This window comes from Streptosporangium subroseum, assembly GCF_900188345.1.
Lineage (GTDB): Bacteria > Actinomycetota > Actinomycetes > Streptosporangiales > Streptosporangiaceae > Streptosporangium > Streptosporangium subroseum.
Genome location: NZ_FZOD01000049.1, coordinates 1 through 57,671, shown reverse-complemented (window position 1 = coordinate 57,671; position 57,671 = coordinate 1). Strand labels below are relative to the sequence as shown.

The 57,671-nt window shown below is 69.3% G+C and carries 50 protein-coding genes and 2 pseudogenes; 18 read left to right on the top strand and 34 right to left on the bottom strand.

Annotated elements, in window-relative coordinates; genetic code table 11:
- Positions 1-231: 231 nt before the first annotated feature.
- From CHC08_RS51865 to CHC08_RS34240, 5 genes and pseudogenes are all read left to right on the top strand, one after another.
- Positions 232-1,202 (top strand): annotated as a pseudogene (locus CHC08_RS51865) (beta-galactosidase); the annotation flags it as partial.
- Positions 1,197-2,096, top strand: coding sequence for a beta-galactosidase (locus CHC08_RS51860; RefSeq protein ID WP_420823596.1), 900 nt, complete (start codon positions 1,197-1,199; stop codon positions 2,094-2,096). The pseudogene CHC08_RS51865 and the gene CHC08_RS51860, both read left to right, overlap by 6 nt.
- 72 nt (positions 2,097-2,168) lie before the next feature.
- Positions 2,169-3,353, top strand: coding sequence for a pentapeptide repeat-containing protein (locus CHC08_RS34250; RefSeq protein ID WP_143653444.1), 1,185 nt, complete (start codon positions 2,169-2,171; stop codon positions 3,351-3,353).
- A 242-nt stretch (positions 3,354-3,595) separates the two neighbouring features.
- The gene (locus CHC08_RS34245) at positions 3,596-4,015 is read left to right on the top strand and encodes a YciI family protein (RefSeq protein WP_089211526.1); all 420 of its coding nucleotides are present in this window, start codon (positions 3,596-3,598) and stop codon (positions 4,013-4,015) included.
- Positions 4,012-5,157, top strand: a complete 1,146-nt coding sequence (locus tag CHC08_RS34240) for an RNA polymerase sigma factor (protein ID WP_089211525.1) — start codon at positions 4,012-4,014, stop codon at positions 5,155-5,157. Before CHC08_RS34245 ends, CHC08_RS34240 begins: the two co-directional genes overlap by 4 nt.
- 111 nt (positions 5,158-5,268) lie before the next feature.
- On the opposite strand, the gene CHC08_RS34235 is transcribed toward CHC08_RS34240, so the two are convergent.
- Positions 5,269-6,663, bottom strand: coding sequence for an NAD(P)H-quinone dehydrogenase (locus CHC08_RS34235; protein WP_089211545.1), 1,395 nt, complete (start codon positions 6,661-6,663; stop codon positions 5,269-5,271).
- 143 nt (positions 6,664-6,806) lie between these two features.
- Here CHC08_RS34235 and CHC08_RS34230 point away from each other — a divergent pair, with 143 nt between their 5' ends.
- The 3 genes from CHC08_RS34230 (at position 6,807) to CHC08_RS34220 (ending at position 10,023) form a co-directional block, all read left to right on the top strand.
- Complete coding sequence (locus CHC08_RS34230; protein ID WP_089211544.1) at positions 6,807-7,259, top strand: gamma-glutamylcyclotransferase family protein; 453 nt, start codon at positions 6,807-6,809, stop codon at positions 7,257-7,259.
- A gap of 202 nt (positions 7,260-7,461) precedes the next feature.
- Positions 7,462-8,265, top strand: a complete 804-nt coding sequence (locus CHC08_RS34225; RefSeq protein ID WP_089211524.1) for a purine-nucleoside phosphorylase — start codon at positions 7,462-7,464, stop codon at positions 8,263-8,265.
- 87 nt (positions 8,266-8,352) lie between these two features.
- Positions 8,353-10,023, top strand: a complete 1,671-nt coding sequence (locus tag CHC08_RS34220; RefSeq protein WP_089211523.1) for a phospho-sugar mutase — start codon at positions 8,353-8,355, stop codon at positions 10,021-10,023.
- A 111-nt stretch (positions 10,024-10,134) separates the two neighbouring features.
- Here CHC08_RS34220 and CHC08_RS34215 read toward each other — a convergent pair whose 3' ends face one another.
- From CHC08_RS34215 to CHC08_RS34195, 5 genes are all read right to left on the bottom strand, one after another.
- The gene (locus CHC08_RS34215) at positions 10,135-10,854 is read right to left on the bottom strand and encodes a PH domain-containing protein (RefSeq protein WP_089211522.1); all 720 of its coding nucleotides are present in this window, start codon (positions 10,852-10,854) and stop codon (positions 10,135-10,137) included.
- A 27-nt stretch (positions 10,855-10,881) separates the two neighbouring features.
- The gene (locus CHC08_RS34210; RefSeq protein ID WP_089211521.1) at positions 10,882-11,961 is read right to left on the bottom strand and encodes an adenosine deaminase; all 1,080 of its coding nucleotides are present in this window, start codon (positions 11,959-11,961) and stop codon (positions 10,882-10,884) included.
- Between the two features lie 144 nt (positions 11,962-12,105).
- Entirely contained in the window at positions 12,106-12,459 is a 354-nt protein-coding gene (locus CHC08_RS34205) for a cupin domain-containing protein (protein ID WP_089211520.1), read from the bottom strand.
- A gap of 335 nt (positions 12,460-12,794) precedes the next feature.
- A complete protein-coding gene (locus CHC08_RS34200; protein WP_089211519.1) occupies positions 12,795-13,430 on the bottom strand; it encodes an AMIN-like domain-containing (lipo)protein in 636 nt (211 codons plus the stop codon).
- A 387-nt stretch (positions 13,431-13,817) separates the two neighbouring features.
- The gene (locus CHC08_RS34195) at positions 13,818-15,254 is read right to left on the bottom strand and encodes an MFS transporter (RefSeq protein ID WP_245878731.1); all 1,437 of its coding nucleotides are present in this window, start codon (positions 15,252-15,254) and stop codon (positions 13,818-13,820) included.
- 87 nt (positions 15,255-15,341) lie between these two features.
- Here CHC08_RS34195 and CHC08_RS34190 point away from each other — a divergent pair, with 87 nt between their 5' ends.
- The gene (locus CHC08_RS34190; protein ID WP_089211543.1) at positions 15,342-15,731 is read left to right on the top strand and encodes a MarR family winged helix-turn-helix transcriptional regulator; all 390 of its coding nucleotides are present in this window, start codon (positions 15,342-15,344) and stop codon (positions 15,729-15,731) included.
- A 76-nt stretch (positions 15,732-15,807) separates the two neighbouring features.
- On the opposite strand, the gene CHC08_RS34185 is transcribed toward CHC08_RS34190, so the two are convergent.
- Both CHC08_RS34185 and CHC08_RS34180 read right to left on the bottom strand, forming a co-directional pair.
- Complete coding sequence (locus CHC08_RS34185) at positions 15,808-16,455, bottom strand: response regulator transcription factor (RefSeq protein ID WP_089211517.1); 648 nt, start codon at positions 16,453-16,455, stop codon at positions 15,808-15,810.
- On the bottom strand, positions 16,440-17,264 hold the full coding sequence (locus CHC08_RS34180; protein WP_245878730.1) for a sensor histidine kinase: 825 nt from the start codon (positions 17,262-17,264) through the stop codon (positions 16,440-16,442). Before CHC08_RS34180 ends, CHC08_RS34185 begins: the two co-directional genes overlap by 16 nt.
- Positions 17,265-17,401: 137 nt before the next feature.
- Here CHC08_RS34180 and CHC08_RS34175 point away from each other — a divergent pair, with 137 nt between their 5' ends.
- The gene (locus CHC08_RS34175; protein WP_143653443.1) at positions 17,402-17,767 is read left to right on the top strand and encodes a hypothetical protein; all 366 of its coding nucleotides are present in this window, start codon (positions 17,402-17,404) and stop codon (positions 17,765-17,767) included.
- 181 nt (positions 17,768-17,948) lie between these two features.
- Here CHC08_RS34175 and CHC08_RS34170 read toward each other — a convergent pair whose 3' ends face one another.
- From CHC08_RS34170 to CHC08_RS34140, 7 genes are all read right to left on the bottom strand, one after another.
- Positions 17,949-19,229 (bottom strand): thymidine phosphorylase, encoded by a 1,281-nt coding sequence (locus CHC08_RS34170; RefSeq protein WP_089211515.1) that lies wholly within the window; start codon positions 19,227-19,229, stop codon positions 17,949-17,951.
- Between the two features lie 46 nt (positions 19,230-19,275).
- Complete coding sequence (locus CHC08_RS34165) at positions 19,276-19,671, bottom strand: cytidine deaminase (RefSeq protein ID WP_089211514.1); 396 nt, start codon at positions 19,669-19,671, stop codon at positions 19,276-19,278.
- A 170-nt stretch (positions 19,672-19,841) separates the two neighbouring features.
- Entirely contained in the window at positions 19,842-21,122 is a 1,281-nt protein-coding gene (locus CHC08_RS34160; protein ID WP_089211513.1) for an ABC transporter permease, read from the bottom strand.
- On the bottom strand, positions 21,119-22,273 hold the full coding sequence (locus CHC08_RS34155) for an ABC transporter permease (protein WP_089211512.1): 1,155 nt from the start codon (positions 22,271-22,273) through the stop codon (positions 21,119-21,121). The genes CHC08_RS34160 and CHC08_RS34155 overlap by 4 nt, the downstream gene beginning before the upstream one ends.
- A 37-nt stretch (positions 22,274-22,310) precedes the next feature.
- Positions 22,311-23,834 (bottom strand): ABC transporter ATP-binding protein, encoded by a 1,524-nt coding sequence (locus CHC08_RS34150; protein WP_179282373.1) that lies wholly within the window; start codon positions 23,832-23,834, stop codon positions 22,311-22,313.
- 104 nt (positions 23,835-23,938) lie between these two features.
- Positions 23,939-25,027: a BMP family lipoprotein gene (locus tag CHC08_RS34145; protein ID WP_218825622.1), complete on the bottom strand. Its 1,089-nt coding sequence runs from the start codon at positions 25,025-25,027 to the stop codon at positions 23,939-23,941.
- Positions 25,028-25,293: 266 nt separating this feature from the next.
- Positions 25,294-26,538: a M20 family metallopeptidase gene (locus CHC08_RS34140; RefSeq protein ID WP_089211510.1), complete on the bottom strand. Its 1,245-nt coding sequence runs from the start codon at positions 26,536-26,538 to the stop codon at positions 25,294-25,296.
- 541 nt (positions 26,539-27,079) lie between these two features.
- Here CHC08_RS34140 and CHC08_RS34135 point away from each other — a divergent pair.
- Positions 27,080-28,456, top strand: a complete 1,377-nt coding sequence (locus CHC08_RS34135; RefSeq protein ID WP_245878729.1) for a peptide ligase PGM1-related protein — start codon at positions 27,080-27,082, stop codon at positions 28,454-28,456.
- Here CHC08_RS34135 and CHC08_RS34130 read toward each other — a convergent pair.
- On the bottom strand, positions 28,415-28,633 hold the full coding sequence (locus tag CHC08_RS34130; RefSeq protein WP_089211508.1) for an SCO4848 family membrane protein: 219 nt from the start codon (positions 28,631-28,633) through the stop codon (positions 28,415-28,417). The two genes, CHC08_RS34135 and CHC08_RS34130, sit on opposite strands and share 42 nt — an antisense overlap.
- Before the next feature lie 93 nt (positions 28,634-28,726).
- Here CHC08_RS34130 and CHC08_RS34125 point away from each other — a divergent pair, with 93 nt between their 5' ends.
- Positions 28,727-29,851: a D-alanyl-D-alanine carboxypeptidase family protein gene (locus CHC08_RS34125; protein WP_245878728.1), complete on the top strand. Its 1,125-nt coding sequence runs from the start codon at positions 28,727-28,729 to the stop codon at positions 29,849-29,851.
- A gap of 84 nt (positions 29,852-29,935) precedes the next feature.
- On the opposite strand, the gene CHC08_RS34120 is transcribed toward CHC08_RS34125, so the two are convergent.
- The 3 genes from CHC08_RS34120 to CHC08_RS34110 all read right to left on the bottom strand — a co-directional run bounded on the left by CHC08_RS34120 (position 29,936) and on the right by CHC08_RS34110 (position 33,382).
- A complete protein-coding gene (locus tag CHC08_RS34120) occupies positions 29,936-30,868 on the bottom strand; it encodes a YihY/virulence factor BrkB family protein (protein WP_089211506.1) in 933 nt (310 codons plus the stop codon).
- 131 nt (positions 30,869-30,999) lie between these two features.
- The gene (gene trpS / locus CHC08_RS34115) at positions 31,000-32,010 is read right to left on the bottom strand and encodes a tryptophan--tRNA ligase (protein WP_089211505.1); all 1,011 of its coding nucleotides are present in this window, start codon (positions 32,008-32,010) and stop codon (positions 31,000-31,002) included.
- Positions 32,011-32,056: 46 nt separating this feature from the next.
- Positions 32,057-33,382, bottom strand: coding sequence for a hemolysin family protein (locus CHC08_RS34110; RefSeq protein WP_089211504.1), 1,326 nt, complete (start codon positions 33,380-33,382; stop codon positions 32,057-32,059).
- Positions 33,383-33,506: 124 nt separating this feature from the next.
- On the opposite strand from CHC08_RS34110, the gene galE reads away from it, so the two are divergent.
- A complete protein-coding gene (gene galE / locus CHC08_RS34105) occupies positions 33,507-34,466 on the top strand; it encodes a UDP-glucose 4-epimerase GalE (RefSeq protein ID WP_089211503.1) in 960 nt (319 codons plus the stop codon).
- A gap of 52 nt (positions 34,467-34,518) precedes the next feature.
- On the opposite strand, the gene CHC08_RS34100 is transcribed toward galE, so the two are convergent.
- From CHC08_RS34100 to CHC08_RS34085, 4 genes are all read right to left on the bottom strand, one after another.
- The gene (locus CHC08_RS34100) at positions 34,519-35,484 is read right to left on the bottom strand and encodes a DUF11 domain-containing protein (RefSeq protein ID WP_089211502.1); all 966 of its coding nucleotides are present in this window, start codon (positions 35,482-35,484) and stop codon (positions 34,519-34,521) included.
- Positions 35,485-35,746: 262 nt separating this feature from the next.
- Positions 35,747-36,724 (bottom strand): malate dehydrogenase, encoded by a 978-nt coding sequence (locus CHC08_RS34095; RefSeq protein ID WP_089211501.1) that lies wholly within the window; start codon positions 36,722-36,724, stop codon positions 35,747-35,749.
- A 41-nt stretch (positions 36,725-36,765) separates the two neighbouring features.
- A complete protein-coding gene (locus CHC08_RS34090; protein WP_179282370.1) occupies positions 36,766-37,110 on the bottom strand; it encodes a hypothetical protein in 345 nt (114 codons plus the stop codon).
- Between the two features lie 116 nt (positions 37,111-37,226).
- The gene (locus tag CHC08_RS34085) at positions 37,227-38,450 is read right to left on the bottom strand and encodes an RNA-guided endonuclease InsQ/TnpB family protein (protein WP_089211500.1); all 1,224 of its coding nucleotides are present in this window, start codon (positions 38,448-38,450) and stop codon (positions 37,227-37,229) included.
- Positions 38,451-38,472: 22 nt separating this feature from the next.
- Between CHC08_RS34085 and tnpA the strand changes: the two genes are divergently transcribed.
- The gene (tnpA, locus tag CHC08_RS34080; protein WP_089211499.1) at positions 38,473-38,889 is read left to right on the top strand and encodes an IS200/IS605 family transposase; all 417 of its coding nucleotides are present in this window, start codon (positions 38,473-38,475) and stop codon (positions 38,887-38,889) included.
- Between the two features lie 45 nt (positions 38,890-38,934).
- Here the strand turns inward: tnpA and CHC08_RS48675 are convergent, their stop codons facing one another.
- Both CHC08_RS48675 and CHC08_RS34075 read right to left on the bottom strand, forming a co-directional pair.
- Positions 38,935-39,111 carry a hypothetical protein gene (locus CHC08_RS48675; RefSeq protein ID WP_179282369.1) on the bottom strand — a complete coding sequence of 59 codons (177 nt, stop codon included), beginning with the start codon at positions 39,109-39,111 and terminating at the stop codon, positions 38,935-38,937.
- Positions 39,112-39,227: 116 nt separating this feature from the next.
- Positions 39,228-41,591: a protein kinase domain-containing protein gene (locus CHC08_RS34075; RefSeq protein ID WP_179282368.1), complete on the bottom strand. Its 2,364-nt coding sequence runs from the start codon at positions 41,589-41,591 to the stop codon at positions 39,228-39,230.
- 247 nt (positions 41,592-41,838) lie between these two features.
- Here CHC08_RS34075 and CHC08_RS34070 point away from each other — a divergent pair, with 247 nt between their 5' ends.
- The gene (locus CHC08_RS34070) at positions 41,839-43,413 is read left to right on the top strand and encodes a hypothetical protein (RefSeq protein ID WP_089211497.1); all 1,575 of its coding nucleotides are present in this window, start codon (positions 41,839-41,841) and stop codon (positions 43,411-43,413) included.
- A gap of 297 nt (positions 43,414-43,710) precedes the next feature.
- On the opposite strand, the gene CHC08_RS34065 is transcribed toward CHC08_RS34070, so the two are convergent.
- The 3 genes from CHC08_RS34065 to CHC08_RS34055 all read right to left on the bottom strand — a co-directional run bounded on the left by CHC08_RS34065 (position 43,711) and on the right by CHC08_RS34055 (position 46,477).
- Positions 43,711-44,925, bottom strand: coding sequence for an NADP-dependent isocitrate dehydrogenase (locus CHC08_RS34065; RefSeq protein WP_089211496.1), 1,215 nt, complete (start codon positions 44,923-44,925; stop codon positions 43,711-43,713).
- Between the two features lie 105 nt (positions 44,926-45,030).
- Complete coding sequence (locus CHC08_RS34060) at positions 45,031-45,270, bottom strand: DUF3017 domain-containing protein (protein ID WP_179282367.1); 240 nt, start codon at positions 45,268-45,270, stop codon at positions 45,031-45,033.
- An 85-nt stretch (positions 45,271-45,355) separates the two neighbouring features.
- Positions 45,356-46,477 (bottom strand): citrate/2-methylcitrate synthase, encoded by a 1,122-nt coding sequence (locus CHC08_RS34055; protein WP_089211494.1) that lies wholly within the window; start codon positions 46,475-46,477, stop codon positions 45,356-45,358.
- A gap of 181 nt (positions 46,478-46,658) precedes the next feature.
- On the opposite strand from CHC08_RS34055, the gene CHC08_RS34050 reads away from it, so the two are divergent.
- Positions 46,659-47,324, top strand: coding sequence for an FHA domain-containing protein (locus tag CHC08_RS34050; protein WP_143653442.1), 666 nt, complete (start codon positions 46,659-46,661; stop codon positions 47,322-47,324).
- A 2-nt stretch (positions 47,325-47,326) separates the two neighbouring features.
- Here CHC08_RS34050 and CHC08_RS34045 read toward each other — a convergent pair whose 3' ends face one another.
- The 4 genes from CHC08_RS34045 to purN all read right to left on the bottom strand — a co-directional run bounded on the left by CHC08_RS34045 (position 47,327) and on the right by purN (position 50,806).
- Entirely contained in the window at positions 47,327-48,187 is an 861-nt protein-coding gene (locus CHC08_RS34045) for a bifunctional methylenetetrahydrofolate dehydrogenase/methenyltetrahydrofolate cyclohydrolase (RefSeq protein WP_089211493.1), read from the bottom strand.
- Between the two features lie 21 nt (positions 48,188-48,208).
- Positions 48,209-48,382, bottom strand: a complete 174-nt coding sequence (locus tag CHC08_RS49935; RefSeq protein WP_179282366.1) for a hypothetical protein — start codon at positions 48,380-48,382, stop codon at positions 48,209-48,211.
- 152 nt (positions 48,383-48,534) lie between these two features.
- The gene (purH, locus tag CHC08_RS34040) at positions 48,535-50,079 is read right to left on the bottom strand and encodes a bifunctional phosphoribosylaminoimidazolecarboxamide formyltransferase/IMP cyclohydrolase (protein WP_179282365.1); all 1,545 of its coding nucleotides are present in this window, start codon (positions 50,077-50,079) and stop codon (positions 48,535-48,537) included.
- Positions 50,080-50,188: 109 nt separating this feature from the next.
- Positions 50,189-50,806, bottom strand: coding sequence for a phosphoribosylglycinamide formyltransferase (purN, locus tag CHC08_RS34035; protein ID WP_089211492.1), 618 nt, complete (start codon positions 50,804-50,806; stop codon positions 50,189-50,191).
- A 79-nt stretch (positions 50,807-50,885) separates the two neighbouring features.
- Here purN and CHC08_RS34030 point away from each other — a divergent pair, with 79 nt between their 5' ends.
- Positions 50,886-51,293: a hypothetical protein gene (locus CHC08_RS34030; protein WP_089211491.1), complete on the top strand. Its 408-nt coding sequence runs from the start codon at positions 50,886-50,888 to the stop codon at positions 51,291-51,293.
- Between the two features lie 245 nt (positions 51,294-51,538).
- Positions 51,539-55,060, top strand: coding sequence for a DNA polymerase III subunit alpha (dnaE, locus tag CHC08_RS34025; RefSeq protein WP_089211490.1), 3,522 nt, complete (start codon positions 51,539-51,541; stop codon positions 55,058-55,060).
- 236 nt (positions 55,061-55,296) lie between these two features.
- On the opposite strand, the gene CHC08_RS34020 is transcribed toward dnaE, so the two are convergent.
- Positions 55,297-56,961, bottom strand: a complete 1,665-nt coding sequence (locus tag CHC08_RS34020) for a cell division protein PerM (RefSeq protein WP_089211489.1) — start codon at positions 56,959-56,961, stop codon at positions 55,297-55,299.
- 226 nt (positions 56,962-57,187) lie between these two features.
- Positions 57,188-57,671: pseudogene (locus tag CHC08_RS34015) on the bottom strand (succinate--CoA ligase subunit alpha); the annotation flags it as partial.

The following is a 57,671-nucleotide window of genomic DNA, read 5'->3' as shown; positions in this document are numbered from 1 at the left end:
GCGGTCACGGCGCTTGTCGCGCAGAGCCCGCCGGGCGCCGGGTCGCGGCGTGGCCTCACGCGGTCGCGGCACTTGAGGCGAGCCGATGATCCATGAATAATTAGTTTAGTTTCCATCCAAATAGAGGAGCCCGGAGTGGACTGGCCGAAGGGATTCGACGGGCTGTGCTACGGAGGGGACTACAACCCCGAGCAGTGGCCCGAGGAGGTCTGGAAGGAGGACGTCGAGCTGATGCGGCGGGCCGGGGTCAACCTGGTCACCGTCGGGGTGTTCTCCTGGGCCCGGCTGGAACCCTCGCCCGGCGTCCACGATCTCGGCTGGCTGGACCGCGTCCTCGACCTGCTCCACGCGGGCGGGATCAGGGTCGACCTGGCCACCCCCACCGCCTCCCCGCCCCCCTGGTTCGGCCTGGCCCATCCGGACGCGCTCACCGTGACGGCGGACGGTGTCCGGCTCACCCACGGCAGCCGCGACACCTACTGCGTGAGCGCCCCGCCGTACCGTGACGCCTCCGTCCGGATCGCCCGCACGCTCGCCGAGCGCTACCGGGACCACCCCGCCCTGGCGATGTGGCACGTCCACAACGAGTACGGGACCGCGTGCCACTGCGACCACGTCGCCGCCGCCTTCAGGACCTGGCTCGCCGGCAGGCACGGCACGCTCGACGCGCTGAACGACGCCTGGACCACCTCGTTCTGGAGTCAGCACTACTCGGCGTGGGAGCAGGTCATGCCGCCCCGCGCCACCCAGTACCTGCCCAACCCCTCCCAGACGCTCGACTTCCGGCGGTTCGTCTCCGACGCCATGCTCGACCACTTCCGCGCGCAGAAGGCGGTGCTGCGCGAGCTCACCCTCGACGTCCCGGTCACCACGAACTTCGTCTTCGGCGACTGGGTGCCGGTGAACCAGCGGCACTGGGCCGAGGAGGTGGACCTGGTCGCGATCGACCACTATCCGGCCGCGGACCCCCCGCAGGAGACCGCGTTCGCCGCCGACCTCGCTCGCCTCTGGGCCGGGGGAGGCCGTGGCTGCTGACGGAGCAGGCGGTGGTGACCTACACCGGGCCGCGGATGGTCGCCAAACGTCCCGGGGAGATCACCCGGCTGAGCCTGTCGCACATCGCGCGGGGCTCGCGCGGGGCGATGTTCTTCCAGTGGCGGGCCTCGCGGGGCGGAGCCGAGCTCTGGCATTCCGGCATGGTCCCGCACGCCGGTCCGGACTCGCGGATCTTCCGCGAGATCTGCGAACTCGGTGAGCTCCTGCCCTCCCTCGACGAGGCCGTCCGCGCGCCGGTCGAGGCCGGGGCCGCGATCCTGTGGGACGCCGAGGCGGGCTGGGCCCTGCAGTCACCGGGCCTCCCCTCGGCGGAGCTGAGCTACCTGGAGGCCGTACGGCAGGCACACCGGGTGCTCTACCGGCACGGCGTCACCGCCGACTTCGCCCACCCTTCGGCGGACCTGTCGGCGTACGGGCTCGTGCTCGTGCCCAGCCTCTACCTGATCTCCGACGCCGACGCCGCGAACCTCCGCCGCTACGTCGAAGGCGGCGGCACGCTCCTGGTCTCCTTTCTCAGCGGCGTCGCCGACGAGCACGCCCGGGTCCGGCTGGGCGGCTACCCCGGGGCCCTGCGCGACCTGCTCGGCATCGGGGTCGAGGAGTTCCATCCCCTGCCCCCGGACGTCGCGATGACCCTGTCCGTCCCCGGTGGCGGCCCCCTGAGCTCCCGCGAGGAGAACCCCGAGCCGTCCGGGGAAAGACCTGTCGAGGACACCGGGACGTTCTGGAGCGAGCACGTCCACCTGCGGGGCGCGGAGGCGCTGGCCCTCTACGCCGGCCCGCACGCCTCGGCCGCCGCCCTCTCCGGCCTGCCCGCCGTCACCCGCAACCGGTACGGCGCGGGCACGGCCCTCTACCTCTCCACCCGGCTCACCGACGACGCCTACGCCCGCCTGCTGGGCCTGAGGCCGGCCCCCGTGGAACTCGTACGGCGTGGCGAGTGGCTGTTCGCCATCAATCACGGAGAGGATGAGAGGAAGGTGGCGAGCGATCTGTGCCTGCCCCCCGGCGGCTACGCCGTTCTGAAGATGCATGGCTGAAAGTGCAAGCGGGTGTCCAGCAGGATGCAATGATCCACTGACACGATCGGGGCTGCTTTGAAGGAGGCACCCGTGCGTCGTTCCATCCCCCTGACACTCATCGCCGCGATCTTCGCGTTGTCGGGGACCGTGTTCTCTCCCGCCCAGGCCGCGACCGGGCCGTGCAAGCCCGGCGAGGGCGCGGACCTGCGAGGCAGGGACTTCACCCATGGCGCCCAGCTCCCCGCCGACCTGCGCTGCGCCGACCTGACCGAGGCCAGGCTGAACGGCGTGGATCTCACGCTGAAGGACCTGACCGGGGCGATCCTGCGCGGCGCCTCGCTCAAGCAGGCCAACCTCACCCAGACCACGCTGAAGTACGCCGACCTGCGGGACGCCGACCTCTCCGAGGCCGACCTCGGCCAGTTGCACGCCGACCACGCCGACCTGCGCGGCGCGATCCTGGTCGACGCCGAGGCGGGGCAGGCGGAGTTCCCGTACGCGGATCTGAGCGGGGCGAAGCTGACCCGGGCCGAGCTGACCCAGGTCGACTTCACCAACGCCAAGCTGGTCGACGCCGACCTCAACGAGAGCACTCCCGGCCAGCTCAAGGCGCGCAAGGCCGACTTCACCCGGGCCAAGCTCCACGACGCCAAGATGGGCCAGTCGAACCTGCGCAACGCGACGTTCAAGGACGCCGACGTGAGCGAGGCCCTGTTCACCCAGGCCGAGCTGGACGGCACCGACTTCGCCGGCGCGCTGGTCGAAGGGGCGTCCTTCGTCCAGGCCGACGGCGCGGACCTGACCGGTTCCGAGGGCACCCCGAAGGGCGTCGCCGGGCTGCCCACCGACACCGGTTTCACCCCGGAGGACGACTACGAACCGCAGGTGGACAGGCGCCCCCCGCCCCGTGGCCCGTCGGTCGGGCTCATCATGGTCGTGCTCAGCGCGGCGGGCCTGGCGCTCACCATGGTGATCTGGGGGATCAGCACCCAGCGGCGAAACAGGCGCAACGCCCAGTTCGCCCTCATACGGCACAACGCCGAGGAGGACATCACCCGGCTGGGCGAGGAGATCGACCGCCTCGACTACGAGTTCCAGATCAGCGGGCGTGGCGGCATGACCGCCGACCAGGACTGGCGCCGCGCGATCGACGCCTACGAGGCGGCCAAGATCGCACTGGCCGTGGCCCAGCGCAGGGAGGAGCTGCACTTCGTGGCTCAGGCCGTCCAGGACGGCAGGGCGGCCCTGGACCGCCTCAAGACCCGATCCCTCTAGCCCGGTTCTCCGCACAGGCCGTATCGCCGCGAGTCAGGGCGTTGCGGCTCCTGTCGCCGAGAACCTCCTCGGTCTCGCCCTCACGCCACGGTGCGGACCCGGGCACCGCGAGACGGCTCACCCCGGTTCGTCGACGAACTCCGAAAAGATTCGGGCGGCGATGTCGAGAATTCGTGACCGGTTCCGTCCCCGTGGTGAACGCGACCACAATGGGTCTCGCACCAGCACCGAGGAGAAACACGATGGCCAAGTATTTGCTGCTCAAGCACTACCGCGGTGCCCCGGCCGCGGTCAACGACGTGCCCATGGACCGGTGGACGCCGGAGGAGATCTCGGCCCACGTGCAGTACATGAACGACTTCGCGGCCCGGCTCGAGGAGACCGGCGAGTTCGTCGACAGTAAGGCGCTCGCCCCCGGGGGAATGTTCGTCCGGTACGACGGCGAGGGTCGCCCGCCGATCACCGACGGCCCGTTCGCCGAGACCAAGGACCTCATCGCCGGCTGGATGGTGATCGACGTCGACAGTTACGAGCGCGCCATCGAGCTGGCCGGGGAACTGTCGGCCGCCCCCGGTGCGGGTGGGAAGCCGATCCACGAGTGGCTCGAGGTGCGCCCGTTCCTGACCCACTCGCCCACCGTCACGGAGTGCTCTCTGAAGTGAACGAGATCCTGCTCCGGAGCCTCACTCCGAGCGTGCTCGGGATCCTCGTCCGCCGCGGAGCCGACTTCGCGGCGGCCGAGGACGCCGTGCAGGACGCGCTGGTCAAGGCGGTCCACGTCTGGCCGGCCGACCCGCCTCGGGACCCGAAGGGCTGGCTGGTCACCGTGGCCTGGCACCGGTTCCTCGACGCGACCCGGGCGGACACCGCCCGCCGCCGGCGTGAGGACCTCCTCGACGAGGAGCCGGCGCCCGGGCCCGCGCCCGCGGTGGACGACACGCTCCAGCTCTACTTCCTGTGCGCCCACCCGTCGCTGACGCCGTCGTCCGCGGTCGCGCTCACGCTACGCGCCGTCGGCGGGCTGACCACCCGCCAGATCGCCCAGGCCTACCTGGTGCCCGAGGCGACCATGGCGCAGCGCATCAGCCGGGCCAAGCGCACCGTCTCCGGCGTGCGGTTCGACCAGCCCGGCGACGTCGCCACCGTGCTGCGCGTCCTCTACCTGGTCTTCAACGAGGGCTACTCCGGCGACGTCGACCTCGCCGCCGAGGCCATCCGGCTCACCCGGCAGCTCGCGGCCGCGATCGACCACCCCGAGGTGGCGGGGTTGCTCGCCCTCATGCTGCTCCACCACGCCCGGCGCGCCGCCCGGACCGCGCCCGACGGCAGCCTGGTGACGCTCGCCGAGCAGGACCGCGGCCGGTGGGACACCGAGTCGATCGCCGAGGGCGTCGAGATCCTGCAGGCCGCCCTCACCCGCGACCGGCTGGGCGAGTTCCAGGCCCAGGCCGCCATCGCGGCGCTCCACGCTGACGCGCCCACCGCCGGGGAGACCGACTGGGTGCAGATCGTCGAGTGGTACGACGAGCTCGCGCTCCTGACCGACAGCCCGGTCGTCTGGCTCAACCGCGCGGTGGCCGTCGGCGAGGCCGACGGACCGCGCGCCGGCCTGGCGGCGCTCGCGGCGCTGGACGACTCGCTGCCCCGCCATACCGCGGTGGCGGCGTACCTCCACGAGTGCGACGGCGACCTGGCGACGGCGGCACGGCTGTACGCCGAGGCGGCCCACCAGGCGCCCAATCTCGCCGAGCGCGACCACCTGACGCGCCGGGCCGCCCGGCTCAACGCCCGGCGGTGTCGCTGACGGGTCGCGCTCGGGGCCGGCCGGGAGATGAGCGGCCGGACAGGTGAGCGGGGTGAGCGGTCGGACAGGTGAGCGGGGCGGGCGGCCGGACGAGATGAGCGGGGCGGGCGGTCAGATCCCGCTGGGGGTCATCGGCTGCATCAGGCGGCGGGCCGCCTCGGTGATGGAGCCGGACAGCGACGGGTAGACCGCGAAGGTGTGGGCGAGCTGGTCCACGGTCAGCCTCTGCTGGACGGCCACCGAGACCGCCAGGATCAGCTCGGACGCGCGGGGGGCGACCACGACGCCCCCGAGGATGATGCCGGTGTGCGGGCGGCAGAACAGCTTCACGAAGCCGTCGTTGAAACCCTGCATCTTGGCGCGGGCGTTGGTGGCCAGCGGCAGCTTGACCACGTTGGCCTCGATCTCGCCGGCCTCGATCGCCTTCTGGGCGATGCCCACGGCGGCGATCTCGGGGTCGGTGAAGATGGTGGAGGAGACGGTGGCCAGGCGGAGCGGCTGCACGGCCTCGCCGAGGGCGTGCCAGACCGCGATCCGGCCCTGCATGGCGGCCACCGAGGCCAGCATCAGCACGCCGGTGCAGTCACCGGCCGCGTAGACGCCGGACGCGGAGGTGCGGGAGACCTTGTCGACCTGGATGAAACCGCCCCGGTCGAGGGCGACCCCGGCCTCCTCCAGGCCGATCCCGCCGGTGTTGGGGACCATGCCGACTGTCATCAGGCAGTGGCTGCCCTCGGCGGTCCGGCCGTCCTCCAGCGTGACGACCACGCCGCCCGCGGTGCGCTTGACGGACTCGGCTCGGGAGCGGCCCATGACGTTCATGCCTCGGCGCCGGTATACCTCTTCGAGGACCTCGGCGGCGTCGGCGTCCTCGTTGGGCATCATCCGGTCGCGTGAGGACACGAGTGTGACCTCGGAGCCCAGTGACCGGTAGGCGCCCGCGAACTCCGCGCCGGTGACGCCGGAGCCGACCACGATGAGGTGCTCGGGAAGCTCCTCGAGGTCGTACAGCTGCCGCCAGTTGAGAATGCGCTCGCCGTCGGGCTCGGCTCCGGGCAGGACGCGCGGGGTCGCGCCGGTCGCCACGATGACCACGTCGGCCTCGATCGTCCGGTCTCCGGCCGTGACCGTCCGCGGGTCGACCAGCCGGCCGGGAGCCCGGACGATCTCGACGCCCTCGGCGGACAGCCGGGCGGCGATGTCGGCGGACTGCGCCTGGGCGAGATCCTTCACGCGCCTGTTGACCAGTGGCATGTCGGCGATGACGCCGCCGACGTCACCGTCGGGACCGCCGGTGTAGTGAACGCCGAGCATGCTGGCGTCGAGGAGCGCCTGCTTCCGCACGGAGGTCGCGATCATCGTCTTGGACGGCACGCAGTCGGTGAGCACGCAGGCCCCGCCGGGGCCGTCCTGTTCGACGACGGTGACCCGCGCCCCGAGTTGCGCGGCCACCAGGGCCGCCTCGTACCCGCCGGGCCCACCACCGATGATCACGATCCTTGTCACGTACCCCATTCTCCCGCATAGCCGGACCTGCCAATGCTCGGCACCCCTCGGAAACCGCGAAAGCTCCCCCAAACCCGGAGGAAATCGACGGTACGTCGAGGCGAAGCAAGCATCTGACCGATCTTGGATTAGTGTTGGATACCGTGCCTGTCTACGCCGCCTACGGCAGCAACATGGACCCGAAGCAGATGGCCCAGAGGGCCCCGCACTCGCCGATCAGGGGGTCCGGCTGGCTTCAGGGCTGGCGCCTGACCTTCGGCGGAAACGACCTCGGCTGGGAGGGCGCGCTCGCCTCCATCGTCGAGGACCCCGACGACCATGTTTTTGTCGTCCTCTACGACGTGCCCGAATGGGACGAGAACTCCCTCGACCAGTGGGAGGGCGCGGCGCGCGGCCTCTACCACAAGGTCAAGCTCCGGGTGCAGGTCATGGAGGGCGAGGTCGTGGCCTGGTTCTACGTGCTCGACGGCTACGAGGGCGGCCTGCCCTCGGCGCGTTATCTCGGCATCCTCGCCGAGGCGGCCGAGAACGCCGGCGCGCCCGACGATTATGTCAAGGAACTGCGCAGCCGCCCCTGCACGTCCCTCGGAAGCTGAGCCGGGCACCTTCTCCCGCTTCACGTCCTCGCCGGGCGAGGTGATCCGGCCGTTTCCCGGAAGCCGAGCCGGGCGCCTTCTCCCGCTTCACGTCCTCGCCGGGGCGAGGCGGCCCGGCCGTTCCCGTGACCGGTCCGATCCCCGCCCGCGCCTCGCCCGATCTCCGGCCTGATCCAGGAAAAACGACGAGTACGCTCGTTGAGTGACAGATGACCCTTATGCACTCGCCACGGAGGCCGCGACCGCGCTGAAAAGCGCCGTCGGAGTCGACTCCTTCGATGTCGCTCTGGTGATGGGTTCGGGCTGGGTCCCGGCCGCCGACGCGATCGGTGAGACGATCGCCGAGATCCCGGTGACCGACCTGCCCGGCTTCCTGCCCCCCGCCGTGGCCGGCCACGCGGGCAGGATCCGCGCGGTGCGCACCGAGTCGGGCACCCTCGCGCTGATCTTCCTTGGCCGCACCCACCTCTACGAGGGCCGCGGCGTGGACCCGGTCGTGCACGGCGTGCGGACCGCGATCAAGGCCGGGGTCGGCACGGTCGTGCTGACCAACGCCGCCGGAGGACTCCGTCCCGAGACCCAGAAGGTCGGCGAGGCGGTGCTGATCAGCGACCACATCAACCTGAGCGGCGCCAGCCCGATCACCGGCCCCACCTTCGTCGACCTCACCGACGTCTACACCCCGCGTCTGCGCGACCTGGCCCGCGAGGTGGACCCGTCGCTGGCCGAGGGCGTCTACGTGGCCTTCCGCGGCCCGACGTACGAGACCCCGGCCGAGGTCCGCATGTGCAGGATCCTCGGCGGCGACATGGTGGGCATGTCCACCGCGCTGGAGGCCATCGCGGCCCGCGAGGGCGGCGCCGAGGTGCTCGGCATCTCCCTCGTCACCAACCCGGGCGCCGGCCTCGTGGGCGAGCCGCTCAACCACGCGGAGGTGCTGGAGGTCGGCCGCGCCACCGCCGCGCGCATGGGCGTCCTGCTGTCCAAGGTCGTCGGCAAACTGTAGGTCCGTAGGAAAACCGGCGGGCCGGCGAGCGGCGGCGCGGACCCCCGCCCGAGCACACGGCGGTCTCCGCCCGATCATGAGGTGACGATGAGCAGCGATCTTGTACGGCTCGCGCATTCCTGGCTGGCCCAGGACCCCGACCCCGAGACCCGGGCGGAGCTCACGGTGCTGCTGGAGAGCGGCGACGACGAGGCGCTGCGCGAGCGGTTCGGGGCCAGGCTGGAGTTCGGCACCGCCGGTCTCCGCGGTGAGCTGGGCGCCGGTCCCAACCGGATGAACCGGGTCACCGTCATGCGCGCCGCCGCCGGTCTGGCCCGGGTCCTCGGTCCCGGCAGGCATGTCGTGATCGGTTACGACGCCCGGCACAAGTCCGACGTCTTCGCCCACGACACCGCCGCGGTGCTCACCGGTGCCGGGCTGCGCGCCTCGGTCCTCCCCCGGCCGCTGCCCACCCCGGTGCTGGCCTTCGCCGTCCGCCACCTCGGCGCCGACGCGGGCGTGACCGTCACCGCCAGTCACAACCCGCCCCGCGACAACGGCTACAAGGTCTACTGGGGCGACGGCTCCCAGATCGTGCCGCCGATCGACGCGGAGATCTCCGCCGCCATCGACGCCACGGGGCCGGTCTCCGAGCTGCCCCTCGGCTCTCCCGCGGATCCCGCCTGGATCGCGCTGGGCGAGGACGTCGTGGCCGACTACCTGAAGGCGGTGACCGCGCTCCCGATCGGCGAGGCCCGTGACCTGCGGGTGGCCTACACCCCGCTGCACGGCGTGGGCGGTGCCACGCTGACCGACGCCTTCCTGTCCGCCGGGTTCAAGGCCCCCGCGGTCGTCGAGGTCCAGGCGGATCCCGATCCGGACTTTCCCACCGTCGCCTTCCCCAACCCGGAGGAGCCGGGCGCGATGGACTTCGCACTGGAGCTCGCCCGGCGGGTCGGAGCCGACCTGATCCTGGCCAACGACCCCGACGCGGACCGCTGCGCGGTGGGCGTGCCCCTGCCCGGCGGGGACTACCGGATGCTGACCGGCGACGAGGTGGGCGCCCTCCTCGGCGAGCACGTGATCCGCCAGACCTCCGGCGAGGACCGTCTCGTGGCCACCACGATCGTCTCGTCGTCCCTGCTCGGCAAGATCGCCGCATCGTACGGCGTGCACTACGCCGAGACCCTCACCGGCTTCAAGTGGATCATGAAAGCCGGAGGCGGGCCCGGCCGGGCCGGAGACGTACGCAACCTGGTCTTCGGCTACGAGGAGGCGCTGGGCTACAGCGTCGGCTCGGACGGGGGCCTGCCCGTCCACGACAAGGACGGCATCGGCGCGGCGCTGACCGTGGCCGGCCTCGCCGCGCAGGCCGGGCTGGACGGCCGTACCCTGCTCGATCTCCTGGACGACCAGGCCCGCAGGTACGGCCTGCACGCCACCTCCCAGCTCTCGTTCCGGGTGGCGGACCTGTCCCTGATCACCGGCGCGATGGCCCGCCTGCGAGCCACCCCGCCCGCGCAACTCGGCGGTCACAAGGTCGAGTCGGCCGACGACCTGAGCGAGGGTTCGGGTGGTCTCCCGCCCACCGACGGCCTGCGCTACCACCTGTCCGGCGGCACCCGCGTCGTCGTCCGCCCCTCGGGCACCGAACCCAAGCTCAAGTGCTATCTGGAGGTCGTGATTCCGGTGACCGGCGAGGTCTCGGAGGCCCGGGCGCAGGCCGTACGGGATCTCGACGCCCTGAAGGCCGACCTGCCTGCCGCCCTCGGCCTGTAGTCCTTCCCTCCTGGCCCGTACACGCGGGCCGGGAGGGGTGCGATCAGGCGGTGGTCAGGCGGTGATCAGGCAATGGTCAGGCAGTGATTCAGGCAGTGGTTCAGGCAGTGGTCAGGCAATGAAGGCGGCGACCAGCAGGATGACCGTGACCAGCAGGGCGGCCATCGCGCTCGGCGACCAGGTGACCTTCATCAGTCCGGTCCTGGCCGCCGGCTCCCCGATGGTCTCCGAGGTCGGCTCACCCGCGGTCGCGGTGACCGGTTCCTTGACGGCCGCGGAGCTCGACCCCAGGACGGTCGCGGCGACCGACCGCTTCGCGGCCTCGGCCCGCTCTGAGAGCTGTTCGGCCACCCAGTCGGCGTGGGTCTTGCCGGCCAGCATCTCGGCGGCGGCCTGCTCACCCTTCGAGCGCACGGGCTCGGTCCTGTAGCGGCCGCGGATGCCACCGGTGCCGCCGGTGGTCTCGGACTTACCCCTCCGCACGGCCATCGCCCGCTCGCGGGCCGTGGTCTGCGGCGTCCAGCAGCGGACCCGGTCATCCCCCGAGGTGATCGTGATCACGTGGGAGACCGTGACCTCGTCCACACCCCTCCAGGGCACGAAGACGTTCCTGAGTGGATTGCGGACCAGCACGCCCTCCTCGGTCATGATGATCGCCGGGCGCAGGCAGGAGATGAAGACCAGCAAGGTCAGCACTCCCAGCACCACGGCGGCGACCATCGAGGCCGGCCCGCTGTAGCGGACGGTCAGATCGACCGCGTTGTACGCGGCGAACACCATCCAGATCCAGCCGACGACCAGTGCGGTCTTCGACCGGAACACCTGATTCATACACTTACTCCACTCGTGCGAACCCGTTCACGCCTGCCACTTGAGCCGCGCGAAACCAGGCTTGATGACACCGTTGATGAGCGCCAGGCGCTCGTCGAACGGCAGGAACGCCGACTTCATGGCGTTGATCGTGAACCACTGCATGTCGTCCCAGCCGTAGCCGAACGCCTCCGTCAGCTTGGAGAACTCCCCGGAGAGGGAGGTCGCGCTCATCAGCCGGTTGTCGGTGTTGACCGTCACCCGGAAGTTCAGGCTGCGCAGCAGACCGATGGGGTGCTCGGCGATGGAGGTCGCGGCACCGGTCTGCAGGTTGGAGGTCGGGCACATCTCCAGCGGGATGCGCTTGTCGCGGACGTAGGCGGCGAGACGGCCGAGCTTGGCCGTGCCGTCGCCCTGCACCGTGATGTCGTCGATGATCCGGACCCCGTGGCCGAGGCGGTCCGCGCCGCACCACTGGATCGCCTGCCAGATCGACGGCAGTCCGAACGCCTCTCCGGCGTGGATGGTGAAGTGGGCGTTCTCACGCTGGAGATACTCGAAGGCGTCGAGGTGACGGGTGGGAGGATAACCCGCCTCGGCTCCGGCGATGTCGAATCCGACCACGCCGACGTCGCGGTAGCGGACCGCGAGTTCGGCGATCTCCATGGACCTGGCCTGGTGGCGCATCGCGGTGAGCAGCGTGCCCACCCGGATGCCGCGCCCCTCGGAGCCGATCCTGAAGCCCTCCTGCACCGCCTCGATGACCTCTTCGAGGCTCAGGCCCGTGGAGGTGTGCTGCTCGGGCGCGTAACGCACCTCGGCGTAGACCACGCCGTCGTCCGCCAGGTCCTGGGCGCATTCGGCGGCGACCCTGACCAGCGAGTCGCGCGTCTGCATGACGCCGACCGTGTGGTCGAAGGTCTGCAGGTACAGCTCCAGCGAGCCGGAGTTCGAGGCCTCCGAGAACCAGGCACGCAGGCCCTCCACATCGGTTGTGGGAAGCCCGTCATAGCCCGTTTCGCGGGCAAGGTCGATGATGGTCTCCGGCCGCAGACCGCCGTCAAGGTGATCGTGGAGCAACACCTTGGGAGCGCGGCGGATCTCCTCAAGAGTGGGTGGCTGACTCATTTCATCACCTTACCGTCGGGGCCTAATCAGCGATCTTGCGAGGGTTGCGGCCACGCCACGGCCTTCGGACATTCGTGTCGCGGAAATCGGGAGATGGGAGAGATCGCGAGATCCCGGCGGGCAGGCACCGGGATCCCCTCGCGGCTATTCGGCGCGGTTGACGGTCTCGGGGGAGAAAGCGGGCAGGCAGACCGCGACGTACTCGGCGCCCTCGGGGCCGCAGCTGTAGCGGATCTTCTCCCCCGGCTCGCACGTGAACGCCTGTCCGGCACCGACCTCGGTCGTGCCCTCATCGTGCTCCACGATGACCGTGCCTCTGAGCACCAGCGTGTATTCGGCGAACTCCGGCGTCTGGGCCGGCTCGTCCCATCCGGGCGGGGCCGTCATGTGCGCGATCGAGACGCGGTCGTCGCTGCTGTTGACCCGGCCGACGTATTCGTCGATCACCTTGCCACCCGGAACCGGAATCCGCGTCGCGCTGTCGATTTTGCGTACCATCAGGCCAGTCTGTCACCGGTTTTGGTGTGCCACGCCCATGACCAGGCGGTACGGCGTGCGTCACCCGTCCGCGGGCTTCCCTGTGTCACCTCGTCAACCAGGCGGTACGGCATGCGCCGCCCGTCCGCGGGTTTCCCCGTGTCACCTCGTCAACCAGGCGGTACGGCATGCGTCACCCGTCCGCGGGTTTCTCTGTGCCACCTCGGCGACCAGGCGATTCGGCGCGCGAACCTCGGCTTCGATGTGCGACCTCGACGACCAGATGGTTCCGCGTGCGGACGTCAGTCCCAGACTTCGGTGTGACCTCGGGCGGTTCGGCGTGCGACGCCCGGGTTTCAGTGTGCGACGTCGATGACCAGACGGTTCGGGGCCTTCTGCTCCAGCACCCGGAATGCCGCCTTGCGGTCGAGGACGATGCCCACGCCCACCACGCCCTCGAAGTCTCCTGTCTTGACCACGTTCTGGACATTGCCTAGGTCGGCCTGGAAGATCGGCCCCCCCGGCCAGCTCGGCTCGCCCGCCTCGCTGTGCGCGGTGGCCGGGGTCATCGACAGGTGAAGGTAGGCGCCGCCCTTGGCGTCGATCGGGTCACCCGATCCGTCCTGGACGAGCTCGGACACCCATTTCACGGTGTATGCGGGAAAGTCTCCCTTCAGATCGATCACCACGCGGTCGAATCCGCCGTGCTCGGCGAACCGTGCCCCGGTGACGATCGGCGGCACGGCGGCGGGGTGCTGGACCTTGACCTCCTCGGTGCTCGTCGGAGGTTTCAGGGTCGCCGGCGGGTCGGCGGAGGATGAGACAGGGGGAGAGCCGGAAGGCGAGGGGATCGGCGAGGTCGCCGTGACCGCGGTCTCCGGGGTGGTGGAGGACGACGTCACGGGCTGCGAGGTAGGACTGCAGCCGATCAGCAGGGCGAGGGGAACGAACGCGAGCGGAACGAGGGTGCGGGGAACAAGGGTGCGGTTCATGGTGAGCCTCCTGCCCCGTTAGATGCTCAGTAGCCTGGAGAGGTTCACCCCGCCGCCGCATCTGTTGTGGCCAGATCTTGACAGCCAGCCGAGACGAGAGTCAAGCATCGGAGTGGGAACCGGAATGTCGGCGGACGGCGGGACCGTCGCCGACCCGGAATCCCACCGCCGCCGGCCCCAGAATTCCGGCGGCGGTGGACTTCGCGTCCCCTGGGAAACCGCGTCCCGCCTCCCCGTTCTCCCCGGCTTCCACAGAGGTCGTGTCCCCGTGGCCCGGCGTCCCCGTGCGGCAGGTGAGTGTGCGCTTCCCCGCCGAACAGGCCCTGTTGCAGGCCCGGCGTCCCCGTGCGGCAGGTGAACGTCTTCCGTCTTCGAACCGCCCCGGCGTCAGACGGTCTCCAGCACCTTCTCCCCTCCGGTCTCCTCCCCCGCCATGACGGCCGTACGGGAACGGCGGAGGCCGGTGAGGGCGATCGCCAGGCCGACCACGCCGAGGATCGCGGAGACCGCGATCGCGGCGTGGAAGCTGTCCAGCGGGTCGGCGCTCGGGTTGGAGGTGAGGACCGCCGTCACGACGGCCAGCACGAGTGCCCCGCCGACCTGTCCCGAGGTGTTGAGCAGCCCGGAGGCCAGACCCTGCTCATCGTCCGCGACACCGTTGGTCGCCTGGATGTTCAGCGAGGGGAAGGACAATCCGAAGGCGATGCCCAGCAGGACCATTCCGGGAATGATCAGTGTGGCCAGGCTGGGGTTGCCGTCCAACCGGAGGAAGAACGCGTACCCGACGGCCAGCGCGGCCGCACCGATCACGATCAGCCGGGCGGTGCCGAACCGGTCGGCCAGTTTGCCCATCTTGGTGGAGCTCACGGCCACCAGCAGTCCTGCGGGCAGGAAGGCCAGCGCGGTCTCCAGGGCGGACCAGTGCAGGAAGTTCTGGAAGTACTGCATGGCCACGAACTGGAAGCCGACATAGGAGCCGAAGAGGATCACCAGACCGAGGTTGGCCCGGACGATCGGGCCGGAGCGCAGGATGCCGAGCCGTACCAGCGGGTGCTTGACCCTCAGCTCGGTCACCACGAACGCGGCCAGCAGAACCGCGGCGCCGGCCAGCGAGGCGATGGTGCGCGGCGAGCCCCAGCCCGACTGTGGAGCCTCGACCACGGTGTAGACCAGCAGCAGCATCGAGGCGGTGATGGTCACGGCACCGATGAGGTCGTGGCCGCCTTCGGCCTTCTCCTCGCGGTGCTTGGGCAGGAACTTCAGGGCCGCGACCAGAGCGATGATCGCGACGGGGACCGGCATGAGGAACGTCCAGCGCCAGCCGAGCTCGGTCAGGAATCCGGAGATGACCAGGCCCAGGGAGAAGCCGCTGGCACCGGAGGCGGTGAAGATGCTGAGAGCCCTGTTGCGGGCCGGGCCCTCGGCGAAGGTCGTGGTGATGATGGACAGCGCGGCGGGCGCGGTGAAGGCGGCGCTCACGCCCTTGACGAACCGGGCCGCGATCAGCAGGGTCCCGTCGTTGACCACGCCCCCGAGCAGTGAGGCCACGGCGAAGACCGCGAGGGCGACCAGGAAGACCCTGCGCCGCCCGAGCAGGTCGGCGGTCCGGCCGCCGAGGAGGAGCAGGCCACCGTATCCGAGCACATAGCCGCTGACCACCCATTGGAGGGAGGACGTGGACAACCCGAGGTCGTCCTGGATGGACGGCAGGGCGACTCCCACCATCGAAACGTCGAGAGCGTCAAGGAAGACAACGGCGCAGAGCACTATGAGCGCGGCCCAGAGGCGCGCGTCCCAGCGCCCATCGTGGGATGAAGAGGTCATGGTGGACGACACTACATGCAAGTGCATCTAATGCAAAAGCATTTAATGCCCGTGCATTTAATGTTCATGCATGGTATGCTCCGCAGCATGAGCGAGGAGTACGCGGTCCGCGCATGGCGCGAGGTGCTGGCCAAGCACGCCACGGCCGCCTGTGCACTGGAGCGCGAGCTCGCCGAACGACACCAGCTCGGGATGAGCGAGTTCGAGGTCCTGGAGCGGATGGTCGAGGGCGGCGAGAGGAAATACCGCGTTCAGGAGATAGCCGACGCGGTCCACCTGAGCCAGAGCGCATGCTCCCGGCTGATCGCCCGTCTGGAGAAGGCCGGCCTGGTGAGCCGCGACATCTGCGACGTCGACCGCCGCGGGATCTTCGTCTGCATCACCGAGGAGGGCCACGCGCGTCACGCCGCGGCCCAGCCCACCCACCGCGCCGTGATCGGTGAGATCTTCGCCCCCTCGGAGCCGATCCGGGTGTGAGTCGTCGAAGTACAGGAGATCCCGGCAAGGTTGATCATGGTCGGGACCCGCGTCTCCACGGGGCCCCGGAGGCACGTCAGGGCTTGTTCAGGTAGGCGAGGACGGCGAGGACGCGACGGTTGTTGTTGTCGTCGTCGGTGATGCCGAGCTTGCCGAACATGGAGGTGGTGTACTTGCCGATGGCGCTCTCACTGAGGAACAGCCGCTGTCCGATGGCCTGATTGGACAATCCCTCGGCCATGAGGCCGAGCACGGAGTGTTCGCGTTCGGTGAGTCCTCCGAGCCGTCGGTTCGAGGACCCGCTGAACAGCAGTTTGGCGATGACGGCCGGGTCCATGGCGGTCCCGCCGCCGGCGACGCGCTCCAGAGCGTCGATGAACTGATCGGCGTCGAAGACGCTCTCTTTGAGGAAATAGCCGATGCCACCGGCGCCGTCGGCCAGAAGTTCGCGGGCGTAAAGCTGTTCGACGTGCTGAGAAAGGATCAGGACCGGCAGTCCTGGCAGTTCGCCGCGGGCGGCGAGAGCCGCACGCAGGCCCTCATCCGACTGGGTCGGCGGCATGCGGACGTCGACGACGGAGACATCCGGCCGCCACGTCAGCAGCGCGTCGAGCGTCTCGGGCCCGGTGGTCGCCGTCGCCACCACCTGGTGTCCGTACGCCTCGATGAGGCGGACCATCCCGTCGCGCAGGAGGTAGAGGTCTTCGGCTACGACGATTCGCATGGCACCGTCATCCTCGCGCGAGTCGGACCGCCTGCCGGGCTGGTGATCTCCAAGGCGCCGTCGAAGACCGCGAGGCGACGGCGTAGCCCCGCGAGTCCGCCGCCGGCTCGCACGTCGGCTCCGCCCCGGCCGTTGTCCTCGACGTCGATGACGAGGCCGGTGTCGTCCCGGGTGATGGAGATCCGCGCCCTGGTCGCCTGGGCGTGCTTGACCGCGTTGGTCACCGGTTCGGCGACTCCGAAGTACACGGCGGACTCGATCGGCGGGTCCAGGCGTAGCCGAACGTCGGCGCTGACAGCCACTTCGAGCGGGCTGTCCAGGGCGAAAGCGCGAACGGCGTCGATGAGCCCTCGCTCGTTCAGCACCGGCGGGCTGATTCCCTGGACCAGTTCGCGGAGCTCGGTCAGTGACGTGGCGGCGCCGGCTCGCGCTTCCCGCAGCAGCGCCTTCCCCCGGTCGGGGTCGGTTTCCATCAGCTTCTCCGCGGTTGCCAAAGAGAGGCCGAGCGCGACCAGGCGGGCCTGCGCCCCGTCGTGCAGGTCCCGCTCGATCCGGCGGATCTCGACGGCCTGCGCGACCGTCGTATCCGCGCGCTGGGCCGTCAGCTCATCGACCCGGTCCGCCAGCGCCATCGCAGGTGAGGGGCGCAGGAAGCGGACGGCCACCGGCTCGACGGCCCGCCAGGCGTACGGGGCACTCGCGATCGCCACGACCAGGCCGAGCGCCCCGATGAGGCGCGTGGAGAGCTCTGGCCGGGAGAACCCGAGGACCGCCGCCGCGACTCCGCCCGGCGGAATGGCCGCGATCACGCCCACGGTGATCGGTGCGATCCCGCATGCGCCCTCGCCATCGCCGCAACCGCTTTCATCATCAACGGACCCGAACTGCGCGCCGCCTTCCCCAAGGCCGTGACCAGGGCAAAGTGACCGAGTGGAAGGATGACGGCATGACATACCGCAGCCCGCTGGAGATGCCGGCGGAGGAGTTCCCGTTCGATGTCCTGCCGGAGCACCTCGCGTTGCTGCGCCGTGCCCGCACCACGTGGGACGGCTCGGAGGGAGTGGGGGGCGGCGCCCCCGGCCTGGACCGCTGGGCGCCGTTCGGCAGCCTGGACGTGTACAGCGACATCGCCGCCATCGTGGACGGCCGGACCGACGGCACGCACGACCCGGCCGAGGAGAACCGCTACGACCGGTTGTTCGTCGAGCTGACCCTGACGCTGGAGATCGTCCTGCAGACGGGGCGGTTCGAGCCCGGCCGCTACGTGCGCCCGCCGATCGGCGCGTGGCAGCCCGCGCCGGACAGCCGGTAGGAGCCCCCGCTCACGCGAGAGGTCCGCGAACGATGGACGAGTGCGGCACTCCGACGAGCGTCCGCGTGCACTCCGTGGTCGGCGAGTCCGGCGGTACTCGGCAGCGTTCGGCGGTGTTCGGCGGAACCCGCTCCACGCTCGACGGCAGACGACCGTGGACCGCTGACGCTCCGAGGCGCGATCAGGCCGTGATGCGGTCGATCACCAGCGGCAGCAGGTCCGGGTCGGCGGTCTCGCCGATTACGTAGGCGCCCTCCAGTGCGGCGAGCGCCCGCTCGAAACGGAAGGTCTCATCGGCGTGCAGGGTCATCAGCGGCTGCCCCTCACGGACCAGGTCTCCGGGCCCGGCGTGCAGCACGATGCCCGCGCCGAAGGACACCGGGTCCTCCTTGCGCTCCCGGCCCGCGCCGAGCCGCCAGGCGGCCAGGCCCACGCCGTATGCGTCGAGCCTGGACAGCACGCCGGACGAGGGCGCGGTGATCTCCATGGTCTCGGCGGCCCTGGGCAGCAGAGCGTCGGGGTCGCCGCCCTGAGCGCTGATCATCCGGCGCCAGACGTCCATCGCCGAACCGTCCTTCAGCGCCTGCTCCGGGTCCTTGCCCCCGGTCAGGCCCCCGGCCTCCAGCATCTCGCGCGCCAGCCGCACGGTCAGCTCGACCACGTCGGCGGGCCCGCCGCCGGCGAGCACCTCGACGGACTCGGTGACCTCCAGCGCGTTGCCCACGGCCCGGCCGAGTGGCCGGTCCATGGCGGTGAGCAGGGCGACCGTGTTGACCCCGGCGTCGGTGCCCAGCTCGACCATGGTCATGGCCAGCTCGCGGGCCCGGTCCACGGTCTTCATGAACGCGCCGGAGCCGACCTTGACGTCCAGCACGAGTGCCCCGGTGCCCTCCGCGATCTTCTTCGACATGATCGAGGAGGCGATCAGCGGGATCGACTCGACGGTGCCGGTGACGTCGCGCAGCGCGTAGAGCTTCTTGTCCGCCGGGGCCAGCCCGTCTCCGGCCGCGCAGATGACCGCGCCGGCCTTCCTGAGCACGTCGAGCATCCCGTCGTTGGACAGGGACGCCTGCCAGCCGGGGATGGACTCCAGCTTGTCCAGGGTGCCGCCGGTGTGGCCGAGCCCCCGGCCGGACAGCTGCGGCACGTAGCCGCCGCACGCGGCGACCAGGGGGGCCAGCGGCAGAGTGATCTTGTCGCCCACACCGCCGGTGGAGTGCTTGTCCGTGGTGGGGCCGGGCAGCGCCGACCAGTCCATCCGGGATCCGGACCGGATCATGGCCTGGGTCCACTCGGCGATCTCCCGGCGGGTCATGCCGTTGAGCAGGATCGCCATCGCGAGCGAGGACATCTGCTCGTCGGCCACGACGCCCTTGGTATAGGCGTCGAGCACCCAGTCGATCTGCTCCGTGGACAGCTCGCGGCCGTCCCGCTTGGTGACGATGACGTCGATCACGTCCATGGTCAGGCCCCCCGGCTCAGATTGATGACGTCGATCACGTTCACGGTCAGGCCCCCCGGCTCAGATTGTCCGGTCCGAAGGCGTACGGCAGGATCTCCGCCATCGGCTTGGGGCCGTCGACGGTCTCCACCAGCAGTTCGGGGCCGCCGAACTCGAACAGGAGCTGACGGCACCTGCCGCACGGCATGAGCAGCTCCTCGTGCCCGTCCACGCAGGTGAACGCGACCAGCCGCCCGCCGCCTGAGGACTGGAGCGCGGACACCAGCCCGCACTCCGCGCACAGCCCGAGGCCGTACGAGGCGTTCTCGACGTTGCAGCCGGACACGATCCGCCCGTCGTCCACCAGGGCGGCCGCGCCGACCGGAAACTTGGAGTAGGGGGCGTAGGCGTGCGCCATCACCCGTGCGGCTTCCGCCTTGAGTGCTGCCCAGTCGATGGTCATCGGACTCGATCCGCTCATGGGCACGTCGCGAACGACTCGTGCCGCTTACACCGCTTCTTGCAGGACATCTCGCACACTACGGTCACTTCGTCCGCCCCCCGAGGTACGGCATGCCGGCCGGCACGGGTCACTTTGCTCGCCCCCGCGGTACGACATGCCGACCGGCACGGTCACTTGGCCTGTCCCCTGCGGTACGGCACGCCGTCGGCGGCGGGCATCCGGAGTCGCTGGGCGGCCAGTGACAGCACCAGCAGCGTGGTGATGTGCGGGGTGACGGAGGTGAACTCCGACGGGATGGTGTCGGTCAGCGAGAACAGGACGAACACCGCGATCGCCGCGATGCCGGTGATCAGCGCCGCCCTCGTGCGGTTCTGCCCGACGAGCTGGTAGACCGCCATCGCGGCGATCAGGATCGCCACGACCAGCAGCAGCGCGTGCACCGACTCACCGCCCCGGCGGAGCTGGAGTCCGTCGGTGTAGCCGAACAGCACCGCGCCGCCCGCCAGGCCTCCCGGCCGCCAGTTACCGAAGATCATGGCGGCGAGGCCGATGAAGCCCCGGCCGCCCGTCTGTCCCTCGCGGTAGGCGCTGGCCGCCACCAGTGACAGGAACGCGCCGCCGAGGCCGGCGAGGGCACCGGAGATGACCACCGCGACGTACTTGTAGGAGTAGACGTTGACGCCCAGCGACTCCGCCGCCGTCGGGCTCTCTCCGCAGGAGCGCAGCCGCAGGCCGAACGCCGTGCGCCAGAGCACGTAGTACGTCAGCGGGATCAGCAGGATCGCCAGGATGGTGAGGAGCGAGACGTTTGTGGTCAGGCCGCGCAGGATGCCCGACAGGTCGGACAGGAGGAACCACTGCTTGGCCTCCAGTCCCTTCAGCTGGTCCCCGATCCACGGCAGGCTCACAACGCCCGGTTTGGGCACCGGCGGCGACTGGGCGTCGCCGCCACCCGGCATGGTGGCGAAGGTGACCTTGGAGAGATACTGGGTGACGCCCAGGCCCAGGATGTTGATCGCGACACCGGAAATGATGTGGTCGACCCCGAACGTCACGGTGGCGAGCGCGTGCAGCAGGCCGCCGAGGGCGCCGCCGATCGCGCCGGCCAGGACGCCCGCCCAGGGGTTGCCGAAGTGGATCGCACCCCAGGCCCCGGCCCAGGTGCCCAGGATCATCATGCCCTCGAGGCCGATGTTGACCACACCGGCCCGCTCGGACCACAGGCCGCCGAGACCGGCCAGTCCGATCGGCACGGCCAGCGCGACGGCGGCGTTGATAGCCCCCGCCGAGGTGAGGTCGACGGCGCCGGTGACGACTCGGGTGAACGACAGCAGGAGGATCAGCCCGCCGAGGGCGTAGAGCATGACCTGCCAGGTGAACTTGAACTTCCTGGCCTTCTTCGGCTCCTCCACCGGAGGGGCCTCCGCCACGGCCAGACCGCCTTCGCTCATGCCGACGCTCCTTCAGCCTGGGTGGGGGTCGCGCTCGCCAGCTGTCTGCTCACCCGGCGTTGCCCGGCCGAGATCTGGTAACGGTGGACGAGCTCGTACGCGACGATGACCGAGAGCACGATCGTGCCCTGCATGATCTGGACGATGTCCGGGGAGATCTCGTGCAGCTGCAGAATGTTCGACGAGGTGTCGAGGAAGGCCCAGAGCAGGGCGCCGAACGCGATGCCCACGGGGTTGTTGCGGCCGAGCAGCGCGATCGCGATCCCGATGAAGCCGAGCCCCGTGGGGAAGTCCAGGCTGTAGCTGTAGGACGCGCCGAGCAGCTGCGGCATGCCGACCAGGCCCGCCATCGCGCCGGACAGCATCATCGCGATCAGGACCATCCTCTTCACGTTGACGCCGCTGGCCACCGCGGCCGACTCCGAGCGTCCGGTGGCCCGCAGGTCGAAGCCGAAGCGGGTCTTGTTGATCAGCACGTGATAGAGGATGCCCATGGCGATCGCCAGGATGATGAGGCCGAACACCTTGCTCGTGGTGCCGGGGATGAGCTCCAGGCCGGGCACCTGACCGGACGCGCCGATCGGTTTGGTACCGATGTTGTTGCTGCCCGAGACCTCGACCGCGAAGCGGTCCTTGTTGAGCAGCCAGGCTCCGAGCGCGGTGGCGATGGCGTTCAACATGATCGTCGAGATGACCTCGCTGACCCCCCGCCTGACCTTGAGCAGGCCGGCGATCGACGCCCATCCGGCGCCGACCACCATGGCGACGAAGATGATGAGGGCGACGTGCAGCGGAGCGGGCAGGGTGACCGCGCCGCCCACGGCCGCGGCGACGAGCGCCGCGAGGCGGTACTGGCCGTCCACGCCGATGTTGAACAGGTTCATCCTGAACCCGATCGCCACCGCCAGCGCGGACAGGTAGTAGTACGTCGCGGAGTTCAGGGTCAGCACGATCGACCGCGGCCGCGTGCCGTACTCGACCATGAGGAGCAGCGTGTCCAGCGGGGGGTCGCCCGTGATCAGCAGGACGATCGAGGTGATCAGTCCGGCGAACACGATGGCCAGGATCGGCGCGACCAGGACGACCGGGCCTCTGAGCCGGACCCGGCCGAGGAGCCTGTCGGCGAAGGTCGACTTCGCGGGGCCGCTCATACGAGCGCCCCGGCTGCCACGCGCGCTGTGTGGATGTTCATGCCGCCTCTCCAGCACCCGTCATGGCTGATCCGAGCTGCTCGGGCGTCACGTTCCGCGGATCCACGTCCGCCACGATGCGACCTCGCAGGAGGACCTTCAGCGTGTCCGACAGGCCGATGAGCTCGTCGAGGTCGGCCGAGATCAGAAGTACGGCCAGGCCCGCGGCGCGGGCGGCACGGAGGTGGTCCCAGATCGCGGCCTGGGCGCCGACGTCCACACCGCGCGTCGGGTGGGAGGCGATCAGGAACACCGGATCGCCGCTCATCTCCCGGCCGATGATCAGTTTCTGCTGGTTGCCGCCGGACAGGGCCGAGGCGTCCACGTCGATGCCCGGCGTCCGCACGTCGTACTCCTCGACGATGCGCTGGGTGTCCTTGCGCGCTCCCGCGCGGTCGATCCAGAAACCCCTGACGTTGGGCCGCCGCGTCTGGTGACCGAGGATCCGGTTCTCCCAGAGCGGCGCCTCCAGCAGCAGTCCCTGCCGGTGCCGGTCCTCGGGGATGTAACCGATGCCGGCCTCGCGGCGGCGCAGCGTCGGCCAGGCGGAGATGTCGTGCTCACCGAGCCGGATCTCGCCGCCGGCGACGCGCATGCCCATGACGGCCTCGACGAGCTCGGCCTGGCCGTTGCCCTCGACGCCGGCGATGCCGAGCACCTCACCCTTGCGGATGTCGAAGTCGACGCCGTCGACGATGCTACGGCCCTCCGGCGACTGGACGCTCAGGCCGCGCACCGACACCGCCACCACGTCGGTGACGGTGGACTCGCGGGTCTCCGGGCTGGGCAGCTCGCTGCCCACCATGAGCTCGGCGAGCTGTCTGGCCGTCACGTCCTTGGGAACCACGCTGGCCACGGTCGTGCCGCGCCGGATGACGGTGATCGCGTCGGCGACCGAGAGCACCTCGTCCAGCTTGTGGGAGATGAAGATGATCGTGAGGCCCTCGCGGACCAGCTCGCGCAGGTTGGCGAAGAGCTCCTCCACCTCGTGCGGCACCAGCACGGCGGTCGGCTCGTCCAGGATGAGGATCCGGGCGCCGCGGTAGAGGACCTTCAGGATCTCCACCCGCTGCCGGGCGCCGACTCCCAGGTCCTCGACCGTGACATCGGGGTCGAGCCCGAGGCCGTAGGAGTCGGAGATCTGTATGATCTTCTTCCGGGCGGCGCCGAAGTCGAGGGCGACCCCGCCCTTGCGAGGCTCGCTACCCAGGACCACGTTCTCCAGCACGGTCAGGTTGTCGGCCAGCATGAAGTGCTGGTGGACCATCCCGATGCCCGCCGCGATCGCGTCCCCGGGGGTACGGAAGGTCACGGCTGTCCCGTTGACGCGGATCTCGCCCTCGTCGGGACGCTGCATGCCGTACAGGATCTTCATAAGCGTGGACTTGCCCGCGCCGTTCTCGCCGACGATGGCATGCACGTGGCCCTGCCACACGGAAAGGGAGACGTCGCGGTTGGCCACGACGCCGGGGAATCGTTTGGTGATCCCCTCGAGTTCGACGGCCGGAGTCGAGGTGTTGATGACGGCCTCCTCCGCACGGATGGCCTTGATTGCGGAACGTGATGGTGAGAGCAGGACAGGGGGCCCGGGGAGATTTGTCCGCCGAGCCCCCTATTTGTACCAGTTCAGGAGGTCTTGTCCGGCACGGTGATCTCGCCGGAAATGATCTTCTGCTTGAACTCGTCGAGCTTGGCCTTGATGTCGTCGACCTGTCCACCGGTGGTGGAGTAGTCGACGCCGCCGGCCTTGAGGTCGTACGACGTGGTGCCGGCCTTCACCGTGTTGTCGGCGAAGCTCTTCAGGAAGTCGAAGACGGCGACGTCGACCTTCTTCAGCATGGAGGTCATGATGACGCCCTGCAGGTCGGCGGCGGCGGTCTTGGCCTGGTCGGAGTCGACGCCGATGGCCAGGCCGTTCGCGGCCTTGGCTGCCTCGAACACGCCGCTGCCGGAGCCGCCCGCGGCCTGGTAGACCACGTCGGCGCCCGCGTCGAACATGCCCTCGGCCGCGGTCTTGCCCTTGGCCGGGTCGGCGAAGCCGGTGAAGTCCGGCGGCTGGCTCAGGTACTTGCTCTCGATCTTGATGTCCGCCTTGACGGCCTTGGCGCCTGCGGCGAACCCGGCCTCGAACTTGTTGATCAGCGGCACCTGAACGCCGCCGATGAAGCCCACGTGGCCCTTCTTGCTCTTCAGCGCCGCGGCGGCGCCGACGAGGAAGGAACCCTCATGCTCGGCGAAGAGCAGGTTGGAGATGTTGGGACCCGTGGCGTCCGCGTCGTCGACGATCGCGAACTTGATGTCCGGGAACTCGGCGGCGACCTTCTTCAGAGAGCCGGAGTAGGCGAAGCCGATGGCGATGATCGGGTTGTAGCCGCCGTCGGCGAGCAGACGGAGCCGCTCCTCCTTGGCAGCCTCGGTCTCGCCGTTGCCTGCTTCGAGCTCCTTGGTCTCGGCGAGGCCGAGCTCGCTCTTGGCCTTGTCCAGGCCGGCGGCGGCCGCGTCGTTGAACGACTGGTCACCACGCCCGCCGATGTCGTAGGCGAGACCGACCTTCGCGCCGGCCGCGGCCGGGGCCGCGCTGCTCGCTCCGTCACTCGGCGCGGCCGCGGTGGCCGACGTGGCCGGCTCCTCGCTTCCACCGCACGCGGCAGCTCCCATGAGCATGCTGCCCGCCAGTGCGGCTGCGGCCAGCTTGCCGAATCGGTTCTGAAGCAAGATGGACTCCCTTCGCGTTTCTGTGCACGCGCGAAGAGACGCACGGCAACCCTGCACGGAAGATAGTTGGTCAGGGAGGGTTGACCAAACCAGCGCACGAGTCCGCAACAGGTCCGTTATGCAGCTCACGCCACCTTGTGACCTGCGGAGGCGTCCGGACCCACCCGGAGCCACCTCCTGGCGCAGGGTGATCCTTTCTTCGGGGGACGCGTTTCTCGTCACCGCCGTGACCGGTGTTGCGTACGGGAAAGTCTGGCCGTGCTGCGTCAGTTGTCCAGGTTCAGGGCCATGAGCGGTTCGGCGGCGGCACTGGGTCGCCGCCCCTCCCAGAGCGCGGTCAGCGCGGTCGCCGCCATGAAGCGCACGCCGGCGCCGATCGCGCTCTCGTCCACGTCGAAGGTGCCCTGGTGGATGTCGGCCAGGAGCGTCGACCCCGGAGTGCGGGTGCCGAGCCTGGCGAACGCCCCGGGGATGGACTCCAGATACCAGCCGAAGTCCTCACCGCCCAGGCTCTGCTCCGTCGGCACGGCGGAATCCTCTCCGAGCACACCCTCCGCGGCCTCGGCCAGCATCTGCACGCTGACCTCGTCGTTGACCACCGGCGGCACGCCGCGCACGTAGTCCATCTCGGCCTCGACCCCGTAGGCGCTCGCGACCGACTCCAGCAGCGTCTTGATCATGTCGGGGGCGGCGTGCCAGGCGGTCTCGTCCAGGCAGCGCACGGTGCCCTCGGCGATGCCGTCGTCCGGGATCGCGTTGGCGACCGAACCCGCCTCGACCCGGCCCCATACCAGGCTCAGCGACGAGCGCGGGTCCACCCGGCGCGACAGCGCGGCCGGCAGCTCGGTGAGGATCTTGGCGAGCGCGAAGACCAGGTCGGCGGTGAGGTGCGGCCGGGCGGTGTGCCCGCCGGGGCCGCTCACCCGGATCGAGACCTTGTCGCAGGCGGAGGTGATCGGCCCCGCCTTGAGACCGACCTTGCCGACGTCCAGCCGGGGGTCGCAGTGCAGACCGAAGATCCGGTCGACCCCGCTGATGCCGCCCGAGGCCATGACCTCGAGGGCACCGCCGGGAAGCTCCTCGGCGGGCTGGAAGATCAGCCGGACCCGGCCGGGCAGCAGCCCGGCCTCCGCCTGCTGGGCGAGGAAGAGCGAGGTGCCGAGCAGGATCGTGGTGTGCACGTCGTGACCGCAGGCGTGGCACACGCCGGGGACCGTCGAGCTGTAGGACACGTCCTTCTCGTCGGGCACGGGCAACGCGTCGATGTCGGCACGCAGCGCCACGGTCGGCCCGTCGCCGCTGCCGACCTCACAGATCACACCGGTGCCGCGCGGCAGCACCGAGGGCACGAGACCGGCCGCGGTCAGACGCTCGGCGATGCGCTGCGTCGTACGGTATTCGGCGAAGGCGAGCTCGGGATGCATGTGCAGGTCGCGTCGGAAGTCGATCAGTTCATGCTCGCGACCGGCGAGGAACGTGTCGAGTTCTCCCAGCAAATTACGCCCGCGCATTACTTACCTTCCCATCCGCGCCAGCGGTCTGAATCGTCGACGCACCGTGCCACTGCCCAGGATCACGCGATCCATGAGGCAGCCTCGAAAAAAGCGACCGCCGCACCGATGGGCCGGAGTGGGTGTCACGAGCCACGCCGGTGCGGACTGAAAAACCGCCGACGTGGAAGGGGCAGGCCAATGGTCTTGGGGCCGCCGTCACGCTGACGATGACATCGACTTTATCCCTCCTGCCAGGCAGCTCGCCGACATCTATGCCAAATGTTTTGTCGCCCCATGCCCCTCTTCTCTGTCTTCTGACCCTCTCGGACCAGAGAAGATGACTCGGATTGACTAGGTGATGATGGCCACCGGCGGTTGCGCCGGGCCATGTCACCGCGCCCGTGACAGCCCGGCGCTCCATCCAAACCTGGCCGACCTGGCAATTTGCGTGACTTCAGGTGCCAGTCATAGAACCTGGGGGAGTGATGTAAACAGGAAGAATGCATGTTTCACTCCGCATATGATCACTAATATCCCATTCGGGGAGAGGCAGTCGCGATTGAGCATCTTCGAACCGGACGAGGGGACCTTGGTGGTCATCCCCTCGCTGTCGCTTCCACAGGATGAGCTGCGCCGAATCACCGCCGTCCGGTCCTACGAGGAGCGGTTGCTGTTTCTTCTGCTCACTCTGAAACAGCCGGACATGGAAGTCGTCTATCTGTCATCGACGCCGGTGGACGGCGCGATCGTGGACTACTACCTGAGCTTCCTCGACGATCCCGACGAGGGTCGCGCGCGCCTGCAAATGATCAGTTTGGATGACCCGCACACGCAATCGCTCAGCGAGTCACTGCTGCGCCGTCCGGACGTCATCGCGCGGATCCGCACGGCGCTCGACGGCACGACGGATGCCTGGATGGTGCCGTTCGTGGTCAGCGAGTACGAGGAGCGGATCGCCGACCTGCTCGCCCTGCCGATCTACGGTCCGGCCACCTCGCTGGCCCATCTGGGCTCCAAGAGCGGTGGACGCATGATCGGCGAGGAGGCCGGGGTGCCGGTGGTGAGGGGCTTCTCCGGTCTGCGGTCGCTGACCGAGGTGGAGCACGCGGCCCGCGCCATGGCCCCGTCGAACAAGCTGATGGTCAAACTGAACAACAGCTACTCGGGGCTGGGCAACGCCATCGTGATCAAGGACGATCGGCCGCTCACCGCCTGTCACACGAGCTTCTCCGCGTCGGACGAGGACTGGACGACGTTCGCCGAGAAGATCGCCGAGCGCGGGGCGGTGATCGAGGAGTTCCTCGACGACCGGCCCCTGTACTCCCCCAGCGCCCTGGCCAGGATCACCCCCGGCGGCTCCTACGACGTGGTCGCCACGCACGAGCAGGTCCTCGGCGGCCCCAACGGGGACGTCTACCAGGGCTGCACCTTCCCCGCCCGGCCGGAGTACCGCGCCGAGCTGGGTGAGTGCGCCGAGCGGATCGCCCGGGTCCTGGCGAGTCGGGGCGTGGTGGGCCTGTTCGGGGTGGACTTCTTCGCCGTCAAGACCGACGCCGGCTACCGGGCTCTGCTGTGCGAGATCAACCTGCGCATCGGCGGAACCACCCACCCGTTCGGCGCCGCGCTGCTCGCCACCGGCGCGACCTACGATCCGGACTCCGGCACGCTCATGTGCGGGAGGCAGTCCAAGTACTACATGGCGACGGACAACTGCACGGCCCCCTGCCTGCGGGGCCGCACCCCCGGAGAGGTCGTCGAACTGATCCAGGACGAGGGCCTCGGCTTCGACGAAGGCACCCGCACCGGGAACGTTCTGCACCTGCTCGGGGCGATCCCCGGTTTCGGGAAGCTCGGTTTCACCAGCATCGGCAACTCCACCGAAGAGGCCGCCGAGCTACACCACAGGACCCTTCGGACGCTTTGCCAGTCCGCGTAGACCGATCACGCCCAGCACGACCGCGAGCACGAGGTTGACGGCGATCAGGATGCCGTGCACCACGTAGAAGGCCGTCGGATGGCCGTCTGCGAGGTTGAAGCCAAGGGTGATCCATTCAAAGATCATGAAAGCGGCAAGGCCGATCAGAAATCCGGCGATCTTTCGCGATATTTGCATGGTGTCAGTATTCCGTTGCGTGGCCGACCCCCGGTCAGGGCATGAGTCGCCGCATGCGAATCGGTACGAAGCTACCCTGAGGTCATTATGGGGATGAAACACGTCGCGCCCGTCGGGGTGCTGCTCGCGGCGACCACCTTTCTGGGCGCCCCCGCGCACGCCGGCTCCCTGGTCGCGCCCTCGGGCGCCAAGCCCGGGGGTGCCAAGAACGAGCCGGTCGGCGGCGCCAGGCTGGGTGGTCGGGGCGTCATCGCCCCCACGGGCGTGAAGGCGCCTCCCAAGACGGCCGCGCAGTCCTACGTGGTCGCGGACGCCGAGACCGGCGAGGTGCTGGCCGCCAAGAACGCCCACGGGCGCTATCTTCCGGCGAGCACCCTCAAGGCGCTGACCGCCCTCACCCTCATCCCGAAGCTCGACAAGGATCGGAAGATCACGCCGAGCAGGCGCGCGGTGAACGAGGAGGGCAGCGCGGTCGGCCTGGTCCCCAAGCCCCTCTACACGGTCGAGGACCTGTTCAAGGCACTGATGCTGGTGTCGGGCAACGACTGCGCGATGGCCCTGGCCGAGGCCAACGGCGGCCTGGCCACGACCCTGGCGGACATGAACGCCGAGGCCAAGCGCCTGCAGGCGTACGACACGGTGGCCAAGACGCCGAGCGGGCTGGACAAGCCCGGCCAGAGCAGCTCGGCCTACGACCTGACGCTGATCGCCCGAGCCGGTCTGGCGAATGCTGATTTTCGGCGATATATCAGCACAAAGACTGACAAGTTCCCGGCGCCCAAGGGCTACTACGAGATCGGCAACCACAACCGGCTGCTCTGGAGCTACAAGGGCATGATCGGCGTCAAGAACGGCTGGACGTCCAAGGCCCTGGGCAGCTTCGTCGGCGCCGCCAAACGGAACGGGCACACGGTCATCGTGTCGATCATGCGGCACGACGGCTCCTTCTGGGGCGACGTCGCCAGCCTGCTCGACTGGGGCTTCGCCACCCGCGGCAAGGCGATCCCGGTCGGGCACCTGGTCGACCCGATCCCCGACCCGCCTCCCCTGCCGACCGCCTCGCCCGCCACGCCCACCCCGGCCCCGATCGCGGTATCCGACCCGGCGGGAACCACGCGCGGCGAAGAGTCCGTTCCCCCCGGCCTCTACGTGCTCGGCGCGGGCCTGCTCGGCGGCGCGATCTGGCTGGCGTACGGCCTGCGCCGGCGCTTCCGCTAGGCCGTCGCCTCCGACGGGAATCCGCCGCCCCGGCGTACGGCGCGGCGGTTCCCGGCGGAGACGCTCTCCGCCGGAGACGGCGCGTCAGGCGGGCAGGGCGGTGGCGGGCACCGGGGTGGGATCGGGCGGAGGACCGAAGGCGGCGGTCGCGGTCCAGGCGGCGACATAGAGGATCATGCGGGCCGAGAGGTTGATCCAGACCAGCAGGCCGACCACCACGGCGAACACCCCGTAGACGGGGTTGTGCAGGGTGCCCGCCAGGATCAGCGCGGCGAGCTGCTTGAGCACTCCGAAGCCGACCGCACCCAGCAGGGCTCCGCGCAACACCACGCGGAACGGCTGCGTGGAGCGGCCCATCCAGCCCAGGATGATCAGGAAGACGACGACGTCGGCCAGCACGCTGACCACCAGGCCGACGAGCCAGACCCCGGTGACGGCGGCCGCGGATCCCGACAGGCCCAGCCATCCGGCCACGACCCCGCTCGCCTGAGTGGCGAAGCCGGCGACCGCCACCGAGAAGATCACCGTGATGCCGACCAGGACGAAGGAGGCGAGATCACGGAGCTTGCCCAGGAAGAAGTTGAGCGGCGGCTCGGTGGTCATGGAGATCTCGCGGAGCGCGCCGCGCAGAGCGTCCATCGCGCCGAGCCCGGCGTAGAGCAGGCCGATCAGGCCGATGATCCCGGCACCGGTCCGGGACTCGGAGATCTGCTTGATCGGGAGCTTGTCGGCGAGGCCCGGCAGGTACGCGTTGATGGCCGCGGCCAGCGCGTCGGTGGCCTTCGAGTCGGCGAACAGGAAGTAGCCGAAGATCGCGAAGGCCAGCGCGATGATCGGAAAGAACGACAGGAACGCGAAGTAGGTCACCGCCCCGGCGAGCCGGTCGCCGAACTGGAGCTGGTAGCGCCGCACCGTCCTGATCAGGTGATCGAACCACGGCCACCGGACCCGGGCCGTGCCGAGCCTGACCCTGCCCCACGCCCGGACCGCCTCGATCCGCTCCCACACGTCTGTCACCCGCGCCCCCTACCCGGTCGCCGCCGCACCGATCACGAACGGCGGGGAAAAGCAGGGGGGAACGCGAGAGTCTTACAGCTCGGAAGGACCTTCGGGAGGGCGGCACGCGGGCGAGAACCCACCGAACTCGCTCAGGGCGTCAGAGAGGGCAGGAAACCGACCCGGTCACGGACCTGGGCCATCGTGCTCGCGGCCACCGTACGGGCCCTTGCAGCGCCGACGGCGAGCATCCTGTCGAGGTCCGCCTCGTTCGCCAGCAGCTTCTCGGTGCGTTCGCGGATCGGCGTGAAGGTCTCCACGACGAGCTCGGCCACGTCCTTCTTGAAGGTGCCGTACCCCTGCCCGGCGTAGCGGGCCTCCAGCTCGGGGATCGGGGTGCCGCTCAGCGCGGACTGGATGCGCAGCAGGTTGGTGACGCCGGGCTTGTTCTCGTCGTCGGCGAGGATCTCGGAGCCGGCGTCGGTGACCGCGCGCATGACCTTCTTCCGGAGCGGCCCCGGCTGCTCCAGCAGGTCCAGGATGCCGGCGGCCGAGGAGGACGACTTCGACATCTTCGCCGTGGGCTCCTGGAGGTCGGTGATCTTCTCGACGCCCTTGACGATGTGCGGCTCGGGCAGCGTGAAGGTCTCACCGAAGCGGTGGTTGAAGCGCTGCGCGAGGTCGCGGGTGAGCTCCAGGTGCTGCTTCTGGTCGGCCCCGACCGGCACCCTGTTGGCCTGGTAGAGCAGGATGTCGGCGGCCTGCAGGATCGGGTAGGTGAACAGCCCGACGCCGGCCGAGCTCTCCCCCGACTTGGCCGACTTGTCCTTGAACTGGGTCATCCGGCCCGCCTCGCCCATGCCGGTGAGGCAGATCAGCACCCAGGCCAGCTCGGTGTGCTCGCGGACGTGGCTCTGGACGAAGACGGTGGACCGCTCCGGGTCGAGGCCCGCGGCGAAGAGCTGGGCCGCGGCGATCCTGGAGCGCCTGCGCAGCGCCTCCGGCTGGTAGTCCACCGTGATCGCGTGCAGGTCGACGACGCAGTAGAAAGCGTCGTAGCCCTCCTGCATGGCGACGTACTGCCGCACGGCACCGAGGTAGTTGCCCAGGTGGAAGGAGTCGGCGGTGGGCTGGATGCCGGACAAGACACGGGGACTGGCCATAGCATGCAATTCTGTCAGCTGCCGGGAGTCGTTGGTGCCTCCGCACTCAACCGCCGGGGGTCGCCGGCGCCTCCGGGGGCGTCTCCGGTTTGGAGGCGCCCCGCTTGATGCGGACCCGTGACACCCTGCGGCCGTCCATGTCGGTGACCGACAGCTCGAACCCCGGGATCTCCACCCGCTCCCCCATCGCCGGCAGGTGGCCGAGCGCCGACATGACGAACCCGCCGAGGGTCTCGTAGGGGCCGTCGGGCAGCCGGATCCCGGTCTCGGTCGCCACCTCGTCGAGGTTGGCCAGCCCGTCGAGCTCGACCTCCCCCGCGGGCAGCACGACCTGCTTGTCCTCCACGTCGTGCTCGTCGCGGATGTCGCCGATGAGCTCCTCGACCAGATCCTCCATGGTGACGATGCCCGCGGTGCCGCCGTACTCGTCGACCACGATCGCCAGGTGGTGGCCCTCGTCGCGCATCTCCGACAACGTGGCCAGCACCCGCTTGCTGGCGGGGACCAGCTTGACCGGGCGGATCGGCACCAGCTCGCTGATCGGCTCGATCGACCCGGTCAGCACCGGGTCCAGCAGGTCCCGGATGTGGACGAATCCCACGATGTCATCGTAGGAGTCCCGGTAGATGGGGAAACGGGAGTGCGGCATGGCCGCGGCCATGATCGCGGCCTCGGCCAGCCGGGTGTCGGCGGACATGAACTCCACCTCGGTGCGCGGCAGCATCACCTCGCGGAGCTGCCGCTTGCCCGCCGCGAAGACCTCCGCGATCAGATGGCGCTCGTCCACGGTGAGCTCCTGGTGGCCGACCACCATGTCGCGCAGCTCCTCGGTGGAGATCTCCTCCCGATCCGTGTCGGGGTTGCCGCCGAGCAGCCTGACCACGCCGTCGCTGGACTTCGACAGCGCCCAGATGAGCGGCCGTGACAGCACGGCCAGCCGGTCCAGGAACGGCGCGACCAGCAGGGAGAGCCCCTCGGCCCGCTGCCGGGCGAGCCGCTTGGGCGCGAGCTCGCCCAGCACCAGCGAGAAGTAGGAGATGACCAGCGTCACGAGCACCAGCGCGATCGTGGCCGCGGCGGCCGAGGGCACCCCCCAGCCGGCCACGACCGGGAACAGGTCCTTGGCGAGGGTGTCGGCGCCGAAGGCGGCCGACATCATGGTCGCCACGGTGACGCCGATCTGCACGGCCGCAAGGAAGCGGTTGGGGTCGCGGGCGAGCTTGGCCGCCCTCGCGCCCCTGCGCCCGCGGGTGCTGAGCCGCCGTACCTGGCTCTCCCTGAGAGAGACCATGGCCATCTCGGCGGCGGCGAAGAATCCCCCGATCAGCACAAAGAGCAGGACCAGGGCAATATTCGCCACGACGCTGTTCACGAGATCGTCTCCGTCATGGCCGTCGCTCGTTTCGCGGCGGTGGCCGATATTTGATGTGCCAGCATATGCTGGCGGTAGCCATACAAAAGTAAACAAGTCCAAACAACATCAAACAGGAGGCTCCGTGAAGCTGCTGGTCACCGGAGGTGCCGGATACATAGGCAGCGTCGTGGCGGCGCAACTCGTCGAGGCCGGTCATCAGGTCACCGTGCTGGACGATCTCTCCACAGGCCATGCCGACGCTGTACCTCCGGGCGCTCGCTTCGTCGAGGGATCGATCACCGATGCCCTCGGCGTACTGCCCGGAATGGACGGCGTGCTGCACTTCGCGGCGAAGTCCCTGGTCGGCGAGTCGGTGGAGAAACCCGGCCTCTACTGGGCGCACAACCTCGGCGGCACCCTGGCCCTGCTCGACGCCATGCGGACCGCCGGGGTCGGGCGGATCGTCTTCTCCTCCACCGCCGCCACGTACGGCGAGCCGGAGCGCTCCCCGGTCCTGGAGACCGACCCGACCCGGCCGACCAATCCCTACGGCGCGTCCAAGCTCGCGGTCGATACCGCGCTGACCACGTTCGCCGGGCTGTACGGCCTGGCCGCGGTGAGCCTGCGCTACTTCAACGTGGGCGGCGCGTACACCGCGAAAGACGGACAGGTCTACCGCGAGCGTCACGCGGTGGAGACCCACCTGATCCCCAACGTCCTCGCCGTCGCGCTCGGCGGGCGCGACGCGCTCAGCGTGTTCGGCACCGACTACCCCACCCCCGACGGCACGTGCGTGCGCGACTACATCCACGTGGCCGACCTGGCCAGGGCGCACCTGCTGGCGATGGAGGCCTGCTCACCGGGCGAACACAAGATCTACAACCTGGGAAACGGCACCGGCTTCTCGGTTCAGGAGGTCCTGTCGGTCTGCCGCGAGGTGACCGGGCACGAGATTCCGGCGGTCGTGCGGGAGCGTCGCCCCGGAGATCCGGCGGTGCTGGTGGCCTCGTCCGAGAAGATCCAGAGCGAGCTCGGGTGGAAGCCGGAGCACCCGTCCGTCCGGGAGGTCGTCGCCGACGCCTGGAGCGTTCTGCCTCGCTGACCGCGCCTCGCGTCAAGCCGCCCGCCGCCCACGTCGTCACCCACCGGCCGTGTCACGCGTGAGGACGGGCGTCTGGTCCGTGCGGCCGGGGCCGGGTCCGTCCCGGATTGACGCGGCCGTGTCGCGTGGAACACGGCCGTGCGGCCGGAGCAGGATCCATCTCGGATCGAGGCCGGCCGTGTTCTGTGGGACACGGCCGTGCGGCCGGGACCAGGTCGATGCTGGCCATGTTGTTGGCGGGGCGGCGGTCGCCCAGGCGGGTGGAGTAGACGGTCGCCTGGGCCTGCGGGCCGGTCCCGCGTGCGTGGAAGGCGAGCCGGAGACTCACCCGCCCGCCTGAGCCGACCGCGGGCAGCTCGCAGCCGACGGAGCCGGGGTACGGATTGCACCGTGCCCCGTGCGCCGTCAGGAAACGCGCCTTCCCCGTGTCGAAGAAGACCGTGGCGTCGCGGACGACCTGGGGCCCGCGGTTGCGGACCACGGCGCCCACCGTGACCAGCCGGTCGGCAAGCACCTTGCGCGACAGTTTGACCGCCAGGTCCGTGCCCTCGTCCACCGAGGTCAGCGTCTGAGCGGAGTCGTTCGCCGCGTTCTCGTCCACGACCTCGGAGGAGAGCGTCGCGGTCGCCGTGAGCGGGCCGCGCGCGGCCGGGCGGACCATGCCGCTGATCGTCACCCCACCGGTGCCCCCGGCCATGACGTCCTGCGGTGAGGCGCAGACCACCTCGCCGGCCGTGCTGCCGGGCAGGCACTCTGCGACGTCGACGCCGAGGATCTGCACCTCCGCGGGCAACCGGACGACGAGCACGGGCAGCACGGCGTCCTCGGGCCCCGCGTTGCTCACGTCGGCCCGATAGGTCAGCGGCTTACCCGGTTGTGCGAGCTTCGGCGAGACCGTCAGCCGTACCGACAGGTCGGCCCCGCTCCTGTTCGTCTCCCCTGGCCTCGCCGGTGCCGCCCCCGGCACTCCCGCGAGGACAAGACCGACCACACCGGCGACGATCCGTACCAGCACCATGATCCCTGAACACCGGCCCCCTCGACCATCAGTGATCATTGAACGCCGAGTCGTCCTCCCGCGCGGTGATCGACACGCCGCCAGTTCGTTCCGCCGTCCGCGCGTCCCCGCCGGCGGCGGGTGTCGAACGGCGTTTCACCCCTGCCCCGTGGACGCGGAAGGGCCCCGGCTCTCGCGGACCGTGAACCCCGCGACCCCCGAATGGATCAGGTGTCGCGACGGTTCCCGGAACCCGCGTCTGCCGGGGCCCCTTCTCAGCGGCTCAGATGAGGCCGAGCTCGCGAACGGCGGCGCGCTCCTCCTCGAGCTCACGCGCCGAGGCGTCGATGCGCTCACGGGAGAAGGCGTTGATCTCCAGACCCTGGATGATCTCCCATTTGCCGTTGCGCGAGGCGACGGGGAAGGAGGAGATGATCCCCTCCGGCACGCCGTACGAACCGTCGGACGGGATCGCGGCGGAGGTCCACTCGGTGCCGTTGACCCAGTCGAAGACGTGGTCGATCGCCGCGTTGGCGGCGGAGGCGGCCGAGGACGCGCCCCGGGCCTCGATGATCGCGGCGCCGCGCTTGGCGACGGTGGGGATGAAGGTGTCGCGCAGCCAGGCCTCGTCCACCAGCTCGGCGGCGATCTTGCCACCGACCTCGGCGTGGAACAGGTCGGGGTACTGGGTGGCGGAGTGGTTGCCCCAGATGGTCATCTTCTTGATCTCGGTGACCGGGACCTGGAGCTTGGCGGCGAGCTGGGACAGCGCACGGTTGTGGTCCAGGCGGGTCATCGCGGTGAAACGCTCGGCCGGGACGTCCGGGGCGTGCTGCTGGGCGATGAGCGAGTTGGTGTTCGCCGGGTTGCCCACGACCAGCACGCGGATGTCATCGGCGGCGTGGTCGTTGATGGCCTTGCCCTGAGGGCCGAAGATGCCGCCGTTGGCCTGGAGCAGGTCGCCGCGCTCCATGCCCGCCGTACGGGGGCGGGCGCCGACCAGCAGGGCGACGTTGGTGCCGTCGAACGCGACGTTCGGGTCGGCGGTGACCTCGATGCCGCTCAGCAGCGGGAACGCGCAGTCGTCGAGCTCCATCGCGGTGCCCTCGGCAGCCTTGACCGCCTGCGGGATCTCCAGCAGGCTCAGCTTGACCGGGACGTCGGCGCCCAGCAACTGGCCCGAGGCGATACGGAACAGCAGCGCGTAGCCGATCTGGCCGGCGGCGCCGGTGACGGTGACCTTTACGGGACTCTGGGCCATGACCTTCCCCCACTCGAAGGATGAATTGTGACGCTCGGATGTTACCCGTCCACGCCGGACCGCCGTCCGGCGAGTGCCCTGATGCGCCCTCCGGGCAGCAGGGCCAGCGCGGCGAGCGCGATGAGCGCCCCGCCGACGGCGAGCCAGGGGACGACGGTCGCGGTGGCGGCGGCGTGGGCGGCGCCCAACCCGTGGACGGGCGCCTCCTCCCTGATCACCAAGGCGTAGACCGTCCCGGCGACGGCCAGGGCGACCGAGCCGCCGACCTGCCGGAAGAAGGTCAGGTTCGCGCTGGCGGTGCCGATGAACCGGGGCGGGACCGAGTATTGGATCGCCACGGTCAGGCCGGACAGCATCGGTCCCATGCCGAGGCCGATGAGCGCCATCCACCCCGCCAGGACCAGGGTCGGGGTCTCGGCCGTGAGCCCGGCGCAGAGCAGCGCCCCGACCGCGATGAGGAACGGTCCCGCGACCAGCCACGGCTTTTGACATCCACTCCGCCCTAAAGGACGGAGGTTCCCGTCTGCCGCGTGTGCGGCTCCGGGTGGGTTACTGCTTCTTCGCGCGGTGCCGGAACACGTCCCGGTCTTACCTGCGCTCCACAGTCGTTTAGTCTCTCCGCCTGCCCGGCGGCGAGGATGTTGATCGCTGCGTTGATGTCCCGGTCGTGGGCCGCCCCGCACGGGCAGGTCCACTCCCGGATGGTGAGCGGCATCGACTCGGCGATGGTGCCGCACGCCGAGCACAGCTTCGACGACGGGAACCAGCGGTCGATCTTGCCGAAGTGGCGGCCGTACCGAGCCGCCTTGTACTCCAGCATGGCGACGAACTGCGACCAGCCCGCGTCATGGATGCTCTTCGCCAAGCGTGTGCGAGCCAGGCCGGACACCGCAAGGTCTTCCACGTACACCGCTTGGTTGTCGCGGATCAACGTGGTGGAGAGCTTGTGTGCCCAGTCGCGGCGCGTGTCGGCCACTTTGGCGTACGCTTTGGCGACCTTCACCTTGGCCTTGGCCCGGTTCGCCGAGCCCTTCTCCTTGCGGCTCAGCGCTTTCTGCGCTCTGCGGAGCTTCTTCGCTGCCCGGCGCAGGATGCGCGGGTTGTCCACCTTCTCCCCGTCCGACATCACCGCGAAGTGCGTCAGCCCCAGGTCGATGCCGATCTCGGCGGCCACCTCAGGCAGCGGCCGGTCGGAGGTTTCGACCACGAACGACGCGAAGTACCGGCCCGCCGCATCTCTGATCACCGTCACCGATGACGGATCGGACGGCAGCGGGCGCGACCAGCGCACCGGCACGTCCCCGATCTTCGGCAACCACAGGCGGCCCGACTCGGTGACCTTGAACCGGGCGTTCTTCGTGAACCGGACCGCCTGCCGGGAGTCCTTGCGCGACCGGAACCGGGGCGGGGCGACCTTACGGCCCTTGCGCCTGCCGGTCAGGGAGGCGAAGAAGTTGCGGTAGGCGGTGTTCAGGTCCGCGAGAGCCTGCTGAAGGATCACGGCTGAGACCTCGCCCAGCCACGCCCGCTCCGGCGTCTGCTTGGCCTGAGTGATGATCCGCTTGGACAGGCCCCCATCGGAGATGTGCGGCAGACCCTCTATGTGGGCGTCGGTGCGCAGGCGCAGGGCGTCGTTGAACACCACGCGGGCGCACCCGAACGCTCGTGCCAGCGCGGCCCGCTGGTCGGCGTCGGGATACACCCGGTAGTTATAACGAAGCCGCACCCGCCGATCTTATCATTGGTCTATGGCCGAATATGAAGACATCAGGACTGGCAGACACTGTGTTTTCGCCTTGCATGCACATTTGGTCTTCGTGACCAAGTTCCGGCACGAGGTGTTCGCCGACACTCATCTGAGCCGGATGGAGGAGATCATGCGGGACGTGTGCGCCGACTTCGAGACCGAGCTGGCCGAGTTCAACGGCGAGAGCAATCACGTCCACCTGCTGGTGAACTTCCCACCCAAGATCGCCCTGTCCAAACTCGTCAACTCGTTGAAGGGCGTCTCCTCTCGCAGGATGCGCCAGGAGTTTCCCGAGCTGGCCCATCACTATTACCGGGCGACCAAGTTGTGGTCGGTCTCCTACTTCGCCGGGTCGGTGGACGGCGCACCACTCAGCGTCCTGCGCCAGTACATCGATCAGCAAAACCGCTCGGCTTAGCGCATGCTCAAGCCCTCAGGGGGTCTTTTCGTGCGAGTCTTCGCCCTAGGCCTGAAGGCCGGAGCACTGGCCCGCATTCTGGTAGCGCTGGGTTCTGGAGATGAGGGCACCGGCGATCACGCTGCCGGCCACCATGCCGAGCATGAGCGGGTAGATGCGCAGGCCCGATTGGGTGGCGGTGAGCCCCATGGCCTCCTGGAAGTAGCGCGGCAGGAACACCACCCCGGGGAAGAAACACGGCCCCGGCCGAGGCGGGCAGGAACGCGGGTCCAGGCACAGACGATCAAGGCGAGAAGTGGCTCCAGGCGCAGACGGCCGGGGCGGGAAAGAGCGCGGCGCTAGGCGCAGGCGGCCATGGCGGGGAGGCTGTCCTCGCGGGTGGCGAACTCGACCTTGGAGAAATGCTCGGTGAGCAGCCTCTCGATCGTGCCGTCCTTGTAGAGCGCGACGATCGCCCCCTGCACGGCCTTGCAGGTGCGCTCGTCGCCCTTCTTGAGGGCCACCGCGTAGCGTTCGTCGGTGAGCTTCAGGCCGAGCACCTTGTAGCGAACGGTCTCCCGGTCGGCGAAACCGGCCAGCAGCAGGTCGTCCCCGGGAACCGCGTCGACCTCGCCGTTCAGCAGCTTGGTCATGCAGTCGGCGTAGTTCTGGACGGGGACCAGGGTGAGACGGTCCACCGCGCTCTGCAGGACGGCCACCGAGGGGCTGAAGGCCGGTTGGCACATGCGGCCGCCCTCCAGGTCCTTCACGGTCGCGATCGGCGAGCCGTCCTTGACGAGGACGTCGACGTGGGCGAGGTAGTACGGTCCGGCGAAGGTGACGTCGTCCTTGTCGTTGATCGGGTACGTCGCGAGGACCAGGTCGAGGTCACCGCTCGACAGCAGCTTCGGCCGCTCCTCCCTGCTGGTCGCCCGGAAGGTCACGCCGTCCCGGGGCACCCCCAGCGCCTGGGCGATCTCGAGGGCGAGGTCGACCTCGAACCCCTTCCAGTCGCCGTTGTTGTTCTTCAGCGCGATGCCGGGCAGTAAGTCACGCACGCCGATGGTGAGCTTGCCGGTCTTGGCCGCCTTGTCCACCACGGAGGTGAACGCCGCCGGGTCGGGCTTTTCCGTGGGCTGGGCCTCGGCGCCGAACGGCGGCCACCCGGCCGTGGCGGCGACGGCGGCGACTCCCCCGATCAGCAGGACGGCCACCGCCGCGGCCGCGGCGATCCAGCGGCCCCTGCGGGAGCGTGTGGACGGGTCCGGACCCGGGCCAGGACCCCCGACCCGGGTCGTGTCGAGCGACTGCCAGCTCGGGGGCGGAACGTCCGTCGGGCGCTCGCCGTACCCGGGAGCCGAGGGACGCTCACCGTAGCCCGGCGACGACGGACGCTCGCCGTACCCGGAAGACGACGAACGGCCCGGGGACGAGAGACGCTCGCCGTACTCCGGAAACGGAAGCGGCCGCTCCCCGGGGGACGACGGACGCTCGCCGTATCCGGAAGGCGAATGGAGCGTGGGTGACGGACGCTCGTCGTACCCCGGGGACGGAGGACGCCGCTCCCCCTGTCCGGGAGACGACGGACGCTCGCCGTACCCGGGAGGCGATGGATGGCCGGGAGACGACGGACGCTCGCCGTACCCGGGGGACGACGGACGCTCGCCGTGGGGCGGCTCCCGGCGGTCGTCCTGGACGGGTGCGTCGTAGCCGGGGTGCCGCGCCTGGAAGCCCGTGACCGGGAGGGCCGGATCGCCAGGGACGGAAGGGACGGAGCTGCCCGGCCTGGTCCCCGGGATGGGGATGCCCGTTCTGATGCTCGGGATCCGCATCGGGCTGGTGGCGTCGTCCTGGTCCGGGCCGGCGACCTGCGCGCCCTGGTTGAGGATCATGGGTGACGCGTTCACGGTCTCGGGGTGGCCGAGCATCCGGAGCAGGATCTGGTCGGCCGAGGGCCGGACGGCGGGCGACTTGGACAGCGCGGAGCGGACCACGCCGCGCAGCGGCTCCGGCATGACGCCGAGGTCCACCTCGTGGTTGAGGATGCGGTTCAGCACGACTGCGATCGAGGTGCCCGCGAAGGCCGTCTCCCCCGTCGCGGCGAACACGATGGTCGCGCCCCAGGCGAACACGTCGGTGTACGGGCCGACGTCGGAGCCGGAGATCTGCTCGGGCGCCATGTAGGCCGGGGTGCCGATGGCCCGGCTGGTGATCGTGCCGGTGGAGTCGATGATGCGGGCGATGCCGAAGTCGACCACGCGGGGGCCGTCGGCGGCGATGAGCACGTTGTCCGGCTTGAAGTCGCGGTGCACGATCGAGGCGTGGTGGATCGCGGTGAGCGCGGTGGCCGTGCCGATCGCCAGCCGCTGCAGCGCGTTGCCCTTGATCGGGCCGTCGTCCTCCACGACCTGGCGCAGCGACCTGCCGTCGATGTATTCGCTGGCGATGTAGGGGGTGTCGCCTTCGAGGTCGACGTCCATCACGCCCGCCGTGCAGAACGAGGCGACCCGCTGCGCCGCCCTCGCCTCCCTGGCGAACCGTGATCTGGCGATCGCGTCGCCGGAGAACTTCACGTGCAGCAATTTGATCGCCGCACGCTCTCCCGACTCGTTCATCCCCAGGTAGACGACCCCTTGGCCACCCTCGCCAATCCGCCCGACGACGCGGAACGGCCCCACCTGGCGCGGCTCCCCCGCTTCCAGCGGCGCGATATCCGGCATCATCGTCCCCACGATCTCGTAATGTCCGACAAGCCAAACTTTACGGTGTCGCAGCTTGCCCACTCGCTGTGTTATCCCGACGTGACCCCACATTTCCCACAGTCCGCGCCCCATCGCCCAGCTCTCCCGCCACGAAGCACACGGGCACACCCGCCTACCTAATTTCCGACAATCACCCCAATCTGGCGCTCCAACCGCTTAGATCGCTACCGTTGACCGTCCCCTCAGGCAAGCCGGAGCAAAAACCCTCATGCGCCGATATATCGGTTATCGCGAGTTCGTCCAGCGCGATCAGCGTTCCCTCGTCGGCCTCGCCCTCCTCCTCACCGGCAGCCACGAGCAGGCCATCCGTCTCGCCCTGCGTGCCTTCCACACCGTCGGCCTCAACTGGCCCCCGCCGCTGTGGGAGAACCCCACCACGCACGCCCAGATCGCGCTCTACCGCCGTTTCCTGCAGCGACCGAGCTCCGCGGGCAGCACGGCCCTGGTACGGCTCCCGCCCCGGCAACGGGTCCTCGTCGTCGCCTGCCTCCACGACGGCAGATCCCGCGGTGAGATGGCCACCCTGCTCAGCCTGCCCCTGGCGACCGTGGAAGCGGAGATCACCGAGGCGGTGTCCACGCTCACCAAGGGCAACGAGGGCCGTCTGGTCGCGAGGCTGGCCACGGCCGCGGGCGAGGCCTCGGTCCCCGACCTCACCGCCCGGGCCATGCGCACGCTCAGGCGTCGCCGCAACCGGGGAGCCCTCCTCACCACGGCCGCCGCCCTCGTCCCGATCAGCCTCATCGCGGGATTCATCCTGTTCCAGTCGGGAGAGGTGTGGTGGAACTCCGCCCTGGGCGAGCAGAACCACCCGCTCTCGACGAGGGACCCGGAGACCATGCAGGTGCTCCCCGCCCCGACGGAGGCTGCCGGCCCCCAGCCGTGGCGGGCCCCGAAAACCTCCGCTGTGATCCGCTACGCGGTCCCCGGGCGGTGTCCCGGCGAGGTCCTCCCGGCGGTCGACGACTCGGCCACGGCGGCGGCCGTAGAGATCACCTGTGCGGGCTGGACGCTGAACCTGATCTCCAGCGGAGACGCGGACGACTCCTCACCCGACGCGAAGGCGTGCGAGGGCCAGGACCGCTGCGAGTCGACCGTGAACGTTCCCGACGCCGCGCAGCAGCTCGCGAACGGCGCCGCCGGAGACGACCCTCAGCTGGATCCCACCATCAGCCTCGACGGCCGCCGCATCGCCTACCTCAGCGCGGCGGAGCGCCGGTATGTCGCCTACGACCTGCGAAGCGGCATGAAGCGATACCTGTCGCCGGTGCTCGTCCCCGCCGACACGGAGAACGGCACGCTGGTGAGCGTCTCCGCGGACGGCCGCCACTTCACCGTCACGCTCGGCAGGCGGCAGCTGAGGACCGACTTCCTGACAGGGGCCCTGACTCCGTTGCCCGCCGCGCAGGTGTCGGCGGCGGAGAAGACGTCAGACTGGCTCCGCCGGCAGTATCCCGTCTGGAAGGACGCACCCAGCGGCAGATTCTCCGCCGCGGTCGGAACCGAGAAGACCTCACCCGGAAAGTCCCAGAGCCTCCACATCATCAACACCGCGTCGCGAAAGGTCATCAAGCGCCTCCCGCTCCCCTCCCCGGGCGAGCCCACCATGGCCGAGGTCGTGAGCTGGCTGAACAACCGCGAGGTGGTCGTCAAGATGACGGACAAGACAGGCAGCGACCTTCTCGGCTTCTTCCGGGTGAACGCGGTCACCGGGCAGACGCATCGCGTGGCCGGCCTTCCCGACAACGACCCGATCGTGCTCGGCGCCGGAACGGCCCTGTGACCCGACCGCGGCGGGCCGGGGTTTCGCGGGGCCGCGGCACGGCCCCGGCCCGGCGGACCCACGCCGCGGGATCGCGACACGGCCGCGACACCGTCACGACGCGGCCGGACATGACGCGGCGGCGGAGCGATGTGGAAGCCCAGACCTGCGGTTGACAGAACCCCTTGACAACACTGGTCGTCCACACGTTGTCAAGGCGGGCCGTCCGTACATCGGCAACGCGGGCCGTCGTACGCGGAGAAACGAAAAGGGCCGCCCATCGGGCGGCCCTTTCACAGGCTTCTCACCGGCGGTGAGTCAGGCCATCTTCTTCTTCAGGTTCTCGTCCAGGGCCGAAAGGAAGTCCTGGGTGGTCAGCCACTTGGCGTCGCTGCCGACGAGAAGCGCGAGGTCCTTGGTCATCTGACCGCCCTCGACGGTCTCGATGCAGACCTGCTCCAGCTTCTCGGCGAAGTCGACCACCGCGGGGGTGTTGTCGAGCTTGCCCCGGTGCTGGAGGCCACGGGTCCACGCGAAGATCGAGGCGATCGGGTTCGTGGAGGTGGGGTTGCCCTTCTGGTGCTCGCGGTAGTGACGGGTCACCGTACCGTGGGCGGCCTCGGCCTCGACGGTCTGGCCGTCGGGGGTGAGCAGGACCGAGGTCATCAGGCCGAGCGAGCCGAAGCCCTGGGCGACCGTGTCGGACTGGACGTCACCGTCGTAGTTCTTGGCGGCCCAGACGTAGCCACCCTCCCACTTGAGCGCCGCGGCGACCATGTCGTCGATCAGACGGTGCTCGTAGGTGATGCCGGCGGCCTCGAAATCGGCCTTGAACTCGGTCTCGAAGACCTCGGCGAAGATGTCCTTGAAGCGGCCGTCGTAGGCCTTCAGGATCGTGTTCTTCGTGGAGAGGTAGACCGGGTAGCCGCGGGACAGGCCGTAGCGCATGGAGGCGCGGGCGAAGTCGCGGATGGACTCGTCCAGGTTGTACATCGCCATCGCGATGCCGGGGCCGGGGAAGTCGTAGACGTCCAGCTGGACCGGCTCCGAGCCGTCCTTGGGGGTGTAGGTGAGGGTCAGGGAGCCCTCGCCCGGAACCACCAGGTCGGTGGCGCGGTACTGGTCGCCGAAGGCGTGACGGCCGATGATGATCGGCTTGGTCCAGCCGGGGACGAGCCTCGGCACGTTCGACATGATGATCGGCTCACGGAAGATGACGCCGCCGAGGATGTTGCGGATGGTTCCGTTCGGGGACTTCCACATCTTCTTGAGGCCGAACTCCTCGACCCGCGCCTCATCCGGGGTGATCGTGGCGCACTTGACGCCAACGCCGTACTGCTTGATCGCATTGGCGGCGTCGATCGTCACCTGGTCGTCGGTGGCGTCGCGGTGCTCGATCCCGAGGTCGTAGTACTTCAGGTCGATGTCCAGGTAGGGAAGGATCAGCTGGTCCTTGATGAACTGCCAGATGATCCGGGTCATCTCGTCGCCGTCAAGCTCGACGACGGGGCCCTCTACCTTGATCTTGGGCATGCGTGTAATTCCCCTTCTGAACTAACAACCGGCCAGACGTCCTTTTTGAGGCTCACTGGCCGTTGAGGTTATCGGACGGGCAAGATTGCCTCGCAATCCACCCTTTCATCCGATCGATCGCGGCATAAGCCATGGATATTGAAGGAGGATCGCGCCCACCATCAGCGCGATCCCGAGGAGCGCGAGCGTGGCGAAATCGGTCAGCCTGCGGCGTACGGCGAGCCGCCCGCCCCCGGTCAGCCGTGCCAGCGCTCCCAGCGTTATGACCGCGCCGAGGGAGAATCCGCCCCACTCAGGCTCGTCGGCCACCACGGCGAAGACCACGGCGAGGACCGCACCCACCACTACCAGTGGGTACGGTCCCCAACGGACTTCGGCTGCTCTCGACGCTTGTACGTTCACCGGTTCATCTTCCGCTCTCGCAACCGGCTCATCGCTCGGCAATCGGCTTCCACTTCTGGTCCCGCTCGCCGATGTACTCGCTGTCCGGACGGATGAGACGGTTGTCGGCGTGCTGCTCGATGACGTGTGCCGTCCATCCTGACATGCGACTGACCGAAAAGACCGGAGTGAACAGGTCGGTCGGAATGCCGAGATAGTGGTAGACCGTCGCGGCATAGAAGTCCACGTTCGGATAGAGGCCCTTCGTCTCGAAGACGACCTCCTCCATCTCCTTGGACATCCGATAATACTTGTCGTCTCCGGAGGCCTCGGCGAGTTCCTGCGACATCTTGCGCAGGTGCGTGGCACGCGGGTCCTCGGTCTTGTAGACCCGGTGCCCGAAGCCCATGATCTTCTCGCCCGCGGCGAGCCGGTCACGCACGGACTGGGCGACGGCGCTCGGGTCGAGCGACTCCAGGGTGCGCATGACCTGCTCGTTCGCGCCGCCGTGGAGCGGGCCCTTGAGGGTGCCGATGGCCGCCACGATGGCCGAGTGCATGTCGGACAGGGTCGCGGCGCAGACCCGGGCGGCGAACGTGGAGGCGTTCATCGTGTGGTCGGCGTGGAGAACCAGGCAGGCGTCGAAGATCCCGACCTCGTGCTCACCGGGGGTACGGCCGGTGATCTGGAGGAGGAAGTTCGCCGCGATGCTCAGTTCGGGGTCGGGTTCGGCGATCGTGGTGCCGGTCCTGGCCGCGTGATAGCGGGCGACGAGGATCGGCTGCTGCGCGGTCAGCCGGGCGGCCTTGCGCAGGTTGGCCTCGGGACTGTTGGAATCCTTGTCCGGATCGTCGCCGGCGGCCAACGAGACCAGCGTGCGCAGCGCCTCCATGGGCGCCTGCTTCTCCGTGATCTCGGGGATGTTGGCCTCGGCGAGCGCGCCGAGTTTGCGGCCCCGGACGAGCTCCGTCCCGTAGGCGGCCAGCTGCTCCCCCGTGGGGAGGCTGCCGTACTGCAAGAGGTGTGCGGTCTCTTCGAAGGTGGTGCGTCCGGCCAGATCGTGGATGTCGTAACCACGATAGAAGAGGCGACCGGCCTGGCCGTCGATGTCACTGAGCGCTGTGGACGCGGCTACGACATCGGCGAGACCTTTTTTGGGTTTGTCCGCCATGAGTGTTTCCTCCGCTTATCTGTGTCCGAAGTCTACCTGTGAGCAGGGGAAACCTTTCCGAGAGGTCCAGACCAATTTCACGAAGGATTCTCCTTCTGGCAAAGGCGATTCCCCATCACCTCGTTTGGGTAAGCCGGAGCTGTAGGAATAGTTACGGCGGGCTACCTGGGGAGGAACTGCCGTGGAGGGGCCGTTCATACGCATCGAGGACACCGGCGAGGTGGTCCCGTTGCGCCCCGAGATCACGACGATCGGGCGTGGCCGGGGAGTGGACATCCGGCTCACCGATCCAAGTGTGTCCCGGTTGCACGCGGAATTCGTTCGGCGCGGGCCCTACCTGTATGTCGTTGATCTGGGCCTGTCCCGCAACGGCACACGGGTGAACGGCAGGCCGATCGCCCGGAGGGTGCTCGACGACGGTGACGTCGTGTCCTTCGGTGCCGCGCGAGGCAGGATCGGCGGGGTCCCACGTGAGGACTTCGCCCCCGAAGTCGAGCTCCGCCGCGCCGCGGCACCGGAGCTGACACGACGAGAGGTGGATGTGCTCACGTCGCTGTGCCGTCCCGCGCTGTCGGACGAGGCGTTCGTCGCCCCGGCCACCGCACGGGAGATCGCCGACGATCTGGTGGTGACGGAGGCCGCGGTCAAGCAGCACCTCCTGCGCCTCTACCAGAAGTTCCGGATCCCGGAGGGCACCAACCGGCGCACCAGGCTGGCCAACGAGGTCGTCGCCCTGGGACTGGTCAGGCCCACCCCGGTGGTGCCGCCGCAGCGTGCGGCCGGCACCCCGGAGCCCCGGCAGGCGACGACGACAACCGCGACGACCGCGAACCGCCGGGCGTCCTAGTCCTAGTCCTGGTTCCGGCCCTGCTTCTCGGCGGCCTCGACCACATTGGTGAGCAGCAGGGCCCGGGTCATCGGGCCCACGCCGCCGGGATTGGGCGTGAGGAAACCCGCGACGTCACTGACGTCGGGGGCGATATCACCGGCGATCTTGCCGTCGACCCTGGAGACGCCGACGTCGAGCACGGCGGCTCCGGGCTTGACCATGTCAGCGGTGATCAGGTGAGGCACACCCGCCGCCGCGACGATGATGTCCGCGCGCCGGGTGTGGGCCGCCAGGTCCTGGGTGCCGGTGTGGCACAGGGTGACGGTGGCGTTCTCGGAACGGCGGGTCAGCAGCAGGCCGAGTGAGCGGCCCACGGTGATGCCGCGGCCGACCACGACGACCTCGGCGCCCTTGATCGGCACGCCGTACTCCTGCAGGAGCAGGACGATGCCGTGCGGCGTGCACGGCAGCGGCGCGTCGATCATGTGGACCAGTCGTCCCAGGTTGACCGGGTGAAGGCCGTCGGCGTCCTTCGCCGGGTCCATCCGCTCGATCAGCGCCAGGGTGTCGAGGTGCCGGGGCAGCGGGAGCTGGACGATGTAACCGGTGCACTCATCCGAGGCGTTGAGCTCGTCGATGACCGCCTCGACCTCCGCCTGGGTGGCCGTCGCCGGCAGGTCCCTGCGGATGGAGGCGATGCCGACCTCGGCACAGTCACGGTGCTTTCCCGCCACGTAGATCTGGCTGCCTGGATCGTCGCCGACGAGAACGGTGCCGAGACCGGGGACGATGCCCCGCTCCGCCAACGCGGCCACTCGGGTCGTGAGGTCTGCCTTGATCTTCGCTGCGGTCGCCTTGCCGTCCAGAATCTGCGCGCTCATGGATTCAATCCTTCCATGAGATCATCCGCGGTCCGCTTCCCTCCGCTCGATGATCCTGCGGGTGAAGGGGATCCAGTCCATCGCCCGGTTGCCGAGGTAGGCCCCGCCCACCGCGAGAATGATCAACAGCCAGGGACTGGCCCAGAAGCCGTTCATGATCACAAAAGCGTTCAGGGCGGTGTCGAGCAAGGGCATGAGGGATCTCCATAGAGGTGAAGGAAGGGGATGCTTCACACTAACCGCGAGTCAAACCTTTTTCGCCCAAAATTTTCTGTCCAATACGCCACTTTCCTGTCTCCGGTGTACGGCCGCCCCAAGCGTCACGGCGGCCGCACACCACGTGAAGATCAGTGGAAGAAGTGGCGGGTGCCCGTGAAGTAAAGGGTGACCCCGGCCGTCTCGGCCGCGGCGATCACTTCTTCGTCCCTGATCGAACCACCGGGCTCCACGACCGCCTTCACGCCGGCGTCGATGAGGATCTTGAGGCCGTCCGCGAACGGGAAGAACGCGTCGGAGGCCGCCGCGGCCCCCTGGGCGCGGTCGCCGGCGCGGGAGACCGCGAGCTGCGCGGAGTCGACCCGGTTGACCTGGCCCATGCCGACGCCGACGCTCGCGCCCCCGGCGGCGAGCAGGATCGCGTTGGACTTCACCGAACGGCAGGCCTTCCAGGCGAAGGCCAGGTCGGCGAGGACCTCGGCGGAGGCCGCGGAACCCGCCTTGAGCTCCCAGGCGGACGGGTCGTCGCCCGGGGCGTTCACCCGGTCGGTGGTCTGCACCAGCAGGCCGCCGTCGATCCGGCGGGACTCCGCCAGGTTGCCCGGCCCCTTCGGGCAGACCAGCAGCCGGATGTTCTTCTTCCCCGTGAGCACCGCCAGCGCCTCGGCGGTGAAGCCGGGGGCCACCACGACCTCGGTGAAGACCTCGGCGATCTGCCGGGCCAGCTCCTCGGTCACCTCTCCGTTGACCGCGATCACACCGCCGTACGCGGAGACCGGGTCACACGCGTGGGCCTTGCGGTGCGCGTCGGCCACGTCGGCGCCGACCGCGATGCCGCAGGGGTTCTGGTGCTTGATGATCGCGACGGCGGGCTCGGCGAAGTCCCAGGCGGCCCGCCAGGCGGCGTCGGTGTCGAGGTAGTTGTTGTAGGACATCTCCTTGCCGTGCAGCTGCTCGGCGTTGGCCAGGCCGTCCTTCTGCCCCGAGTAGAGGGCCGCGCCCTGGTGCGGGTTCTCGCCGTAGCGCAGCGGTGACTTGAGCTTCCACGCGGCGCCCATGTAGGACGGCCACGCGCCTTCCTCCGCGGCGTAGACGTCGGCGAACCAGGAGGCCACCGCGGTGTCGTAGGCGGCGGTGTGGGCATACGCGACGGCGGCCAGGCGGCGGCGCTCGGCGAGGGTGAAACCGCCCTCGGCCACGGCGGCGAGCACGTCGTCGTAGGAGCGCGGGTCCACCACGATCGAGGCGGTGCCGTGGTTCTTGGCCGCGGCACGGATCATCGCGGGACCGCCGATGTCGATCTGCTCCACGCACTCGTCGGCGGAGGCGCCGGAGTCGACGGTCTCCTGGAACGGGTAGAGGTTGACCACGACCAGCTCGAACGGTTCGATGTCCAGCTCTTCGAGCTGCTTGACGTGGGCCGGGTTGCCGCTGTCGGCCAGCAGACCGGCGTGCACCCGCGGGTGCAGGGTCTTGACGCGGCCGTCGAGGCACTCGGGGAATCCGGTCAGCGACTCGACCGGGGTGACGGGAACGCCGAAGGAGGCGATCTTCGCGGCGGTGCCCCCGGTGGAGACGATCTCGACGTTCGCGGCATCGAGCCCGCGGGCCAGCTGCTCCAGCCCGCTCTTGTCATACACCGCGATCAACGCGCGCCGGATGGCGATGCGGGTCACTTCGTGGTCCTCCTGTTTGGTTCCGGTTTTCCGGTGACAGCCCAGCGCGTTCGCTGAATCGTCCCTGCTCACTGAGCTCGCTGAGTCCCTGCTCACTGGCCTGCCCAGGTTAGCCGGACCGTCCGAGGCGGACGGTCCTGCCGGTGACGGTCCAGCCCTCGCGGGCCATCCGTCCGACGGTCTCGACGAGCAGGCTCCGCTCGACGCCCTTGATGCGCTGGTGCAGAGTCTCCTCGTCGTCACCGTCGAGCACGGGCACCGACGCCTGGGCGATGATCGGCCCGGTGTCGACCCCGGCGTCGGCGAGCATCACCGTGCAGCCGGTGATCCGCACGCCGTACGAGAGCGCGTCGCGGACCCCGTGCGCGCCGGGGAACGAGGGCAGCAGCGCGGGGTGGGTGTTGAGCACCGGGAAGGAGCTCAACGTCGGCGTGCCGAGAATTTTCATGAAACCCGCGCAGACCACGAGATCCGGTTTGTGCTCCGCGATCCGCGCGGCGAGCTCCCGATCCCAGTCCTCCCGGGTGGGGTGATCGGTGAGTTTCTCCACGAAGATCGGTATCCCGGCGCGCTCCGCCCGGGCCAGCCCCTCGATACCGGCGCGATCGGCGCCTACCGCCACGATCCGGGCGCCATAGGTTTCGTCCGCCACAGCGTCCAGCAAGGCCTGTAGGTTGGTTCCAGAACCGGACACGAGGACCACAAGCCGAACGGCCTGAGATGACACCGAAGCACTCCATTCGGACGGGGACTCATGCCGTTGCCAGGGTATCCGCCTGTCCGAACCCGCGATGCAAGGAGCTCACGTGACACTACCCGTCCAGGCACGACCAGCGGAGGGCGCGGGGCGGCGGGCACTGCTGCTCGCGTTCGCCGCCGTGGTGATGACGCTGGTGCTCCCCCTGGCGGGACTCGTCATGTCGATCTTCGCCCTCATCGCCTCGATCCGGGCGATCAAGGCGCTGCGTTCGGTGACCAAGCCCGTGGGCATCGCGGTCTCGGGCATCATCCTGTCGGTGATCGCGCTGCTGATCTGCCTGTCGGTGACGATCCTGCAGTTCTACTTCAGCAAGGAACTGGCCTCCTACACCGAGTGCCGCAGGGGCGCGGGGACGGTCACCTCCCAGAACGAGTGCGTGGACCAGCTTGAACAGGCGATGGAGAGCAGGCTGGGCCTCCAGCCCGGCGACATCCAGTTCCCCTTCCCTCCGTGAGCCCCTCCGCGAGCCGGGTTTCGTTCTGACGCCGGGCGCCCGCGGAATGACGTTTCGTCCTGACTTCGGGCGCCCGCGAAACGACGTTTCGCTCTGACACCGGGCGCCCGCGAAACGACACCGGGCGCGCCGGCCGAACCCTTTGGACATCCCGCCGAATATGAGGTCGGGGCACGTTCATGGCCGCGTTCGTCGTAGTCTGAAGTTACTTCGTTGTATGCCTGTGACAACCAAGGACGGCCTGGGTGTCCGACTCGTTTGTGCATCTGCACGTTCATACCGAGTACTCCATGCTTGACGGAGCCGCCCGTTTGAAGCAGATGTTCAAACAGGTCGGCGATCTGGGCATGCCCGCCATCGCGATCACCGACCACGGCAACATGCACGGGGCCTACGACTTCTACCGGCAGGCCACCGCCGCCGGAATCAAGCCGATCATCGGCATCGAGGCCTATGTCGCCCCGTCCTCCAGAAACCAGAAGAAGCCGGTCCTCTGGGGCGAGCCGCACCAGAGGCGCGACGACGTCTCCGCGGGTGGCTACTACACCCACATGACGATCTGGGCGAAGAACGCCACGGGTCTGAGCAACCTGATGAAGCTCTCCTCGCGCGCCTACACCGAGGGCTTCGTCCGCAAGTGGGCCCGGATGGACGCCGAGATCCTCGCCGAGCACTCCGAGGGCCTGATGGCCACGACCGGCTGCCCGTCGGGCGAGGTCCAGACCCGCCTGCGCCTGGGACAGTACAACGAGGCGGTCGCGGCGGCGGCGAAGTTCCAGGAGCTCTTCGGCAAGGACAACTACTACCTAGAGATCATGGACCACGGGCTCGACATCGAGCGCCGGGTCCGCGACGGCCTGACCCGCATCTCCCGCGAGCTGGACATCCCGCCGCTGGTCACCAACGACTCCCACTACACCTACGAGTCGGACGCGACCTCCCACGACGCGCTCCTGTGCATCCAGACCGGCAAGCAGCTCGCCGACCCCGACCGGTTCCGCTTCGACGGCAGCGGCTACTACATCAAGGACGCCGACGAGATGCGCGCGGTGGACTCCTCGGACCTGTGGGCCGAGGGCTGCCGCAACACGCTGCTGGTCGCCGAGAAGGTCGATCCGACCGGCATGTTCGGCTTCAAGAACCTGATGCCGACCTTCCCCATCCCCGACGGGGAGAGCGAGGAGAGCTGGTTCCGCCAGGAGGTCTGGCGGGGCATGGAGCGCCGCTTCCCCAACGGCGTCGACTCCGAGCACCGCGCGCAGGCCGAGTTCGAGATGAACGTCATCCTGCAGATGGGTTTCCCCTCCTACTTCCTCGTGGTCGCCGACTTCATCATGTGGGCGAAGACCAACGGCATCCGGGTCGGCCCCGGCCGTGGCTCGGCGGCCGGCTCGCTGGTGGCGTACGCGCTGGGCATCACCGACCTCGACCCGCTGCCGCACGGCCTGATCTTCGAACGGTTCCTCAACCCCGACCGGGTCTCCATGCCCGACGTCGACATCGACTTCGACGAACGTCGGCGCGGTGACGTGATCCGTTACGTGACGGAGAAGTACGGCGTGGAGAAGGTCGCCATGATCGCGACCTTCGGCACCATCAAGGCGAAGGCGGCCATCAAGGACGCGGCTCGCGTCCTCGGTCATCCGTACGCGCTGGGCGACAAGGTCTCCAAGGCGTTCCCGCCCGCGGTGATGGGCAAGGACATCCCGCTGTCGGGCATCTTCGACAGAGACCACCCGCGCTTCAACGAGGCCGGTGAGCTGCGCAAGCTGTACGAGGAGGACGTCGACGTCAAGTCGGCGATGGACCTCGGCAGGGGCCTGGAGGGCCTGATCCGGCAGACCGGCGTGCACGCCGCCGGCGTCATCATGTCCTCGGAGGTGCTGACCGACTACATCCCGATCATGCGCCGCGACTCCGACGGTGTGATCATCACGCAGTTCGACTATCCGACCTGCGAGACCCTCGGCCTGCTCAAGATGGACTTCCTGGGGCTGCGCAACCTCACGATCATCGATGACTGCCTGAAGGCCATCAAGGTGAACACCGGCCGCGACATCGAGCTGCTCGACCTGCCGCTGGACGACGCCACCGCCTACGAGCTGCTGTCCCGCGGCGACACCCTGGGCGTCTTCCAGGTCGACGGCGGCGGCATGCGGTCGCTGCTGCGCCTGATGCGTCCCGACAACTTCGAGGACATCTCGGCGGCGCTCGCGCTCTACCGGCCGGGTCCGATGGGTGCCAACTCCCACACCAACTACGCGATGCGGAAGAACGGCCAGCAGGAGATCACCCCGATCCACCCCGAGCTGGAGGAACCGCTCAAGGAGATCCTCGACACGACCCACGGCCTGATCGTCTATCAGGAGCAGGTCATGGCCATCGCGCAGAAGGTCGCCGGGTTCTCCCTCGGCAAAGCGGACCTGCTGCGCCGCGCGATGGGCAAGAAGAAGAAGTCGGAGCTGGACAAGCAGTACGAGTTCTTCGAGCAGGGCATGAAGGACAACGGCTACTCGGCCGCCGCCATCAAGTCCCTCTGGGACATCCTCCTGCCCTTCTCCGACTACGCCTTCAACAAGGCGCACACCGCCGCCTACGGACTCATCTGCTACTGGACCGCCTACCTCAAGGCCAACTACCCCGCCGAGTACATGGCCGCCCTGCTGACCTCGGTCAAGGACGACAAGGACAAGTCCGCGCTCTATCTGAACGAGTGCCGGCGCATGGGCATCAAGGTGCTTCCCCCGGACGTCAACGACTCCGACTTCGACTTCACCCCGCGCGGCACCGATGTCCGTTTCGGCCTGTCGGCCATCCGCAACGTCGGCGGCAACGTGGTCGACGGCATCATCTCCGCGCGCAAGGAGAAGACCCGCTTCACCGACTTCAAGGACTTCCTGAACAAGGTCCCCATGGTCGTCTGCAACAAGCGGGTCATCGAGTCGCTGATCAAGGCGGGGGCCTTCGACTCGTTCGGGCACGTGCGCAAGGGCCTGACGATGGTTCACGAGCAGGCCGTCGACAACATCATCGGGATCAAGAAGAACGAGGCTCAGGGCCAGGACTCCCTGTTCGGCGCCATGGAGGGGGCCGAGGACCAGACCTTCGACGTGCAGATCCCCGCCGGGGAATGGGACAAGAGCACCCTGCTCCAGTTCGAGCGCGAGATGCTCGGCCTCTATGTCTCCGACCACCCGCTCTTCGGCGTGGAGCATCTCCTCGCCTCCGGCGCCGACTGCTCGGTCGCCGCGCTCCAGGAGGAGAACCGTCCCGACGGCCAGATCATCACCGTCGGCGGCATCCTGAGCGGCGTCCAGCGCAAGGTCACCAAGAAGGGCGACACCTGGGTCCTGACGATGCTGGAGGACCTGGAGGGCGCCATCGAAGTGATGATCTTCCCCTCGGCGTACCAGCTCTGCTCGACCGTGCTCGCCGAGGACGCCATCGTCTTCGTCAAGGGCCGCCTGGACAAGCGCGAAGACGTCGGGAAGATCATCGCCATGGAGGTGACCGCGCCCGACCTGAGCCGTGAGGCCGGAGACGCCCTGGCGGTCAGCCTCGCCCTGACCCGCGCCACTCCCCCGCTCATCGGCCGCCTCAAGGACGTGCTCACCGCCCACCCCGGCACCACCGAGGTGCACCTGCAGCTCCACAACGGCAGCAAGACCACCGTCGTACGCCTCGACGACCGCCTCCGCGTGTCGCCGTCCCCGTCCCTGGTGGGCGATCTCAAGCAGCTGCTGGGACCCGCCTGCCTCGGAGCCTGAAGAGCCCGGACGCGTGGCGGCCGCGCACGGGCTGCGGTACCCGGCTCACATAGGGCTCCGTCATGGGCTGCCGTACGCGCCCGAACCGCGGGAGGACGCCATCGTACGTCCACGTAGACGACATGACCGCCTTGTCATCGGACTCGTCGACGACTTAGCCGCGGTCCCAGGCATAGGGGTCCACGTAGATGACGTGACCGCCCTTGTCGCCGGACTCGTCGACGACTTGGCCGTCCTCAGTCGCGGTCCCAGGCGTAGGGGTCCACGTAGATGACGTGGCCGCCCTTGTCGTCGGACTCGTCGACGATGTCGCGCCGGGGCGGGCGCGGGGGCTCCGGACGGTGGGCCTTCGGCGGGCTCTCCACCGCCGCCGAGGCGTGCTCGTCCTGCCAGTCGTCCCTGATGACCGGAATCGGCTGGGTGTCGCACTCCGTGGCGTCCAGCCAGTGGCCGGGGAGCGTGCTGCGGGCCTCCTCCGACTCGGCGAACCCGACCTTGCTGGCCACCGACCCGGCGGCCCTGGCGAGCTTGACGCTCGCCTTACGGACCGGCGCGGTGGCCGTGCCGACCTTCGCGGCGGCCTTGGTGACGGCCGCGTTGTGCCCCCGGAAGATCAGCCACCAGTTGGCCAGCCCCGCGGCGATCCCCGCGGCGACGCCCACCTCCAGCGTCACCGAGAGCATGACCTGCCAGGCCTCCGGGCCCAGCGAGGCGAGCCGCGCGCCGCCGAGCGAACCCCCGGACAGCGCGGCCAGCAGCCCGGCCGCCGCGCCTGTCACCAGTCCGCAGACGAACCCCCACAGCGGCGCGCCCTCGTACGAGGGCGAGGGCGAGATCCGGACGACCAGGATGCCCGCCACGGCCCCGGCGATGAACGGCACCGCGATCACCACCATCACCCAGGCCGGGGTCGGGCCCGCCTCCGGCAGCGCACCCAGGATCGGCAGGCTCGGCACCGTGCCGAGCTGCACCCCCGTCGGCGCGACCAGCGTGCCGGTGCCGACGGCGAAGCCGGGGCCGACGATGTAGGCCATCGCCCAGATGACCGCGTTGAGCAGGTAGAGACCCTGGACCAGCAGGAGCAGCAGGCCGCCGACAAAACCGGGCGACAGGATGCCGGACAGCTCCCGGACCTGCCCGAAGTTCACCACGAGGGCGCCGAGCACCATGACGGCGCCCGCCACGAGCATGATCGCCAGAGCCGCGGACGAGCCGACCACGACCGAACGCAGCCGCTCGGGCAGCAGGCGCAGCATCAGGCGCCACGGTCCGATCGTCCTGGCGGTGGCCAGGGAGCCCGCGAGGAAGGCCAGCACGAGGTGGCTGATCAGCGTTTCGGCGAGGAAGGGCTGGGTGATCTCGTTGCGGGTGACCAACGCGATCATTCCGGCCAGCAGCGCGTACGGCGCCGCCAGCGAGATGCCGGCCTGGGCGACCAGCACCAGCTGGGCCTTGCGACGGGCGTTGGCCACGTCCTTGGGGGTGTTCTTGGGCAGGCGGGCGGGCAGGCGGAGCCGCAGGTCCGCGTCGCGGGCCATCCAGATGCCCGCGCGGTAGAGCAGGAACGCCGGGAGCACCATCAGCCCGAGCGGGAGCAGGCCGACCGATCCGCCGGGGATGGCGAACCCCGCGTGGTGAGCGGCCAGCCAGAGCTGCGCCGCGGTGCGGAACACTCCCGGCAGGCCGGTACCGAGCGCGCCCCGGGGAGAGGCCACCCAGCCGACCAGGGTGAGTGTGGTCAGCACCGCCAGGCCCACGCCGAGCGTCCAGGCGGCGGCGAGCATCCCGGAGACGGGAAGCGGCCGACGGACATCGTCGTCGTCACCCGTGACGCCAGGCAGGGGGAGTCGGCTGAGGACGTTGCGGGGGGCCGTCCGGAGCTGATCGAAAAGGGCCGTCACAATAGTCGATGGTCTCAGGATCTTGGGGCGGAAGAGACTCCTTCGCCCCCGCGTGTCGCGCCATACGACGGGAAAGGCGTCCGGCGGGGTGCCGGACGCCTTTCTGACGGTCGAAACAGCGGTCCCGCGGGCTTCCGGCCGAGCCGACGCCCGTAGGGCCGCCGGCAGGACCGGCGGGCCCGCGTGGCCTCACCGGGCCGGCGGGCCCGCGCGACCTTCGGCCGGACTAGCGGGCCTGCATGACCTCGCGCATGAGGCGGGCGGTCTCGCTCGGGGTCTTGCCGACGCGGACGCCGACCTTCTCCAGAGCCTCCTTCTTGCCCTGCGCGGTGCCGGCCGAGCCGGACACGATCGCGCCCGCGTGACCCATGGTCTTGCCCTCGGGGGCGGTGAAGCCCGCGACGTAGGCGACGACCGGCTTGGTCACGTGCTGCTCGATGTAGGCGGCGGCACGCTCCTCGGCGTCTCCGCCGATCTCCCCGATCATCACGATCGCGTCGGTGCCCGGGTCGTCCTGGAAGGCCTGCAGGGCATCGATGTGGGTGGTGCCGATGACCGGGTCGCCGCCGATGCCGACCGCGGTGGAGAACCCGATGTCGCGCAGCTCGTACATGAGCTGGTAGGTCAGCGTGCCCGACTTCGACACCAGGCCGATCCGGCCGGCGCTGGTGATGTCGGCCGGGATGATGCCCGCGTTGGAGGCACCGGGA

Excerpts from the sequence above, each read along its gene's own strand:
- CHC08_RS34185 (WP_089211517.1), bottom strand. The coding sequence starts at position 16,455 with ATGCGAATCGTCGTAGCCGAAGACCTCTACCTCCTGCGCGACGGGATG.
- CHC08_RS34045 (WP_089211493.1), bottom strand. The coding sequence starts at position 48,187 with ATGAGCGCGCAGATTCTGGACGGCAAGGCGACCGCAGCGAAGATCAAG.
- CHC08_RS34160 (WP_089211513.1), bottom strand. The coding sequence starts at position 21,122 with ATGAGCGAAGGCGGTCTGGCCGTGGCGGAGGCCCCTCCGGTGGAGGAG.
- trpS (WP_089211505.1), bottom strand. The coding sequence starts at position 32,010 with ATGGCCAGTCCCCGTGTCTTGTCCGGCATCCAGCCCACCGCCGACTCC.
- CHC08_RS34215 (WP_089211522.1), bottom strand. The coding sequence starts at position 10,854 with ATGAATCAGGTGTTCCGGTCGAAGACCGCACTGGTCGTCGGCTGGATC.
- CHC08_RS34190 (WP_089211543.1), top strand. The coding sequence starts at position 15,342 with ATGAGCGAGGAGTACGCGGTCCGCGCATGGCGCGAGGTGCTGGCCAAG.
- CHC08_RS49935 (WP_179282366.1), bottom strand. The coding sequence starts at position 48,382 with ATGCCCTTGCTCGACACCGCCCTGAACGCTTTTGTGATCATGAACGGC.
- CHC08_RS34070 (WP_089211497.1), top strand. The coding sequence starts at position 41,839 with ATGCGCCGATATATCGGTTATCGCGAGTTCGTCCAGCGCGATCAGCGT.
- CHC08_RS51860 (WP_420823596.1), top strand. The coding sequence starts at position 1,197 with ATGGTCCCGCACGCCGGTCCGGACTCGCGGATCTTCCGCGAGATCTGC.
- CHC08_RS34155 (WP_089211512.1), bottom strand. The coding sequence starts at position 22,273 with ATGAGCGGCCCCGCGAAGTCGACCTTCGCCGACAGGCTCCTCGGCCGG.
- CHC08_RS34220 (WP_089211523.1), top strand. The coding sequence starts at position 8,353 with ATGAGCAGCGATCTTGTACGGCTCGCGCATTCCTGGCTGGCCCAGGAC.
- CHC08_RS34090 (WP_179282370.1), bottom strand. The coding sequence starts at position 37,110 with ATGGCGCTCATCGGCCTCGGCATGGGACCGATGCTGTCCGGCCTGACC.
- CHC08_RS34065 (WP_089211496.1), bottom strand. The coding sequence starts at position 44,925 with ATGCCCAAGATCAAGGTAGAGGGCCCCGTCGTCGAGCTTGACGGCGAC.
- CHC08_RS34075 (WP_179282368.1), bottom strand. The coding sequence starts at position 41,591 with ATGATGCCGGATATCGCGCCGCTGGAAGCGGGGGAGCCGCGCCAGGTG.
- CHC08_RS34245 (WP_089211526.1), top strand. The coding sequence starts at position 3,596 with ATGGCCAAGTATTTGCTGCTCAAGCACTACCGCGGTGCCCCGGCCGCG.
- CHC08_RS34175 (WP_143653443.1), top strand. The coding sequence starts at position 17,402 with ATGACATACCGCAGCCCGCTGGAGATGCCGGCGGAGGAGTTCCCGTTC.
- CHC08_RS34055 (WP_089211494.1), bottom strand. The coding sequence starts at position 46,477 with ATGGCGGACAAACCCAAAAAAGGTCTCGCCGATGTCGTAGCCGCGTCC.
- CHC08_RS34200 (WP_089211519.1), bottom strand. The coding sequence starts at position 13,430 with ATGAACCGCACCCTTGTTCCCCGCACCCTCGTTCCGCTCGCGTTCGTT.
- CHC08_RS34130 (WP_089211508.1), bottom strand. The coding sequence starts at position 28,633 with ATGCAAATATCGCGAAAGATCGCCGGATTTCTGATCGGCCTTGCCGCT.
- tnpA (WP_089211499.1), top strand. The coding sequence starts at position 38,473 with ATGGCCGAATATGAAGACATCAGGACTGGCAGACACTGTGTTTTCGCC.
- CHC08_RS34140 (WP_089211510.1), bottom strand. The coding sequence starts at position 26,538 with ATGCGCGGGCGTAATTTGCTGGGAGAACTCGACACGTTCCTCGCCGGT.
- CHC08_RS34170 (WP_089211515.1), bottom strand. The coding sequence starts at position 19,229 with ATGGACGTGATCGACGTCATCGTCACCAAGCGGGACGGCCGCGAGCTG.
- CHC08_RS34165 (WP_089211514.1), bottom strand. The coding sequence starts at position 19,671 with ATGACCATCGACTGGGCAGCACTCAAGGCGGAAGCCGCACGGGTGATG.
- CHC08_RS34095 (WP_089211501.1), bottom strand. The coding sequence starts at position 36,724 with ATGGCCCAGAGTCCCGTAAAGGTCACCGTCACCGGCGCCGCCGGCCAG.
- CHC08_RS34100 (WP_089211502.1), bottom strand. The coding sequence starts at position 35,484 with ATGGTGCTGGTACGGATCGTCGCCGGTGTGGTCGGTCTTGTCCTCGCG.
- CHC08_RS34195 (WP_245878731.1), bottom strand. The coding sequence starts at position 15,254 with ATGACCTCTTCATCCCACGATGGGCGCTGGGACGCGCGCCTCTGGGCC.
- CHC08_RS34210 (WP_089211521.1), bottom strand. The coding sequence starts at position 11,961 with ATGAGTCAGCCACCCACTCTTGAGGAGATCCGCCGCGCTCCCAAGGTG.
- CHC08_RS34205 (WP_089211520.1), bottom strand. The coding sequence starts at position 12,459 with ATGGTACGCAAAATCGACAGCGCGACGCGGATTCCGGTTCCGGGTGGC.
- CHC08_RS34125 (WP_245878728.1), top strand. The coding sequence starts at position 28,727 with ATGAAACACGTCGCGCCCGTCGGGGTGCTGCTCGCGGCGACCACCTTT.